Origin of the sequence: Mesorhizobium sp. M0954, from assembly GCF_040319155.1 — a bacterium.
GTDB lineage: Bacteria > Pseudomonadota > Alphaproteobacteria > Rhizobiales > Rhizobiaceae > Mesorhizobium.
The window spans coordinates 169,614-223,264 of sequence record NZ_JAMYNR010000011.1 but is presented as its reverse complement, the minus strand read 5'-3'; the positions used below and the strand labels follow the sequence as shown (position 1 = coordinate 223,264).

At 62.4% G+C, this 53,651-nt stretch carries 66 protein-coding genes and 3 pseudogenes (2 of these 69 cut by a window edge); 37 read left to right on the top strand and 32 right to left on the bottom strand.

Going from position 1 to position 53,651, the window contains the following annotated elements; translation table 11 throughout:
* The 4 genes from NKH93_RS17710 to NKH93_RS17695 all read right to left on the bottom strand — a co-directional run.
* A protein-coding gene (locus NKH93_RS17710; RefSeq protein WP_352473461.1) for an SDR family NAD(P)-dependent oxidoreductase crosses the window boundary here: on the bottom strand, positions 1–114 show its start. Its footprint begins 699 nt before the window's first position; the window shows 114 of its 813 coding nt (coding positions 1–114); the start codon lies at positions 112–114; its stop codon lies beyond the left edge, outside the window.
* 34 nt (positions 115–148) lie between these two features.
* Entirely contained in the window at positions 149–655 is a 507-nt protein-coding gene (locus tag NKH93_RS17705) for an SRPBCC domain-containing protein (RefSeq protein ID WP_352450990.1), read from the bottom strand.
* 3 nt (positions 656–658) lie between these two features.
* The gene (locus NKH93_RS17700; protein ID WP_352502129.1) at positions 659–1,258 is read right to left on the bottom strand and encodes an NADPH-dependent F420 reductase; all 600 of its coding nucleotides are present in this window, start codon (positions 1,256–1,258) and stop codon (positions 659–661) included.
* A gap of 62 nt (positions 1,259–1,320) precedes the next feature.
* Positions 1,321–2,055 carry an SDR family NAD(P)-dependent oxidoreductase gene (locus tag NKH93_RS17695; protein WP_352473458.1) on the bottom strand — a complete coding sequence of 245 codons (735 nt, stop codon included), beginning with the start codon at positions 2,053–2,055 and terminating at the stop codon, positions 1,321–1,323.
* A 276-nt stretch (positions 2,056–2,331) separates the two neighbouring features.
* Here NKH93_RS17695 and NKH93_RS17690 point away from each other — a divergent pair, with 276 nt between their 5' ends.
* The 3 genes and pseudogenes from NKH93_RS17690 to NKH93_RS34325 form a co-directional block, all read left to right on the top strand.
* The gene (locus tag NKH93_RS17690) at positions 2,332–3,228 is read left to right on the top strand and encodes a LysR family transcriptional regulator (RefSeq protein ID WP_352502130.1); all 897 of its coding nucleotides are present in this window, start codon (positions 2,332–2,334) and stop codon (positions 3,226–3,228) included.
* A 459-nt stretch (positions 3,229–3,687) separates the two neighbouring features.
* Positions 3,688–4,323 (top strand): NAD(P)H-dependent oxidoreductase, encoded by a 636-nt coding sequence (locus NKH93_RS17685; protein ID WP_352971165.1) that lies wholly within the window; start codon positions 3,688–3,690, stop codon positions 4,321–4,323.
* Positions 4,324–4,419: 96 nt separating this feature from the next.
* Positions 4,420–4,584, top strand: a pseudogene (locus tag NKH93_RS34325) (GMP synthase (glutamine-hydrolyzing)); the annotation flags it as partial.
* A 649-nt stretch (positions 4,585–5,233) separates the two neighbouring features.
* Here the strand turns inward: NKH93_RS34325 and NKH93_RS17670 are convergent.
* A complete protein-coding gene (locus tag NKH93_RS17670) occupies positions 5,234–5,884 on the bottom strand; it encodes a TetR/AcrR family transcriptional regulator (protein WP_352818829.1) in 651 nt (216 codons plus the stop codon).
* Positions 5,885–5,985: 101 nt separating this feature from the next.
* Positions 5,986–6,174: a hypothetical protein gene (locus NKH93_RS17665; RefSeq protein ID WP_352818832.1), complete on the bottom strand. Its 189-nt coding sequence runs from the start codon at positions 6,172–6,174 to the stop codon at positions 5,986–5,988.
* Here NKH93_RS17665 and NKH93_RS17660 point away from each other — a divergent pair.
* On the top strand, positions 6,173–7,066 hold the full coding sequence (locus NKH93_RS17660) for an NAD(P)/FAD-dependent oxidoreductase (protein ID WP_352971152.1): 894 nt from the start codon (positions 6,173–6,175) through the stop codon (positions 7,064–7,066). The genes NKH93_RS17665 and NKH93_RS17660 overlap by 2 nt on opposite strands.
* A gap of 1,190 nt (positions 7,067–8,256) precedes the next feature.
* Here NKH93_RS17660 and NKH93_RS17655 read toward each other — a convergent pair.
* A pseudogene (locus tag NKH93_RS17655) lies at positions 8,257–8,340 on the bottom strand (dihydrofolate reductase family protein); the annotation flags it as partial.
* Positions 8,341–8,507: 167 nt separating this feature from the next.
* Positions 8,508–10,547 carry a N,N-dimethylformamidase beta subunit family domain-containing protein gene (locus NKH93_RS17650; protein ID WP_352818835.1) on the bottom strand — a complete coding sequence of 680 codons (2,040 nt, stop codon included), beginning with the start codon at positions 10,545–10,547 and terminating at the stop codon, positions 8,508–8,510.
* 221 nt (positions 10,548–10,768) lie between these two features.
* Here NKH93_RS17650 and NKH93_RS17645 point away from each other — a divergent pair, with 221 nt between their 5' ends.
* The 9 genes from NKH93_RS17645 (at position 10,769) to NKH93_RS17605 (ending at position 19,610) form a co-directional block, all read left to right on the top strand.
* The gene (locus NKH93_RS17645) at positions 10,769–11,542 is read left to right on the top strand and encodes an SDR family NAD(P)-dependent oxidoreductase (RefSeq protein WP_352473450.1); all 774 of its coding nucleotides are present in this window, start codon (positions 10,769–10,771) and stop codon (positions 11,540–11,542) included.
* Positions 11,543–11,622: 80 nt separating this feature from the next.
* Positions 11,623–12,945, top strand: coding sequence for a histidinol dehydrogenase (hisD, locus tag NKH93_RS17640; RefSeq protein WP_352748044.1), 1,323 nt, complete (start codon positions 11,623–11,625; stop codon positions 12,943–12,945).
* Positions 12,946–12,960: 15 nt separating this feature from the next.
* Positions 12,961–13,983 (top strand): zinc-dependent alcohol dehydrogenase, encoded by a 1,023-nt coding sequence (locus NKH93_RS17635; RefSeq protein ID WP_352971162.1) that lies wholly within the window; start codon positions 12,961–12,963, stop codon positions 13,981–13,983.
* 31 nt (positions 13,984–14,014) lie between these two features.
* A complete protein-coding gene (hutC, locus tag NKH93_RS17630; protein ID WP_352502138.1) occupies positions 14,015–14,746 on the top strand; it encodes a histidine utilization transcriptional repressor HutC in 732 nt (243 codons plus the stop codon).
* A 226-nt stretch (positions 14,747–14,972) separates the two neighbouring features.
* Positions 14,973–15,974, top strand: a complete 1,002-nt coding sequence (locus NKH93_RS17625) for an ABC transporter substrate-binding protein (protein ID WP_502896457.1) — start codon at positions 14,973–14,975, stop codon at positions 15,972–15,974.
* 97 nt (positions 15,975–16,071) lie between these two features.
* Positions 16,072–16,869, top strand: coding sequence for an ABC transporter permease (locus tag NKH93_RS17620; RefSeq protein ID WP_352971160.1), 798 nt, complete (start codon positions 16,072–16,074; stop codon positions 16,867–16,869).
* Between the two features lie 10 nt (positions 16,870–16,879).
* Complete coding sequence (locus tag NKH93_RS17615) at positions 16,880–17,662, top strand: ABC transporter ATP-binding protein (RefSeq protein WP_352451005.1); 783 nt, start codon at positions 16,880–16,882, stop codon at positions 17,660–17,662.
* 203 nt (positions 17,663–17,865) lie between these two features.
* Positions 17,866–18,267 (top strand): YciI family protein, encoded by a 402-nt coding sequence (locus NKH93_RS17610; RefSeq protein WP_051406115.1) that lies wholly within the window; start codon positions 17,866–17,868, stop codon positions 18,265–18,267.
* 86 nt (positions 18,268–18,353) lie between these two features.
* On the top strand, positions 18,354–19,610 hold the full coding sequence (locus NKH93_RS17605; RefSeq protein WP_352612043.1) for an RNA polymerase sigma factor: 1,257 nt from the start codon (positions 18,354–18,356) through the stop codon (positions 19,608–19,610).
* Between the two features lie 283 nt (positions 19,611–19,893).
* Here NKH93_RS17605 and NKH93_RS17595 read toward each other — a convergent pair whose 3' ends face one another.
* Entirely contained in the window at positions 19,894–20,322 is a 429-nt protein-coding gene (locus tag NKH93_RS17595) for a type II toxin-antitoxin system VapC family toxin (protein ID WP_352971149.1), read from the bottom strand.
* Entirely contained in the window at positions 20,319–20,561 is a 243-nt protein-coding gene (locus NKH93_RS17590) for a type II toxin-antitoxin system Phd/YefM family antitoxin (protein WP_352502143.1), read from the bottom strand. The genes NKH93_RS17595 and NKH93_RS17590 overlap by 4 nt, the downstream gene beginning before the upstream one ends.
* Before the next feature lie 194 nt (positions 20,562–20,755).
* Between NKH93_RS17590 and NKH93_RS17585 the strand changes: the two genes are divergently transcribed.
* From NKH93_RS17585 to NKH93_RS17560, 6 genes are all read left to right on the top strand, one after another.
* Positions 20,756–21,079: an ArsR/SmtB family transcription factor gene (locus tag NKH93_RS17585; RefSeq protein WP_023716560.1), complete on the top strand. Its 324-nt coding sequence runs from the start codon at positions 20,756–20,758 to the stop codon at positions 21,077–21,079.
* Positions 21,076–21,486, top strand: a complete 411-nt coding sequence (locus tag NKH93_RS17580; RefSeq protein WP_352473443.1) for an SRPBCC family protein — start codon at positions 21,076–21,078, stop codon at positions 21,484–21,486. The genes NKH93_RS17585 and NKH93_RS17580 overlap by 4 nt, the downstream gene beginning before the upstream one ends.
* A gap of 71 nt (positions 21,487–21,557) precedes the next feature.
* The gene (locus NKH93_RS17575) at positions 21,558–21,950 is read left to right on the top strand and encodes a VOC family protein (protein ID WP_352502145.1); all 393 of its coding nucleotides are present in this window, start codon (positions 21,558–21,560) and stop codon (positions 21,948–21,950) included.
* A gap of 87 nt (positions 21,951–22,037) precedes the next feature.
* Positions 22,038–22,268 (top strand): hypothetical protein, encoded by a 231-nt coding sequence (locus NKH93_RS17570; RefSeq protein WP_352547400.1) that lies wholly within the window; start codon positions 22,038–22,040, stop codon positions 22,266–22,268.
* A 4-nt stretch (positions 22,269–22,272) separates the two neighbouring features.
* On the top strand, positions 22,273–22,743 hold the full coding sequence (locus NKH93_RS17565; protein ID WP_352971147.1) for a DUF1801 domain-containing protein: 471 nt from the start codon (positions 22,273–22,275) through the stop codon (positions 22,741–22,743).
* A 109-nt stretch (positions 22,744–22,852) separates the two neighbouring features.
* Complete coding sequence (locus NKH93_RS17560) at positions 22,853–23,233, top strand: DUF1801 domain-containing protein (protein ID WP_352612052.1); 381 nt, start codon at positions 22,853–22,855, stop codon at positions 23,231–23,233.
* On the opposite strand, the gene NKH93_RS17555 is transcribed toward NKH93_RS17560, so the two are convergent.
* Positions 23,234–24,142, bottom strand: a complete 909-nt coding sequence (locus NKH93_RS17555; protein ID WP_352971145.1) for a dihydrodipicolinate synthase family protein — start codon at positions 24,140–24,142, stop codon at positions 23,234–23,236.
* Positions 24,143–24,407: 265 nt separating this feature from the next.
* On the opposite strand from NKH93_RS17555, the gene NKH93_RS17550 reads away from it, so the two are divergent.
* The 6 genes from NKH93_RS17550 to NKH93_RS17525 all read left to right on the top strand — a co-directional run bounded on the left by NKH93_RS17550 (position 24,408) and on the right by NKH93_RS17525 (position 30,154).
* Positions 24,408–25,505: a Gfo/Idh/MocA family protein gene (locus NKH93_RS17550; RefSeq protein ID WP_352971143.1), complete on the top strand. Its 1,098-nt coding sequence runs from the start codon at positions 24,408–24,410 to the stop codon at positions 25,503–25,505.
* A gap of 11 nt (positions 25,506–25,516) precedes the next feature.
* A complete protein-coding gene (locus NKH93_RS17545; RefSeq protein ID WP_352971141.1) occupies positions 25,517–26,176 on the top strand; it encodes a ThuA domain-containing protein in 660 nt (219 codons plus the stop codon).
* A 154-nt stretch (positions 26,177–26,330) separates the two neighbouring features.
* On the top strand, positions 26,331–27,530 hold the full coding sequence (gene uxuA, locus NKH93_RS17540; protein ID WP_352971139.1) for a mannonate dehydratase: 1,200 nt from the start codon (positions 26,331–26,333) through the stop codon (positions 27,528–27,530).
* The gene (locus NKH93_RS17535; RefSeq protein ID WP_352971137.1) at positions 27,527–28,441 is read left to right on the top strand and encodes a PfkB family carbohydrate kinase; all 915 of its coding nucleotides are present in this window, start codon (positions 27,527–27,529) and stop codon (positions 28,439–28,441) included. Before uxuA ends, NKH93_RS17535 begins: the two co-directional genes overlap by 4 nt.
* A gap of 98 nt (positions 28,442–28,539) precedes the next feature.
* Positions 28,540–29,322: an SDR family NAD(P)-dependent oxidoreductase gene (locus NKH93_RS17530; protein ID WP_352451506.1), complete on the top strand. Its 783-nt coding sequence runs from the start codon at positions 28,540–28,542 to the stop codon at positions 29,320–29,322.
* Between the two features lie 70 nt (positions 29,323–29,392).
* On the top strand, positions 29,393–30,154 hold the full coding sequence (locus NKH93_RS17525; protein ID WP_352768239.1) for a GntR family transcriptional regulator: 762 nt from the start codon (positions 29,393–29,395) through the stop codon (positions 30,152–30,154).
* Here the strand turns inward: NKH93_RS17525 and NKH93_RS17520 are convergent.
* Together NKH93_RS17520 and NKH93_RS17515 are read right to left on the bottom strand one after the other, a co-directional pair.
* Positions 30,140–30,328: a hypothetical protein gene (locus NKH93_RS17520; protein ID WP_352768241.1), complete on the bottom strand. Its 189-nt coding sequence runs from the start codon at positions 30,326–30,328 to the stop codon at positions 30,140–30,142. The genes NKH93_RS17525 and NKH93_RS17520 overlap by 15 nt on opposite strands.
* 142 nt (positions 30,329–30,470) lie before the next feature.
* Entirely contained in the window at positions 30,471–30,686 is a 216-nt protein-coding gene (locus tag NKH93_RS17515; protein WP_352768244.1) for a DUF2934 domain-containing protein, read from the bottom strand.
* 219 nt (positions 30,687–30,905) lie between these two features.
* Between NKH93_RS17515 and NKH93_RS17510 the strand changes: the two genes are divergently transcribed.
* From NKH93_RS17510 to NKH93_RS17485, 6 genes are read left to right on the top strand one after another with little or no spacing between them, the layout of a single operon-like run.
* Positions 30,906–31,304, top strand: coding sequence for a hypothetical protein (locus tag NKH93_RS17510; RefSeq protein WP_352768247.1), 399 nt, complete (start codon positions 30,906–30,908; stop codon positions 31,302–31,304).
* Complete coding sequence (locus NKH93_RS17505; RefSeq protein WP_352502156.1) at positions 31,301–32,521, top strand: NRAMP family divalent metal transporter; 1,221 nt, start codon at positions 31,301–31,303, stop codon at positions 32,519–32,521. Before NKH93_RS17510 ends, NKH93_RS17505 begins: the two co-directional genes overlap by 4 nt.
* The gene (locus NKH93_RS17500; protein WP_352768253.1) at positions 32,521–32,883 is read left to right on the top strand and encodes a hypothetical protein; all 363 of its coding nucleotides are present in this window, start codon (positions 32,521–32,523) and stop codon (positions 32,881–32,883) included. Before NKH93_RS17505 ends, NKH93_RS17500 begins: the two co-directional genes overlap by 1 nt.
* A complete protein-coding gene (locus tag NKH93_RS17495) occupies positions 32,883–33,221 on the top strand; it encodes a hypothetical protein (RefSeq protein ID WP_352971134.1) in 339 nt (112 codons plus the stop codon). Before NKH93_RS17500 ends, NKH93_RS17495 begins: the two co-directional genes overlap by 1 nt.
* Before the next feature lie 34 nt (positions 33,222–33,255).
* Entirely contained in the window at positions 33,256–34,542 is a 1,287-nt protein-coding gene (locus NKH93_RS17490; protein WP_352971132.1) for an SDR family oxidoreductase, read from the top strand.
* On the top strand, positions 34,542–35,015 hold the full coding sequence (locus tag NKH93_RS17485; protein ID WP_352971130.1) for a DUF2269 family protein: 474 nt from the start codon (positions 34,542–34,544) through the stop codon (positions 35,013–35,015). Before NKH93_RS17490 ends, NKH93_RS17485 begins: the two co-directional genes overlap by 1 nt.
* A 39-nt stretch (positions 35,016–35,054) precedes the next feature.
* Here the strand turns inward: NKH93_RS17485 and NKH93_RS17480 are convergent, their stop codons facing one another.
* Genes NKH93_RS17480 through NKH93_RS17440 form a run of 9 tightly spaced genes read right to left on the bottom strand, consistent with a single transcriptional unit; the run spans position 35,055 to position 43,589 of the window.
* Entirely contained in the window at positions 35,055–35,624 is a 570-nt protein-coding gene (locus tag NKH93_RS17480; protein ID WP_352768260.1) for a c-type cytochrome, read from the bottom strand.
* Positions 35,605–36,489 carry a cytochrome c oxidase assembly protein gene (locus NKH93_RS17475; protein ID WP_352971128.1) on the bottom strand — a complete coding sequence of 295 codons (885 nt, stop codon included), beginning with the start codon at positions 36,487–36,489 and terminating at the stop codon, positions 35,605–35,607. Before NKH93_RS17475 ends, NKH93_RS17480 begins: the two co-directional genes overlap by 20 nt.
* On the bottom strand, positions 36,486–36,827 hold the full coding sequence (locus NKH93_RS17470) for a hypothetical protein (RefSeq protein ID WP_352971125.1): 342 nt from the start codon (positions 36,825–36,827) through the stop codon (positions 36,486–36,488). Before NKH93_RS17470 ends, NKH93_RS17475 begins: the two co-directional genes overlap by 4 nt.
* 1 nt (position 36,828) lies before the next feature.
* Positions 36,829–37,434, bottom strand: coding sequence for a cytochrome c oxidase subunit 3 (locus NKH93_RS17465; RefSeq protein WP_352971123.1), 606 nt, complete (start codon positions 37,432–37,434; stop codon positions 36,829–36,831).
* Positions 37,431–39,407, bottom strand: a complete 1,977-nt coding sequence (gene ctaD, locus NKH93_RS17460; protein WP_352971121.1) for a cytochrome c oxidase subunit I — start codon at positions 39,405–39,407, stop codon at positions 37,431–37,433. The genes NKH93_RS17465 and ctaD overlap by 4 nt, the downstream gene beginning before the upstream one ends.
* The gene (coxB, locus tag NKH93_RS17455) at positions 39,404–40,420 is read right to left on the bottom strand and encodes a cytochrome c oxidase subunit II (protein ID WP_352971119.1); all 1,017 of its coding nucleotides are present in this window, start codon (positions 40,418–40,420) and stop codon (positions 39,404–39,406) included. Before coxB ends, ctaD begins: the two co-directional genes overlap by 4 nt.
* Positions 40,417–40,950: a c-type cytochrome gene (locus tag NKH93_RS17450; protein ID WP_352818897.1), complete on the bottom strand. Its 534-nt coding sequence runs from the start codon at positions 40,948–40,950 to the stop codon at positions 40,417–40,419. The genes coxB and NKH93_RS17450 overlap by 4 nt, the downstream gene beginning before the upstream one ends.
* A 1-nt stretch (position 40,951) precedes the next feature.
* Entirely contained in the window at positions 40,952–41,815 is an 864-nt protein-coding gene (locus tag NKH93_RS17445; protein ID WP_352971117.1) for a substrate-binding domain-containing protein, read from the bottom strand.
* Positions 41,796–43,589 carry a methanol/ethanol family PQQ-dependent dehydrogenase gene (locus NKH93_RS17440; RefSeq protein ID WP_352971158.1) on the bottom strand — a complete coding sequence of 598 codons (1,794 nt, stop codon included), beginning with the start codon at positions 43,587–43,589 and terminating at the stop codon, positions 41,796–41,798. The genes NKH93_RS17445 and NKH93_RS17440 overlap by 20 nt, the downstream gene beginning before the upstream one ends.
* A 329-nt stretch (positions 43,590–43,918) precedes the next feature.
* Between NKH93_RS17440 and NKH93_RS17435 the strand changes: the two genes are divergently transcribed.
* From NKH93_RS17435 to NKH93_RS17420, 4 genes are all read left to right on the top strand, one after another.
* The gene (locus NKH93_RS17435) at positions 43,919–44,749 is read left to right on the top strand and encodes an SIR2 family NAD-dependent protein deacylase (protein ID WP_502896456.1); all 831 of its coding nucleotides are present in this window, start codon (positions 43,919–43,921) and stop codon (positions 44,747–44,749) included.
* A gap of 84 nt (positions 44,750–44,833) precedes the next feature.
* Positions 44,834–45,019: a hypothetical protein gene (locus NKH93_RS17430; protein ID WP_352971112.1), complete on the top strand. Its 186-nt coding sequence runs from the start codon at positions 44,834–44,836 to the stop codon at positions 45,017–45,019.
* A 4-nt stretch (positions 45,020–45,023) separates the two neighbouring features.
* Complete coding sequence (locus NKH93_RS17425; RefSeq protein WP_352971110.1) at positions 45,024–45,659, top strand: LysE family translocator; 636 nt, start codon at positions 45,024–45,026, stop codon at positions 45,657–45,659.
* Positions 45,660–45,739: 80 nt separating this feature from the next.
* The gene (locus tag NKH93_RS17420; RefSeq protein WP_352971107.1) at positions 45,740–46,237 is read left to right on the top strand and encodes a hypothetical protein; all 498 of its coding nucleotides are present in this window, start codon (positions 45,740–45,742) and stop codon (positions 46,235–46,237) included.
* Here the strand turns inward: NKH93_RS17420 and NKH93_RS17415 are convergent.
* The 3 genes from NKH93_RS17415 to NKH93_RS17405 form a co-directional block, all read right to left on the bottom strand.
* Positions 46,225–46,572, bottom strand: a complete 348-nt coding sequence (locus NKH93_RS17415; RefSeq protein ID WP_352818916.1) for a DUF982 domain-containing protein — start codon at positions 46,570–46,572, stop codon at positions 46,225–46,227. The genes NKH93_RS17420 and NKH93_RS17415 overlap by 13 nt on opposite strands.
* 33 nt (positions 46,573–46,605) lie before the next feature.
* Positions 46,606–46,953: a DUF982 domain-containing protein gene (locus NKH93_RS17410; protein ID WP_352818920.1), complete on the bottom strand. Its 348-nt coding sequence runs from the start codon at positions 46,951–46,953 to the stop codon at positions 46,606–46,608.
* Positions 46,954–47,071: 118 nt separating this feature from the next.
* Positions 47,072–47,275 carry a hypothetical protein gene (locus NKH93_RS17405; protein ID WP_292657608.1) on the bottom strand — a complete coding sequence of 68 codons (204 nt, stop codon included), beginning with the start codon at positions 47,273–47,275 and terminating at the stop codon, positions 47,072–47,074.
* A gap of 317 nt (positions 47,276–47,592) precedes the next feature.
* On the opposite strand from NKH93_RS17405, the gene NKH93_RS17400 reads away from it, so the two are divergent.
* Positions 47,593–48,156, top strand: a complete 564-nt coding sequence (locus NKH93_RS17400; RefSeq protein WP_352488584.1) for a sigma-70 family RNA polymerase sigma factor — start codon at positions 47,593–47,595, stop codon at positions 48,154–48,156.
* A gap of 50 nt (positions 48,157–48,206) precedes the next feature.
* Positions 48,207–48,335, top strand: a complete 129-nt coding sequence (locus NKH93_RS17395; protein WP_352502174.1) for a hypothetical protein — start codon at positions 48,207–48,209, stop codon at positions 48,333–48,335.
* Positions 48,336–48,523: 188 nt separating this feature from the next.
* On the opposite strand, the gene NKH93_RS17390 is transcribed toward NKH93_RS17395, so the two are convergent.
* From NKH93_RS17390 to NKH93_RS17360, 7 genes and pseudogenes are all read right to left on the bottom strand, one after another.
* Positions 48,524–48,742: a hypothetical protein gene (locus NKH93_RS17390; protein WP_023676213.1), complete on the bottom strand. Its 219-nt coding sequence runs from the start codon at positions 48,740–48,742 to the stop codon at positions 48,524–48,526.
* 225 nt (positions 48,743–48,967) lie between these two features.
* Positions 48,968–49,669, bottom strand: a pseudogene (locus NKH93_RS17385) (class I SAM-dependent methyltransferase); the annotation flags it as partial.
* 59 nt (positions 49,670–49,728) lie between these two features.
* Positions 49,729–50,718: a GNAT family N-acetyltransferase gene (locus tag NKH93_RS17380; protein WP_352971105.1), complete on the bottom strand. Its 990-nt coding sequence runs from the start codon at positions 50,716–50,718 to the stop codon at positions 49,729–49,731.
* A gap of 7 nt (positions 50,719–50,725) precedes the next feature.
* Positions 50,726–51,790 (bottom strand): glycosyltransferase, encoded by a 1,065-nt coding sequence (locus tag NKH93_RS17375; protein WP_352971102.1) that lies wholly within the window; start codon positions 51,788–51,790, stop codon positions 50,726–50,728.
* 20 nt (positions 51,791–51,810) lie between these two features.
* Complete coding sequence (locus tag NKH93_RS17370) at positions 51,811–52,743, bottom strand: glycoside hydrolase 5 family protein (protein ID WP_352502177.1); 933 nt, start codon at positions 52,741–52,743, stop codon at positions 51,811–51,813.
* A complete protein-coding gene (locus tag NKH93_RS17365) occupies positions 52,736–53,497 on the bottom strand; it encodes a TIGR04290 family methyltransferase (RefSeq protein ID WP_352472873.1) in 762 nt (253 codons plus the stop codon). Before NKH93_RS17365 ends, NKH93_RS17370 begins: the two co-directional genes overlap by 8 nt.
* Positions 53,498–53,499: 2 nt before the next feature.
* A protein-coding gene (locus tag NKH93_RS17360) for a nucleotidyltransferase family protein (RefSeq protein WP_352971099.1) crosses the window boundary here: on the bottom strand, positions 53,500–53,651 show its end. 649 nt of this gene lie beyond the right edge of the window; 152 of the gene's 801 nt are visible here — the last part of the coding sequence; the start codon falls outside the window, past its right edge; the stop codon is at positions 53,500–53,502.

Below are 53,651 nucleotides of genomic sequence, written 5' to 3'. Positions count from 1 at the left end.
GCCGTTGACGACGACCGATGCACCGGCACGTGCCAACCCCTCCGCCGTCGCGCGGCCGATACCGGCGGTGGATCCGGTAACAATGGCCTTGCGGCCTTTGAGTTCGATATTCATCTCATTCATCTCCAAAATTAAACAGGAAGCGCAATCAATCCACTGTCGTCTTCGCTGTTTCCGCCTCCGCTGCGTGGGCGAGGCTTTCGACCCAGTCTTGGTGATACCGATAGAGTGCGCCGGGATGTTTGCGCCCGAGTTCATCGAGGAAGAAGGGGCCCTGCTGCGTTTCCTCGGTCAGCACATGGCAGCCATGGTCCGTAGGCGTGATGACCCAGCCATGGTATGCGCTTGAGCCGGTCTCGTCGCCATCAACTGTCGTCGCCCATGCGAGCCTGCGAAGGGGCTCGCATTCCGTCACGACCAGACTCATCGGAAATCCAACCGTCACACGGCTGTATCGCGTTCCGAGCGCCAGTTCCGGCTCCCCCGTCAGAATCTTGACCTGATCCTCGGCGGGAAAGTAGCTCGACCAATTCTCGGCTTCGACGAGCAGCTTCCAGACCGCTTCAGGCGGCGCCTTCACGTCAATGTCGTTGAGTGCGTAGATGGCCGACGTTTTCGGATCATATCGCTCGGGCCAAGTCACATGGTCGTACATCGATTACTGCTCCTTCTTGAACAAATCCTGGAAGATGAGCTGGCCCCAAGTGCGGCCGCGCGCGTGCACCAGCGCGCCACCCTCGTTGAGCTTTCCCAGCTTGACGGGTGCGAACCCGAGTTGTTTGGCCAAGGCCGCCACGGGAGCGGTCGCGTCCTCGTCGTCGCTCGACAGAAAGACGACACGGTGCCCGCCCTGGACGATCGGATCGGCAGCCAGAGTGGCCGCACCCAGATGATTGAACCCTTTGACGAGCTTGGCGCCGGTGAACGCCTTCGCGACGAAGGCGGAGGACGGGAGACCGTCCAGCTCTTCAGGCACTGGAAACGCGTTCATCGCGTCGATGACTGTCTTGCCTTCCCAGCTCGGCAGAGCCTTCGCAACCTCGCGATGCTCCCCGAACGGGACTGCCAAGATGATTGTGTCGGCCTCGAGTGCATCCCGCAGCGACTTGGCGACTACCGTGGGTCCAATCGCCCGAGCCTGCGGCGCCAACGCCTCGGGCGGTCGGCGGCTCGCGACGGCCACGTCGATGTTTTTACGGGCGAAGGCGTGGGCGAGGGCCTGGCCTATCTTACCGAATCCTACAATTGCGTAGCTCATGATCTTCTCCGATCCGTGTTGGTATTGATTTCCCCGGCCTTCAACGGCGCTGGGTTAGCGCGTCAGAGTTGCGCAAGACCGCCGTCAACGGCGACCTCGCTGGCAGTCATGAAGCTGCTGTCCGACGACGCGAGAAAGGCCGCCGCCGCCCCGATCTCCGCCGGATCGGCCATGCGCTGGAGCGGAGTCATCGAGGCGAAGACCTTCTGGCCCTCCTCGCCTAGTGCTTCCTTCGCTAGCTCGGTCGCAGTGGCCCCGGGCGACAGCACGTTTACCCGGATGCCGGTGCCCTTTAGGTCCTCCGCCCAGGTCCGCGCGAGGTTGCGCACTGCCGCCTTGCTCGCGCTGTAGGCGCTCATCCCCGGGGCGCCCGTGGTGCCAGCGCTCGATCCGGTCAGGATTATCGAACCGCCCTCGCTCATCAGCGGCAGCGCCTTCTGGATCGTGAAGATCGTACCCTTCACATTGGTGTCGAAGGTTTCGTCAATGTGCTCGGCGGTGATCTCGCCGAGCCGAAGCTGGCTTCCCGCCCCGGCATTGGCAAAGACGATGTCGAGGGTTCCACGCTCGGCCTTCACCGCAGCGTAAAGTCGGTCGAGGTCGGTCAGATCGGAGACCGAGCCCTTCACCGCGCGGGCATTGGGCCCGAGGTCGGCCACAGCGGCGTCGAGCGCTTCCTGCCGACGGCCGAAGATGAAAACGAAGGCGCCCTCCTCGATGAAGCGCTTTGCTGCGGCGCGGCCGATGCCGGTAGCGCCGCCGGTGATGACTGCAACCTTCCCTTCAAGCTTTCCCATGACTTATCCTTCCAGGCCTTCGCCTTTGGTTGTGCGGGGACACCCCCGAGAACCTCGAAATGGGTCCGCCGGCGTCAGTTGTTGAGTGCGGAAGCGCGCACATCGGTGGTGCGAAATCGATCCGGCTGGACGACTGACGCCAGCCGCGACGATCGGCGTCCGCCGTTCGGAATTGAGCCGCGCGCGTCGACATAGGCTATGATGACCGCCCGTACTGCTGTTCGATGTGTTAGATACGGGCTTTGGAAGGCGCACCGCGCGGTGCCGGATTGCACCATGATCGACTGGGATGACGTTCGCTACTTTCTTGCCGTCGCGCGCGGAGGCTCGGTGCGGGCCGCCGCCGAGCGCCTCGGTGTGAACCACTCGACCGTGCTGCGACGTGTCGCCCAGCTCGAGGAACGCCTCGGGGTGCACATGTTCGAAAAGCTGCCTTCGGGCTACCGCCTGACGACTGCGGGCGAGGAGGTCCTCGAGTTCGCGGACCAGATGGAAGTGTCGTCGCACCTGCTGGAGACGCGCGTCTTCGGGCGCGACCAGAGCGTGCGCGGGCTTCTGCGGGTGACGCTGGCACCGCCCCTCGCGACACACCTGCTCATGCCGGACTTCGCCGACTTCGCGCGTCTGCATCCGGACATCGAGATGGAAATCTTGTCGTCCGGCGAGCTGGCAAATCTGACCAACCGAGAGGCCGACGTCGCGATCCGCGTCGTCTACGACCGCAAAACCCTGCCGCTCAATCTTCACGGCCTGAAGGGACCGGAGCTGTTCGGCGGCGTCTATATGTCCTGCGATCGACTAGCCGCGTGGCGTGCGGGCGCACCTGATCCCATCCGGTGGATCGTCATAAGCATTCATGGAATTCCGGAATGGGCCAGCGAGGGTGAGGTTCGCACCACGGCGGTTCCCTTCAGGACCACGGACGCCGAGGCGCAGATCGTTGCTGTACGGCAAGGGCTCGGGATCACGACACTGCCCTGCTTCGTCGGCGATGCCGACCCCCTGCTGGCGAGGGTGCCGGGCACCGACCTGCACATGTACGGAACGCTCTGGCTTCTCACACAGGGGGAGACACGCAAGACGAAGCGCGTGCGGCTCTTCACGGAGTTCGTATCCCGCAGGCTCGCCGCGTACGCTCCGCTTCTCGCGGGGCTGTCCATATCGCGTGACTGACGCCTGGCAGGTCGCCGATGGCGCTGTCTCGAGCGGTCGGCGGCCGTCAGAAAGAAATCGACCGATTGATACCGATAGTCGCCGAAACCGAGCAAATCGTGGACCGTCGAAATTGGTGTTTGAAATCAAGAGCGCAAATTTCTGACGGATCGCAAGAGGGTTCTTTGTCATGCGCAAAGGATTTGCGATGCCAAATCAGCGAGTTACCATAGCAATGAACCATCGAGTGGGAATGAGGGGGAGTCTTAGCGAGCTGCCGAGAGCAGAGTGGCGGAAGCGATAATACCCCGGCAGATGTAGGCGATTGTCCTTGCATGGTGGCCTCTAGTCCCTCAAGGCGACGAGAAGGGCCATTCTCGGCGTTGAAAAAACAATTGCTCTTTGAAGACTGTGGCGCGTACAGCTATTTCGAAATCCCATGATTGGTATGAGAAGCTTCGCCCGAACCGCGCCGCACGAATGATGACGCGCAGCGCAACCAAATTGGGGAGGATTCAAAATATTAGTATGCGATGTTTGATTGTCACGGCTCATCCACTCAATCCAAGCCTTTGCCAAACGCTTTCGAACGCAGCTATCGACACCCTGGTGGATGCGAAGCACCAGTGCCGACATGTTGATCTGTATCGATCTGGCTTCTTCCCGGCTCTTACACCGGCGGAGCGTGCGAGCTACTATTCCGGATTCGAGACCACAGAGGTAGCTAAAGAGATTGAGGATCTTCTCTGGGCCGAGACTATCGTCTTGATTTTTCCCACGTGGTGGTTCGGACCTCCAGCTATATTGAAGGGCTGGTTCGACAGGGTATGGGTGCCTGGTATTGCATACGATCACGCAGCCGATCTTGGTGCCATACAACCGCGACTTCGCCAGTTAAGGAAGGTGGTTGCAATAACAACTTTGGGCTCACCTTGGTGGGTCGATTGGCTGATCCTCAGGCGGCCAGTGCGGCGTGTTCTCAAGACAGCTATTCTGAATACCTGTGCTCCTCAAGCCTCGCTTACGTTCCTTTCATTTTACAAGGTTGAAAGTCTGCCTAGGCAAGGCGTCGATGCTGCGATAAATCGCATTAGATCAACGCTACAGCGTCTATAGCTAAGCCCCGTCACAATGCTCCTTTTCCTTGAAGGGCGCACGTAGAGCAATGCCCGTGGGGACAGCGCGGCTCGTGACCGCTGCCCTTATCGGTATGTACGCGCATCACCATCGGTAGATGGCAGCACCGCGGATATCTACCGTCACGACATGGCATTCCTGGGCGCAGCCGCCACCGGCATCATCAACGAGGTGCGCGGCATCAACCGCGTCGTCTATGACGTGACGAGCAAACCGCCAGGCACAATCGAGTGGGAGTGAGGGAAACGGCGATGATAGGCGGCTCTAGCGTAGAATTTCGCAGAAAATACAATGATTTGCGGGCAGGGCAGACTGCTAGCCAGGGCACCTTATCAATGGAATTGACAAACCTATCAAGTCGTTTGAAATCGTTAAGTTTATCGGAGCGCCTGGCGCGGCTCCCAGCTTGTAGCAGATCACTCTGACGGTACTTTTGACGGTACTTTTCGTATCCGACAGAGCATTCTAAAAAGTACCGTCATTCGTTTTTGGGATTTGACGGTACTTTTCTGTACGTCAACGCTTTGAAATATAACGAAAATTGCCCGTATCATGACATTTCTGCGCTGACGGTACTTTAGTTATCGACATACATAGTTTCAGCTTTGGCTGCGGTACCGATCGATGTTCCGGACCCGATAGCATATGGTCGGATGGCACCGTCGCATCACCTATCAAATGTTGTCCCGACTGCTGCCGGATCTGCGATGGAGAGAAGCGTCGACCGCATCCAGGCGGGAGCTTGGACCGCGGTAGATGCGAGCGTCTTTTTATCGTTGGGAGAAAGATGAGGTGCCGCGATCTGTGCAAGCTCGGCCGCGCGCGCCGGCCCAATATGACGAAGCGCCTGGATACGGTCCCGGCCAAGCTGCCCGGAGCAATCAAATGCTTATCCGCCCGCGTGGTCGTTGCCACCGTGCGCGGCGATGAACATGGCGACGGCCGACCGGCAATAGGATTCGATTTCGTTGTCGTCTTCTGCTCTCGCCTGATCGAAGCGTGCGATAATCAGGAGATCGGATCCTTTGAAAAGCGCGGCAAACAAGCGGGCGGACCGGAGAGGATCGGGCACGTTCAGAACCGCCTTCGCGTGCAGCTGGCGCAACAGGGCCTCGATTTGGGCGATGACATGGGCGGGGCCGGCTTCGTAATGGAGCTTGCTTAACGACTTTTGATTCGTCTTGTCGGCCATGACCATGGCTTCGACACTGCGGACGTCTGATCTCAACAGCGTGCGAAGCAGTGATGATCCCACCGCCATGAGCTGATCGTCGACCGAACCGTCGACGTCTTCAAGAAGGGCCTGTGGTGCAAACAACTGATGGCAGCCGGCCGCGATGGCCGCGCTGAACAGCGCCTCCTTGTTCTCGAAGTGCCGATAGATGCTGAGCTTGGATATCTTCGCCCGCTGGGCGACCTTGTCCAATGTCGTCGCTTGAAAACCCAATTCCACAAAGAGTTCGCAAGCGGCGTCGAGTATCGTTTGGCCAAGCGCCTCGTTGGCGGGCCGGCCGCGCCGGCCCTGGCTGTTTTCGGTCACGACAATTCCAGTCCTTGACAGTATCCTAATTCTTGAATTACGATACCATGTAGTTTCCGAAATGTGCAAGCTAGCGGGTGGATTTCAACCTGTCCTCCAAATCAAGTTTCCCCGGGCCGCCCGGCGATATCGAATGCGGCATTGTCCGGCCGGCCAACACAGTGATGGGCGTCTTTCTCGCCGATGCCGAAGCCCTGCTCGCTGCCCGTCTCGAGCGCGTATCGCTGGACGATATTTCGCGCCAGGCCCAGCCCACTCCCCTCCATCAACAACACGGAGCCCATCACCATGGATGACGTCATCATCATCGGCGGCAGCTTTGCCGGTCTCGCCGGCGCCCTGCAGCTCGGCCGTGCCCGCCGCAAGGTCACAGTTCTCGATACCGGCCTGCCGCGCAATCGCTTCGCCGGCCACTCGCATGGCCTGCTCGGTCACGATCACAGGCCACCGCTGGACATCCTGGCCGAGGCGCGGCAGCAGCTGGCGCGTTATCCCACGATCAGGCTGGTCAGTGCCCGGGCCGACAGCGTCTCCGGCGCCATCGACGATTTCTCCGTCCTCACTGGCGATGGCGAAAGCCTTGGGGCGCGGCGCCTGATCCTGAGCTATGGCGTCGCCGACCAGATGCCTGATGTTCCGGGCTTTGCCGAAAGCTGGGGCACGTCCATCGTACCCTGCCCCTATTGCGACGGCTTTGAAGCCGCCGGCCAGCATTGGGGCCTCGTCTGGTCCGGCCCGCAGTCGCACAATTATGTCAGGCTGTACCACGATTGGACCGACACGTTGACGCTCTTCGCCGATGGTCACGACATTCCACCCGATATCCGGGCCGATCTGGCGCGCCGCAACATACCTGTCGTCGATGGCCGGATCACCGAGATCGCCCATCACGGGGGCCATATCGCCACCGTCAATCTCGATACCGGCCGCAATGTCGCGGTCGACATCCTGTTCGCCCATCCGCGCAACAAGCCGTCCGCAAGCCTGCATGAATCACTGGGCCTCGCCACGGTCGATACGCCCCTCGGCATCGCCCTCAAGGTCGACGAGCGCCGCGAAACTAGCATTCCCGGCATCTACGCCGCCGGCGACCTCGCCAACCCCCTCATGGCCTCGGTCACCCTGGCAACATCGCATGGCGCGACGGCGGGTATCTCCGCCCAGCAGTCGATGCTGGTTTGAGAGCACAGATTCCCTTCTCCGGTTGCCGCGGGCTATCATATCCTGAAGGTTGCGGGCCGGTGCCACGGAACGCGGGGCCCCTCTCCCCTGAGGGACGTCTTTGGCCGGTCAGCCGTCTCGAAGGGGCAGTTGAGCAAAACGATTCCTAGGCTCAGGCCGGTCCGCAAACGGTCCCAAAAAGACCCACAGGCTTTCCACAGGTTATTCAACCTCCCCCGGCCCCCTCCGGGAAGAAGTTCAGCAAGTGGAGGGCGCGACATTGCACCTTGAACCGTGCTGTCGCGTCCTCGGAGCGGGTGGGTCTTGAGGTGTCCAGTTTATGCTGCCGGGAGTGTCCAGTTTGCACTGCCAGCGGTATCCAGTTCACCTACAAACGGAGAGGGATGACGCTTGGATGACGCTGCCGCGGCGGGTCGCGTTGTGGCGCGCTGTGCTATGAAAGTTAGTGACGGTACTTTCTTGGTTCGCTGTGAAACCCACCTGAGTTGCCCAAAGTGGGTCGGGAAAGGCGATCGACTTCGATAGATGCCAAAACCGCACAAAAAATTTTCGTGCTATTTTTCCATTTGAAATCAAGACTGTAACGTTTTGACGGCCCATGGGTCGGCTTCTTGCGCGGCAACGAATAAAAAACCTAGCTATATCAATGGCCTAACTAGATTTAGAACAATCGAGTGGGAATGAGCTCAAATTCGGTCCGACGGACGTTAGGGTGTCGGGTGGGTTGTGATCAGGCGGGGAACGTACGTCACTCTGATCGCGTCCTCGCCAACCCGGTCGCTGGCCACGAGACGCAGCGTTGAAGTGGCGATGGAGCGCCTCGCCCGGCATCGGCAGCCCGGGCCCGCCCTCGGCGCCAGCGACATAGCCGTCGAGCGACTGCATCATTCCGAACACAAGCTTCGCCATGCACAGGCTCCTATCGATCGACGACGATCCGAAGGGATCGCATTCATTTATACCTCGCCCTTACTTCGTCGGTTCGTTGGCTGCACACATTCTCTGACCTGTTCACGTTGGCCGGTAAATCTGCGCCACCGCGGCCCCCGGAAAGGCTTTCGAGCTCACCAGCTTGAGAGACATCGGCGCGGCGAGTTCGGAGAACAGCGGCAGGCCTTTGCCCAGCGCCACGGGGCCACCATCAGGGCGAGCTGGTCGACCAGTCCTTGGGCGACGAGACTGCGGGCGAAGCTCACTCCGCCGTGGGCGATGATCGGCTTGCCCTCTTGGGCTTTCAACTTCGCGACTTCCTCCGCCAAGTCACCGCTCGCCACATAGGCCTCCGCCCAACTTTCACCACCGGGCTGCAATTTCGCCGGCTGGTTGCGGCTGAGGCAACTGCCGTCCGCCAGGTGGCGAGAGGCATGTGAGACGAAGCCGGTGCACGCCGACTGATTTGATTTCCCAAGACCGGATACGGGTCTTTCCGTAACGGCCCCAATCAGCTTATCGATTTTTCTCGGCCTGGTTCTCCTTTCGTCGCACCGAGGCGGGTAAGCAGATTGAGCGTGATCCTGCCGACATCGTTCATGGCGCCTGCGGCTGGCAGCGCGCCGCACCAGGCAACCGAGCTTGCGGAAAAGATCAAGCCGCCTGCTGCGAGCTTTCGCAGGGTCATTTCGGCGCAGCGGCGGGCGATGCGTTGCTTATCCCCGCCCTCATACCAGCGCGTCGGATCCTGGAAGAAGCTGTCGGGAAATCCCGTCGCCCGCGCGATCACGACGGTGTCAGCGGAAGTGCCGAGGGCTGGATACGTCGCATCCACTTCGTAGCCCGCGGCACCGCCCAGCACCATGCCGTCGGTGCCGAAGGTCGCATTTTCAACGCCTTCGAACAGCCATGCGCATCCTGCTTCATGGCTTTCCTCAGTGCGCGTGAAGGGGCGTGCGCCATCGAAACCCATCAATGAGATTGCACCGCCGATCAGCGAGAATTCGCCTCGGCCGCGGCAGCGGAGATAGCCGCCTGGTTCGTTGGTGATCGACAGCGCCTGTTCGGCGACAGGGCCGTCCCAGGTGCGGCCGGCCTCCAGCGGCGAGCGCCGCAACTCCATCAGGTCGTCCTTGAAAGCCACAGTGGCAGCAAAGCCGTTTCCGCCGAGATAGGCGATGCTGCCGCCTTCGGCCACAAACTGCCGCAGCGCCTGCTCCATCTCGATCGACATATATTCGGGATGACTGCCGGTGACGACGGCTTGATGTCGACGCAAACCGTCTATGCCGCATTCGTGCAAATCGTGATCGGTCATGACGTCAAACACGATTCCATTGTCGTGGCAGAATCGGAGGAAGTGCAGATCGACCGGCAAATTGTGTGGGCAGCCGCAGAGCGGATAATCGTAATCGTCCCTGAGCGTCACTTTCGGCTTTTTGTAGGAGCAGATGGAAACACCGCTAAGGTCGGAATGGTAGTCGTAAAGGGATTTCAGATTGTTGGCGATCGCGAAGCGATGTCCCCGGTCGTCGCCTTTCCATTCATAAAGATGATCCGGGAGATATTCGTCCGCATAAGCGAGATAGGTGGCCGTCGGCACGAGATACAACAGCGGCGACGAAACCTGTGAAGAGGTGACGAAGAACACCACGCGTTCGTAGCCACCCTCCCATTCGACCTGGAACGCGTAGACGCCTGGGTGTGCGTTTTCAGGGATCGTCGCGCGGTGCGATGCCGGCCACTCAAGCGGGCCGATATCGTCGTCGTGGCAATGGATAGCGTCGTAGTGCGACGGCACCAAGCGAGGCTCGAAGCTCGATCCGTCCCAGCGTGCCGAAGTCACGCAGAAGGCTGGCTGATTGATCACGTCGAGGAGCAACGGATCTGCTCCGCCCGACGACAGGATCGGCTGCGTTGGTAACAGCGTCGGGAAATCCCAGGCAATGGTCCCGTGTGGGGTGTCGAGCCGGATCGCAGCAAATTTCGCGTTGAGGGTAGGTTCGTGGTTGGTGGCACTTGCGCCGAAATGGATGCCGTGCGCCTGGAGGTTCCGCGCCGGGCCGCCAAAACCTTCATGGAGTTCGTAAGGCGCGAGACGGTCATGGGATTTGATGCGCAGACGCGATTGTTCCTGCCGCAGGTCCAACTCGACGGTGAGCCACACACCAGTTGGCGCCTTCTTCTCGACAAAGGTTTCGTCACCGATTTTCACGACAAATGCGCCGTCGCGGAGGCGCAGCCCGAGGGCGCCTGCCTCCAGGATCGTGCGCGCACCTTCGTTGCGCGTGAGGAACAGCTCAAAACGTATGACGTGGACGGCTTGTACTTTGGCCAGTTCGCCGGCTCGCACGAACAGGAACGACCCCTGGTCGAAATGCCGATGCCGTGCTTCACCTATCGTTTCGATGGGCCAGGCGAGAAATTCCGGAGCCGGCTTGTCGAGCCGGCAAATTCGTGTGGCCTTTATCGGCCGATCGCATGACAGGCTGAGGTTGATCCGCTGGCCTGCTTTGGCACTCCAGGGGGTGGTATAGCCGACCACGCTCATCGCGTCGTGGTCTACTGCGCGCTTCATCTATCCCCTCCCGATGAACTCCAGATGGGGCGAACCGCGTAGACCGGTCCGATGTCGGTCAATGCGCTGCCGCTCTGACAAGCAAAGTTCCGCATGGCGCACTACAGCCATGATGTACATGCTTGTATAGATAAGCTGCATTCGGATAGTCTCGACGCGATCGGTCCAAGCGCGACATTACCAAGGAGGATGACATGCGCAACGCATCTCTCTTCGATCTGTCAGGCAGGAAGGCGCTTGTAACCGGCGCAAGCCGTGGCATCGGGCGCAGCATCGCCGAGGCGCTCAGCGCGGCCGGCGCCGACGTCGCGGTCGCGGCGCGCAGCGTGGCCTCGCTCGAGAAGACGATGGCCGCCATCCGCACCGCCGGCGGGGTCGCGCACGCCGTCGCCCTGGATGTCACCGATGTCGACCGCTGCCGGGCGGCGACAGCCGAGGCCGGCAGCCTGCTCGGAGGTCTCGATATTCTCGTCAACAATGCGGGGGTGGAAGAGGTCCGGCCTTCACTCGATGTCGACGAGGCCTTGTGGGACCGGATTGTCGATACGAATCTCAAAGGCGCCTTCTTCTGCGCCCAAGCCGCCGCGCGGCAGATGAGAGACGCCGGACGGCCCGGCGTCATTATCAATCTCTGCTCGCTGACCTCCGAGGTTGGGGTTCCCACGGCGGTGCCGTACGGCTCGTCGAAATCAGGCCTCCTCGGCATGACGCGGGCGCTTGCTGCAGAGTGGGCCGATCTCGGGATCCGGGTCAACGCCATTGCGCCTGGCTATTTCAGGACAGCGATGACAGACGTGTTCTACAGCAACGAGGCATGGCAGCAATCGATGCTCGCCAAGATTCCGCAGCGCCGTTTTGGTGATCTCTCGGACCTGCACGGAATCGCGGTGTTCCTCGCTTCGGATGCGGCAGCCTACATAACCGGCCAGTCCATTCCCGTGGATGGAGGCTTTCTCGCATCGATTTGAAGGCTTCAGGGGCCGGAGACGTGTCCCAGAAGTGATCGACAAACGCTAATCGTAATTGCGTTCTAAGAAAAGGAGCCGCCATGTCTGACGTCAGCTTCCACCGCCTGTCATCGCTCAGTGTCGATCAGCGGGCCAGTTTACTGAAACGCGCCGAAGGAGATCTGTCTTCCTTCATCGAAAAGGTCCGTCCAATCATCCAGGCCGTCAAGGATGAAGGTGACGCGGCACTGCTCCGGTTTGCACGCGAACTCGACAAAGCCGATGTTGCCGACGGTGGACTGAAAGTTTCGGAAGCGGAGTTCGACGCGGCATTCGACAAGGTCGAAAAGGATGTCGTGGAGAGTATCCGGTTCGGCATTGAGAACATCCGGCATTTCCACGAGGAGCAGCGCCCGGAAACGATGTGGCTCAAGGAAGTTCGGCCGGGCGCCTATGCGGGTGACCGATACACACCGATTGCTTCCGTTGCGCTTTATGTGCCGCGCGGCAAAGGCGCCTTTCCCTCGGTGACGATGATGACCTCGGTTCCGGCGGTGATTGCCGGGGTTCCCCAGATCGCGATTGTGACGCCTGCGACTTCGGATGGTTCCGTCGACGCCGCGACGCTGGTTGCTGCCCGCATCGCCGGCGTGGAGACCGTGTACAAGTGCGGCGGCGCCCATGCGGTCGCCGCCGTCGCCTATGGGACCGAGACCGTGAAGCCTGCCGTCAAGATCGTCGGGCCGGGGAGCCCCTGGGTGGTGGCGGCAAAGAGCGTGTTGTCCCCGATCATCAACACAGGTCTCCCCGCCGGTCCTTCCGAAGCGATCATTTTTGCCGATCACAGCGTCGACGGCGGCTTGGCCGCTCTTGACCTGTTGATCGAGGCCGAGCACGGGCCGGATTCCTCGGCCTACCTAGTGACGCACAGCCGCAAGGTCGCCGAAGCCGCGTTGATTGCGATACCGGAACACTGGTCCAGGATGAGCGAACAGCGTGTGGAGTTCTCACGCGCGGTGCTGACTGGGAAGCGCGGCGGCATCGTGCTGACCGAGTCGCTGGAGGACAGCTACCGGTTCATCAACGACTATGCGCCGGAGCACCTCGAGATTCTGTCAACGGAGCCATTTGCGCATCTCGGACGTATCACGGAAGCTGCCGAGATCCTCATGGGTCCGCATACGCCGGTGACCCTCGCCAACTTCGTCCTGGGACCCAATGCGGTGCTGCCGACCAGCCGGTGGGCGCGAACCTTTGGACCGCTTTCCGTGACGGATTTCGTCAAGAGATCGTCGGTCGGCTATGTGACCTCGGCGGCCTATCCGGAACTCGCCCTGCATGCCCGCAGGCTCGCCCGCTACGAAGGATTCAGCTCGCATGAGAACGCGGTTTCGGAGATCCGCGATCGCTATCTCGCCGGCTGAGCGGAAACGATGACGATGAGGGCGGCGCGGCTCCATGGACCCGGCGACCTGCGCGTCGAGGATATCGCCGCGCCAGGCGCTCCCGAGCCAGGCTGGGTGAAGCTGAGGGTCGATGCCGCAGGCATTTGCGGTTCCGATCTCCACAACTTCCGCACGGGCCAATGGATAAGCCGATCGCCTTCCACGGCCGGCCATGAGCTGACAGGCACGGTGATTGCCATCGGCGAGGGCGTGGATACCGTCGGTGTTGGCGACCGAGTGGTCGCCGATTCCCGTTTCTGGTGCGGAGAATGCGCGCAATGCCATGCAGGCAAGCGGCATCTTTGCACGTCGCTGGGCTTTGTCGGCGAGATATGCGACGGCGGATTTGCCGAACAGGCGGTCCTGCCCGCACGCCTCCTGCACATCGTCGATGCCGTGCTTGACGAACGGGTCGCGCCGATGGCCGAGCCGCTGGCTGTAGCGTTGCACGCAGTGCGGCGTCTGCCGAAAACGGCCGGTTCCGTTCTTGTCGTCGGTTGCGGGACCATTGGCGGGCTTGCCGCACTGCTGCTTTCCCGGACATTCGCAGGTACCGTGCTCGTCGCCGACCGCAATCAGGGCCGCTGCGCCCGCGTGGCGCGGGTCACCGGCGCCAGCATCGTCGATTTGAACCGGAACGCCATCGCCGCCGCCACCGCGGATGCCCCCTTGCTCGCTGCCGTCGAAGCGACCGGCAGCATCGCAGCACTCGGCCAGTTGCTCGGCGTTCTCGACGCCGGCGGCACCGTTGCGATGGTCGGCATATTCCACGGCCGCCTCGATATCGATCCCAACATCCTGGTTGAACGCGAAATCGCATTGCTGGGATGCCACGCCTTTGCCGATGAGCTTCCCGACGCCATCCGGATGCTCGGCGAATTGACCGAGCCCATGGTCGAACTGATCGACCGGGAGATCGGCCTGGATGATGTTCCCGCAGCCTATAAGCGGTTGTTGGCGGGACAGGGCGATGGCTTGAAAACAATCATCCGGATGCGGTCTGCCGGGCGCGTGTGATTTCCGAACCTTGCCGGAAAGGATTTTTGTAATGATCACTTTGCCCGACACCGCCAGCCCTCTTTACGAGAAGGTCAAGGACTACATCCTGACGAATATCGGAACGGGGCGATGGAGCAAGGACCGCAAGCTGCCGTCCGAAAATGAATTCGTGGCGACACTCGGCGTGTCTCGGATGACGGTCCATCGTGCCTTGCGGGAGTTGACCTCTGCGGGTTTTCTGATCCGGCTCCAGGGCGTCGGCACATTCATCGCGCCGCCTCGACCGCAATCCGCACTGATCGAGATCAACAACATCGCGGCGGAAATTGTCGCGCGGGGAAACAGGCATCGCTCCGAGGTTATCGTCCTCGAAAAGATCACGCCGACAAAGGAGCTCGCGCTTTCGTTTGAGTTTGCAAAGCGCGTGTCGGTCTATCATTCCATCGTCGTCAACTTCGAGAACGACCTGCCTGTGCAACTGGAAGAGCGCTTCGTCAACCCGGGCCTGATACCCGACTATGACAAGCAGGATTTTTCCAAGACAGCGACCTACGACTACCTCATGCAGAAAACCCCCGTGACGGAGGTCGAGCACATCATCTCGGCGACCCCTGCCGATGCCGAGACGGCGCGGTATCTGGGCATCGACGTCGGCAGCTGCTGCCTGTTTCTGCATCGCCGGACATGGACGGGCGCCGTCGTTGCCACGATCAGCAAGCTGACTTACGTTGGCAGCCGCTACTCGCTTGGCAGTCGATATTCTCCATCCAAAAAAACCTGATCGCAGTGAAGCGAATCAGAGTCGGAAGGAGGGGGGCTAACTTGTATATGCATGTATGTATTTAGCCTTGACATCCGCTGTTGCTGACGTTGAAGTGTCGTCGCACTTTCGTTGAACGGACAGCTAAGATGCCGAGGCACGGTGCCGCAAGAGCAGAAGCCCGCATTCTCACCAGGCCGGATGTTTGGTTCAAAAAAGCGGCCTGATCATCAAGGGGAACAAGATGATGCGTAACCTAGCAGGACAATTTCGGGCACTCGTTATGGCTGCTGCCGTCGGGTTTGCCCCGGCGGTCTACGCGGCCGACACGACAATTCCGGCGACGCCTGAGGCAGGAACATTCAAGATAGGCATCGAGCCATGGCTTGGCTACGGCCAGTGGCACGTCGCCGAAGCCAAGGGTCTGTTCAAGGCAAACGGGCTGTCTGACGTGCAGATCGTGAACTTCGCCGAGGACAAGGACATCAACGCCGCCCTGGCGAGCGGCCAGCTCGATGCCGCCAACATCGCGACCCACACGGCTATGGGCATGGTTGCGGCCGGCCTGCCGGTGAAGATCGTGCTTCTGCTCGACGTCAGCATGACGGCGGACGCCATGATCGCCGGCAAGGACATCGCCTCCGTCGCCGACCTCAAGGGCAAACAGGTGGCTTTCGAGGAAGGCACGACGAGCGACATCCTGCTCAAATACGCGCTCGCCAAGAACGGCATGTCCATCGCCGATGTCCAGCCGGTTCCAATGCCGGCGGCGGATGCCGGCAGTGCGTTGATCGCCGGCCAGGTCCCGGTCGCGGTTACCTATGAGCCCTATCTCACCGCGGCCAGGGCACAGAACAAGGACGTCAAGCTGCTCTTCACCGCAGGCGAAGATCCCGGCCTGATCAGTGACGTGTTCGTGGTGCGCGATGAGGTGATCAAGTCGCGTCCCGGCCAGGTGCTTGCCATGATCAAAACCTGGGATGCGGCCCTGAAGGCTTACAATGCCGACACGCCCGACGGCCGGGCGATCATCTCCAAGGCGGTCGGTTCGAGCGTCGAAGACCTCAACACCGCCTTTGATGGCGTGCGTTACTATACTCTCGCCGAAAACAAGGATGCGCTGACGGGCGAATTTTCCACCAAGACATTCGCCGATGTCGAGGCAGCCGCCAAGAACGCCGGGCTGCTTCAGGCGGACGTGACGCCGGAGCAGATGATCGACCCGTCATTCGTCAAGGCCGCGAAATGACGAGGGCCGGCTCGCGGTGGTGACGCAAATGTCCGAGCAGCGTGCGACCAAGCCAAGCCCGTCTCACGCAGCGCCGGGGCCGGTGATCAAACAGCCGATGCGCCGTCGCCGACCCTCCGGGATCGGCGCGCCCATCGCACGCTCGCGCTTCCTGATGATAGCAGTGGCGGTTTTTGCCGGCCTCGGTCTCGCCTGGTGGGCGGCAACGGGGCTGGGGCTGGTAAGGCCGATTTTCCTGCCCTCGCCGGGGAGCGTGGTGACCCAGCTCGGCAAGCTCTCGGGTGACGGCACGCTGTGGCTGGATCTCAGGACCTCGATATACCGTATTTCTGTTGGCTTCCTCATCGCCTCGGCATTGGCGATTCCGATTGGCGTGCTGATCGGCAGCTTCAGGACTTGGGAAGCGGCGATCGAGCCGCTTGTGGATTTCATCCGCTACATGCCTGTGGTCGCTTTCGTGCCCCTTTCCATCCTGTGGTCGGGGACCGGCGATGCCCAGAAGTTCCTGATCATCTTCATCGGCACCTTCTTCCAGCAGGTGCTGATGATCATGGACAATGTGAAGCGGGTTCCCGCTGATTTCATCGGCCTTGGCAGGACGCTCGGCCTGCCGGATCGCAGGATCCTGACGCGCATCGTGGTTCCCAGCGCCTTGCCAGGCATCTGGGATACGTTGCGCATCAGTCTCGGCTGGGCATGGACCTGGCTGGTGTTGGCGGAACTTGTCGCGGCGACATCAGGGCTCGGCTACCGCATCACCGTGTCCCAGCGTTATTTCCAGACAAACACCATCATCGGCTACATCCTGCTGCTGGGCGTGCTTGGCCTCATTACCGACCAGGTTATGAAGGCACTGGGAAAAGTGCTGTTCCGGCAGGAGGGCCACGTGCAATGAGGCCGGGCCGATGAGTTTGCCCAAATTGCGGATCGAGGGTCTCCACAAGAGCTTCGGCACGGGCGCGCGGCGCACGGAAGTGCTGCGCGATATCAATCTCGATCTTGCCGACAACGAGTTCGTCTCGCTGGTGGGCACGTCGGGTTGCGGCAAGAGCACGCTGCTGTCGATCGTTGCCGGACTGCAGGATTTCGACGCGGGAGATCTTGCCATCGATGGCGCGCCAATCCTGCAGCCGGGCCTCGACCGCGGCGTCGTCTTCCAGTCCTACACCCTGCTTCCCTGGCTGACGGCGCAGCAGAATATCGAGTTCGCCCTCAAGGCCGCGGGTCATGATCGCGCGACCTGCCGCAGGATAGCACGCGAGCATCTCGATCTGGTCAAGCTCCCTCACAGCGCCAATCGTTATCCGTCTGAGCTTTCGGGCGGCATGAAGCAACGGGTGGCCATAGCGCGTGCTCTTTCCTATCGACCCAAAATGCTTCTGATGGACGAGCCCTTTGGCGCGCTCGATGCCTTGACCAGGCATCAGATGCAGGAACTCCTGACGCAGATCTGGGAGGAGCACAGGCTCACCGTGCTCTTCGTCACCCATGATGTGGAAGAAGCCGTCTACCTGTCGGACCGCATCGTCGTGATGGGGATCGGCCCGGGACGCATCATGCAGACCTTCAATGTCGATATCGAGCGCCCGCGCCGGGAAGAGGTCATGGAAACCCCGGCCTTTATGGATTTGCAGCGCAGCGTACACAAGGCGATCCGCGAGGCTTCAAAACGTCCCGAAATGGTTTAGGCGAGCCACTCAATTACTTACAATCGGCGACCAGCGTTGCGCCCAATCTCGATATCGCGCCATCGCGATTCCTGACCAGACGAGCCGCGATCGGCGGCTTCTCCTCAACCTCGAAAAAAATTTGCAGGACAATGTCGATTTCCTAAACTCCGTTCGTCGTTTCGATGCCGGCCGGTGAGTCCGGCTCAACAAGGAGACAGACGATGCGTGTGATGGTGCTCGTGAAGGCTACCGAGGACAGCGAAAAGGGCTTTGTCCCCACGCCCGAGGCGAAGGAGGCGATGGAGGCGATGGGCAGGTTTAACGACGAGCTGCGCAATGCCGGCATCTTGCTCGACGCCGATGGCCTCAAGCCCTCCTCGCAGGGCAAGCGCGTTGCCTTCGATGGTCCCCGCCGGACGGTCATCGACGGGCCTTTCGCCGAGACCCGCGAACTGGTCGCCGGCTTTTGGCTCTGGGAAGTCAAGGACATGGACGAGGCGGTCGCCTGGGTGAAGCGCTGCCCCAATCCCATGCCGGGACCGAGCGAGATTGAAATCCGGCCGCTGTACGAGATGGCTGATTGGCAATGGGAATCTGACGCCGGAGGTCACGGAAATCCATGACCGGACGCGCGAGAAGCTCAGCGGCAACTGAACCTGTCGGCCGCAACCTGCTTTGCCTTCGTTATGGCTTTGGCCGATAAGGCAGCATGACGGCAGGCGAGACGCAGCAGGCGATCGAGGCGATTTTTCGCATTGAACGGGCCCGGCTCATCGCGGGCCTGGCCCGCCTCGTGCGCAATGTCGATCTTGCAGAGGAACTGGTGCAGGACGCCCTCGTCATAGCCCTATCCGAATGGTCCAGGACCGGCGTTCCGGCCAATCCTGGCGCTTGGCTGATGACAGTCGCCAAACACCGCGCCATCGATGCGATCCGTCGCGACAAGATGCGCGAGCGCAAGCATGAGGAGATCGCGCGGGAGCTGGACGGCGAGTGCGACGGTACGGCCGAGGGAAACGAAATAGCCATGAACAACGATCTTGGCGACGAACTGCTGGGCCTCATCTTCACAGCCTGCCACCCCATACTTTCGGCCGACGCCCGCGCGGCCCTCACGCTGCGTGTCATCGGCGGCCTGACGACGGACGAGATCGCCCGTGCTTTCCTGTCGAGCGAGGTGACGATCGCCCAGCGCATCGTCCGCGCAAAGCGGACGATCGGAAAGGCCAGGCTCAGCTTCGAGGTGCCGCGCGGCGCCGAGCGTGCGGCGCGTCTCTCCTCGGTGCTGGAGGTCATCTATCTCATCTTCAATGAAGGCTATGCCGCCACGGCAGGCGACGACCTTGTCCGGCCGAGCCTGTGCCTGGAGGCACAACGGCTCGGCCGCATGCTGGCGGGGTTGATGGCCGAGGATGCCGAGGTGTTCGGCCTGCTGGCTCTGATGGAAATCCAGGCATCGCGCCTGCCGGCACGCATCGGGCCGGACGGCGCCCTCTTGACCCTGACCGAGCAAAACCGCGCGCGCTGGGACCAGCTGCTGATCCGCCGAGGCCTTGACGCGCTGGCCCGTGCCGAAGCCCTCGGGGGCGATGGCCCCTATGTGTTGCAGGCCGCGCTTGCAGCCTGTCACGCGCGGGCGCGCAGTCCGGCCGACACCGACTGGCCCCGCATCGCAGCGCTCTACGACCGGCTGCGTGCAGTGATGCCCTCGCCGGTGGTCGATCTCAATCGAGCGGTCGCCCACAGCATGGCCTTCGGGCCCGAAGCGGGCCTGCGGCTGGTAGACGAGATTGCCGACGCCGCCGCCTTGCGCAATTATGCGCCATTGCCGGCGGCGAGAGGCGATTTTCTGTTTCGGGCCGGCCGGCTGGCCGAGGCCCGCGCCGAATTCGAGGCTGCGGCCAAGCTCACCCGCAACGTGCGCGAAGCGGCCTTTCTCCTCGCCCGCGCAGACGCTTGTGGTTGACAGCATCGCTCTCCGTGCCCGACGCGCCGCTCGGCAACATCGAAAGCCGCCAGTTCGCTCCCGGCCAGCCCCCTTTCAATGAGCGTGATCAGCTCGCAACGCGAAAGGGATTAACGATGCGCAAGCCTTCGTCGAGCGCCATTCCGTGCTGCATGTCCTCTGACCAGAGTGTATCGCAGCCAGCGTGAACCGCCGCGGAGGCGATCATCGCTTCATAGGTGGAAAGGCCGTACCGCTCGGCGAGCCTCAATCGGTTTATTCATTTTGGAGGAGAGGGCCTCGATCATGCCATCAACTGCGTCGGCACGCCGAGAATCGGTCCTGCCTCGGCGAGCCGCTGGTCGAGGGTCCACACCGTGGCGCCATGCTCCGATGCCGTCGCGAGGTGCAGGGCGTCGCCAGCACGAAGCCCGAGGATATGCTGATCGGCGAATTTCGCGGCGACCCGAAAATGCCCGCCCGTCACCGGCAGCACGGTGAAGCTCTCAGCGACAAGCTTATTGAACATCGCGAGCGCTGCCGCGCGTTGCTCCAGGTCGATCTGTCCGGTCCGAAGCTTGACCGCCATGGCGGAGGACATCTCGGTGATGGTCCAGTCGCTGATCACAAGTTGCGCAGGGTCCTGCTCCGCCAGCCAGCCCTGAACGCGCGCGGTCACGGCTTCGTTGGATAGCGCCGCGATGATCAGCGAAGTATCGAGATAGGACGTCAATAGCGATCGCCATCTCGCATCGATCGCACCAGATCGGTGGCAGCCTGAGCCTGCAGAGACATGGTTGCGGTCAGGGATTGGAGCAGGACGGCGTCGATCCGTTTGCGAGGGCGGGCCACGGCCGTGAGCCTGGCGACCGGCTTGCCACGCCGGGTTATGTCGATCGAGTCTCCAGCTTCAACCCGGTCGACGAGCTCACTCAGATGTGCCTTGGCGTCCGCCAGATTGACTGCATCCATGTCACGCTCCTGACCATGTAGATGGTCATGTAGCGCATAACGCGTGACAATTCCAGTGCAGAGCACGGCGAATAAGCAACTGGCTGCGTGAGCGAAGCAGGTGACCTGCAACGAGAATTATGCCGCTTCCCGCTTGACTCACACATATCCCGGCGGTTATACATCGATCAATAGCCGAAGAGTTATCGATCCCAATGCCAAACGCTCACGATGTACTCTTCAGAACGCTTGCCGATCCGACTCGGCGCGCTATTTTTGAGCGGCTGTGTCGCGAAGGAGAGCAGACGGTCGGGGCTCTGACGGCTCAGGCCGGAATTTCGCAACCGGCCGTGTCAAAACATCTCGGCGTTTTGAGGCAGGCCGGGCTCGTGCGCGACCGCCATGCAGGGCGACAGACCCATTATAGCGCGCAGCTTGCTGCGCTTGCCCCCCTGATCGACTGGACAAGCCAGATGACCGGGTTCTGGCAGAGCCGGTTCGACGACCTCGAAGACCTGCTCAAAAGGATGGACCAGTGAACCGAACGTCGACCGAAACGCTCTCCGTCGTTGTCGAACGGGAAATCGCTTATCCGCCCGAGAAGATCTGGCGCGCGCTCACGCAACCACACTTGATCGAGGAGTGGCTCATGAAAAATGACTTCAAACCTGTCGCGGACCACCGTTTCAATCTTCACGCAGACTGGGGCGCTGTCGAATGTCAGGTGCAGACGGTCGAGCCGAACAGAACACTGACTTACACGTGGGATACCAAGGATCTCAAGAGTGTCGTCTCCTGGACCCTCACCCCCACGAGCACCGGAGCCCGCTTGCGCATGGAACAGTCGGGCTTCCGGCCGGATCAGCAGCCTTACTTCCGGGGTGCCAAAGTCGGCTGGCCGAGGTTCTTTGACGATCTGGAGCAGGTTCTGGCGCGGACGGACTGAGATCCGCTGGGCTATCCAGGCAAGGGCTCTGTTACAGAGCGACATCACGAGGCGATAATGGAGGCAAGCCAATGAAGATCAAGTTGGCCAAAGTATACGTGGACGACCAGGAAAAGGCACTGGGCTTTTACACCGAAACGCTCGGCTTTACCAAGAAGGCCGATTTCAGCAATGGGCCGTTTCGCTGGCTGACCGTCGCATCACCCGACGAGCCGGATAGTGCCGAGCTGCAACTCGCGCTCAATGACAACCCCGCTGCAAAGACCTACCAGCAAGCCATTTTCCAGCAGGGCCAGCCCGCGGTCATGTTCTTCACCGATAACGTCAAGGGCGACTACGAGCGCATCAAAGCGCGCGGCGCCGAGTTCACGATGCCGCCGACCGAAGTAACCGGCTCGACCATCGCCCAGCTGAACGACAACTGCGGCAATCTCGTTCAAATCACCCAACTGGCGCGCTGGTAAAGCATGCGTTCAGTGGCGTGGCTGCCCGGCGGGAGTCGCCAAACGGGCTGCCCGATCCGCTTCGGTTCGTCTTCAGAGGAGGTCTCAATGGATTGGAACAAATGGGTTCGGCAGATCCACCGCTGGCTGTCGATCATCTTTGCGGCGGTCGTCGCCGCCATCTTCATCAGCCTGGGAGTAGGCAAGGAACCCGCCTACTGGGTATACCTCTTGCCGCTGTTTCCACTCGGCTTGCTCCTGCTTACCGGACTGTACATGTTCGTGCTGCCTTACGCTCCCAAGTGGCGCAACGCAGGGGGCACCGGCGCATTGGAGTGACCGCATGGCCAACAAGACGTCCATCAAGTCAGCGGCGGTCGCGAAGAAGCCCGCCGCCAAGCCTGCAACCGCCAAGCCGGTCCTCCTCGCAGGCGGCAACCCGCAGATCCCGAAGGGTGATGGTGACGCTCCTGTGCAGGCCTACATCGCGGCCATGCCGGGCTGGAAACGCGACGTCGGCCGCCGCCTCGACGCACTCATCGAACGCAACGTTCCCAACCTGCGCAAGGCCGTCAAATGGAACTCGCCCTTCTATGGCGTAGAGGGTCAAGGCTGGTTCCTCAACTTCCATTGCTTCACAAAGTACATCAAGCTGGCTTTCTTCCGCGGCACGTCGCTGCATCCTTTCCCTCCAGGCGAGTCCAAGCACAAGGACGTGCGCTACCTCGACATCCGCGAGGACGACCAGCTCGACGAAGCTCAACTCACCGACTGGGTAAAGCAAGCCAGCCAGTTGCCTGGCGAGCGAATGTGAGTGGAATGCCAGTCATTCCCGCAAACCCGGTGCCGACTAGCGGTATTCATGTGACGGGCGAGCGGCAACAACCCTAGGGAAAGCGACAATGGTGATGAAGAGTGGCTCTATGGAAGGAAATGCAGAGAGCTCCCCCTCGCAGCTGATAGATGCGAGGATCAGTGAGCTGGGCGATTGGCGAGGCAAGACGCTTTCCCATGTCCGCGCTCTCGTCAAGCAGGCTGACCCGGAAGTGGTCGAGGAGTGGAAGTGGCGAGGCGTTCCGGTGTGGTCGCACGCCGGAATAATCTGCACCGGCGAGACCTACAAGAACGTCGTGAAGGTGACCTTCGCAAAGGGCGCCGCCCTGCAGGATCCTTCAGGCCTGTTCAACTCCAGCCTCGAAGGCAACACCAGGCGCGCCATCGATATCCGTGAGGGCGAAGACATAGATGAGAATGCGTTCAAGGCGCTGATACGCGCCGCCGCCGCCCTGAACACGGCCCGATAGTCAGCTCCGGCCGATATGGTCGGCTAGCGGGCCGAGAGCGGCGAGCAAAGCTTCGCCGGTGGCTTGCGTCGCGTTCTCATGCGGTGCGCGCAGGTTCAGCCAGCGTCTGTCGCCGGACCGTACCGCCAGCACTGCCTTCATCGCGGAGATGAGGCCGGCGTCCTGGATGATTTTGCGGAACGCCTTGATGGCGGCATCCGCGTCAGTAATGTCCTCTCCCGCCAGCGCTGCGTCGTAGAGGGCCCGGATCGCTGCGGCATTCAGATTGACCGTCGCCGAGATGCACCCTGCAGCACCGTTGGCGAGGCCTTTCGTCAGCTGTGCTTCCGAGCTCGGGAACACCGCGACCCCTGGAGCTGCCGCAATGACCGCCGCGGTGTTGTTCCAATCGCCGGCGCTGTCCTTGTAAGCCACCACGACATCCGGAAACGCTTGGCTCAAGCGGGCGGTCAGCGCCGGGCTCACCGGTACGCCGGAATTCTGCGGGATGTGGTAGAGGATCATCCTCATCGCCGGGTTCGCCACCCGTTCGATCAGCTCGCCATAGTAGCGGACCTGTCCGTTGTCGCCGGCGGCCGTATAGAAGAACGACGGCAGCACCATCACCCCGGCACAGCCGAGCCCGACGGCATGCGCCGTCAGCTCGACGGTCTCGGCAAGTGCCGTGACACCGGTGCCGGGCATCAGATGGCTTGGCGAAATGCCGGCCTCGACCAGCCACTCCAGCGCTTGCATGCGCTCGCGCAACGAGACGGACAACGCCTCGCCCGTGGTGCCGAACGGCGACAGGAAATGCGCTCCCTGATCCAGCACCCACTTGGCGTGTGATATCCAGAGGTCGCGGGCAATGCGGCCGTCGTTTTCGAACGGCGTCAGGATCGGTGCGATGGTTCCTTGTGGGCGGATCATGTGCGTCCTTCTACCGGTGAAAATCTGTGCTGTGCTCAAAGCCGGCATCAAAAATGTCGAGCAAGCTACATGAAGCAATGTTGCTGAGTACCGGCCGTTCGACCTCGAAAGCAAGCGGCTCGCGCATAGGCGCGCGATTGTGATCGGGCGGCGGTTCTGAGGCTCTCGAGGTATATCCTTGTCACGGGATAACCTCGTCCGGCCGAAAGGGGGGTGACAAACGAGTTCTGCTGTTTCATCAATGCCGCCTTTTGAGGAGAAGCCCATGCGGAGGATCGGCGTCGGCATTATCGGCTGCGGCAACATTTCGGATGCCTATCTGAAGGCATCGCCACAATTCCCGGTGCTCGACATTGTCGGCGTCGCCGACATCAACCGGGCGGCAGCCGAGGCGAAAGCAGCGACCTACGGCCTGGCTGCCATGCCGGTCGACGCGCTGTTGGCCGATCCGCGCGTCGAGATCGTGCTCAACCTGACGACGCCGCAGCATCATGTGCCGGTCGGCCTGCAGGCTGTCGGGCAACGCAAGCACGTCTATTCCGAGAAGCCGCTGGCAACGACGCTCAGCGACGCCGAGCGGCTGGTCGCGGCCGCGCGCGAAAAGGGCGTGCGCGTCGGCTGTGCACCCGACACCTTTCTTGGCGGCTCCCACCAAACGGCGCGGCGGCTGGTCGATAAGGATACGGTCGGGACCATTGTCGCCGGCTCTGCCTTCATGCAGGTGCCCGGCCACGAGCTCTGGCATCCCAATCCGGATTTCTACTATCAGCCCGGCGGCGGGCCGATGCTCGACATGGGACCGTACTACCTGACCTGCCTGGTCAATCTCCTGGGTCCGGTAAAATCCGTGACCGGGCAGGCGAAGTCATCCTACGCCACCCGCACCATCGGTTCTGGACCGCGCCAGGGCGAGACCATCCGGGTCGAGGTGCCGACCCATATTTCCGGCCTGCTCGCATTCGAGAATGGCGCCGCGGTCTCGATCACCACCAGCTTCGACGTCTGGAAGCATGAACACAATCACATCGAACTTTACGGAACCACGGGCTCGATGATCGTCTCCGATCCCAACCAGTTCCAGGGCGACATCAGGACCAGCCAGCGCAAGGGCGACTGGACGGTGGCCGATCAGATCCATTCCTATGGCGACGGCAATTACCGGGGCCTCGGCCTTGCCGACATGGCGCAGGCGATCGTCTCGGGCAGGCAACACCGCGCCAGTCTCGACCTTTCCCTCCATGTCCTGGAAATCATGGAATCGATCATCTCTTCAGCAGACGTAGGGCAGCGTATCGATCTCAGATATGGCTGCGCCCGGCCGGCGCCGATGCGCGCCGATCTGCCTTTCGGAATTCTGGAATAGGGAACAATGCGATGAGCAAGACGGCACTGATTTTCTGGGGCGGCTGGGAAGGTCACACCCCGGCTCGAAGCGCCGAAATCGTCAAGGAGATGCTGGCCGGCAACGGCTTCGACGTGCAGCTGGAGCAGGGGACTTCGGCGCTTGCCGATCCGCAGCTGAGCAAGCTCGATCTCATCGTCCCGGTGATCACGATGTCGACGATCGAAAAGCCGGAGCTGCAAAACCTGACCAGCGCCGTCGGGGCCGGCACCGGCCTTGCGGGCTTTCACGGCACGATGTGCGACAGCTTCCGCAACGAGCCGGAATACCAGTTCATGACCGGCGGCCAGTGGGTCGCCCATCCCGGCAACATCATCGACTATCACGTCGATATCACCAGGCCAGACGATCCGGTCATGCAGGGCATCGACGGCTTCGCCTACCGTTCAGAGCAGTATTACATGCATGTCGATCCGACCAACGAGGTGCTGGCGACGACTACTTTCACCGGCGAGCATCTCGATTTCATCGCCGGCGTCGTCATGCCGGTCGTCTGGAAGCGCCGCTACGGCAAGGGCCGCGTCTTCTACAGCGCGCTCGGCCACACCGCCGACGAGTTCGCCGTGCCGCAAATGCGCACGATGTTCGAACGCGGCACGATTTGGGCCAGCCGAAACTCGGACCTTGCATAGCCGTTCAATCTGAACGCCACGTACAGTTGTAATCTCTCATAGGGGGCGGCCCGAACGCAGACACAGGCACTGGGCTGCGGCAAGCAATTGACTGCCATGGTAGTATCCAATACATCAGCGGTCCTCATCGAGAAATTCCGCAGCTGGAGGTCGAATGGAGCAGACGTGGCGATGGTTTGGGCCGAGCGACGCGGCAACGCTTGCCCATGCCAGGCAGGCCGGCGCGACCGGCATCGTGACGGCACTGCACGACATCCCTTACGGCGAAGTCTGGCCGATCGACGCTATTAGGCAGCGCCAGGCGCTTATCGAGGCGGATCCGGCGATGGGCCTGAAATGGAGCGTCGTCGAGAGTGTGCCCGTGCACGAGGACATCAAGCTCGGCCGCGGCGATCTCGACCGGCTCTACGACAATTTCAGGCAGACCTTACGCAATCTCGGCGCCTGCGGTGTGCGCACGGTCTGCTACAACTTCATGCTGATCCTCGACTGGACCCGGACCGACCTGGCTGCGCCGCTGCCGGGCGGCGGACGGGCGCTCCGCATGAACATGCACGAGCTTGCCGCGTTCGATTGCTACATGCTGCAGCGCAAGGGCTCGGAGCGCGACTATGCGCTCGATGTTCTCCAGCGGGCGAGCGAATGGTTCGAGACGACGCCGGATACGTCAAAAGAACGTCTGCTCGCCAACATCATGGCCGGCCTGCCGGGCGCCTTCAAGCGCTACGACATAGCAGAATTGCGCGAAGTGGTGGCCGAGCAGTCGGGCCTGTCGCACGACCGGCTGCGCGAGAACCTCGTCCGTTTTCTCGAAAACGTGCTGCCGGCGGCCGAAGAGGCGGGCGTCACGTTGGCGATCCACCCGGACGATCCGCCGCGCGATCTCGTCGGCCTGTGCCGGATCGTCAAGAACGCCGACGACATCGCCCTTATCCTGGACGCCGTGCCATCGGCCCATAGCGGCCTCACCTTGTGCACCGGGTCGCTGGGCGCCAACCCGGCCAATGACGTGCCCGCAATCGCCAGGCGCTTTGCGCACAAGATAAAGTTCGTGCATCTGCGCAATGTCAGCATGGACCCGGACGGCTCGTTCATGGAATCCGAGCATCTGAGCGGCGATGTCGACATGGTCTCGGTGGTCTCGATCTTGCTCGACGAGCAGCAACGCCGCCGCGATGCCGGTGAACCGGCGGCGCTGCTGCCGTTTCGCCCGGATCATGGCCACGAGCTGATTGATGACGCCGCGCGGCGCACCCATCCCGGCTACCCCGTGATCGGCCGTCTTCGCGGCCTTGCCGAATTGAGAGGCGTGATGACAGCGATTGCCCATCAGCGCGGCTACCGGCTGCGATGACGGCGCCCCGCCTGCTCTGCGTCGGCGCGCTCACCTACGACACGATCTTGCGCCTCGATGTCCTGCCCTCCGGCGCCGGCAAGTTCCTGCCGAGCGAGGCTATACAGATCGCGGCCGGGATGGCGGCAAGCGCCGCCGCGTCAGCCAGCCGCCAGGGCGGGCAGGTCTGGCTATGGGCAAGCGTCGGCGACGATGCTGTCGGCCGCGATGTCATCGGCCAGATGGAGGCGGAGCGGGTCGACTGTTCGCTGGTGCGCAGGGTTGAAGGTGGCCGCTCGGCCATTGCCACGATCCTGGTCGATGCCGCCGGCGAACGCATGATCGTGCCCTTCTACGATGCCGTCACGCAAGCCGATCCTGACCGTCTTCCGCCCGCGGATTTTTCCCGCTTCGACGTCGTGCTGGTTGATGTCCGCTGGCCTGGAGCCGCGGCCCTGGCGCTGGCGAAGGCTCGCGAGTGCGGCATCCCGGCGATCCTTGACGCCGATGTCGCGTCGCGACCGGAGCTCGACCGGCTGCTGCCGCTCGCCTCGCATGTCGTTGCTTCGCTGCCGGCGGCACGCATCCTTTGCGGTCCGGAGATATCCGCTGGTTCCGCCGTCGCCATTCTCGGCCAACGGACCGGCGCCTTCGTGGCGGTCACCGATGGCGCGAACGGCACCGTGTTCCAGCACCCGGGCGGCAATGATGTCCGTCATCTGCCGTCGCCGCGGGTCGAAGCCGTCGACACCCTGGCGGCGGGCGACGTGTTTCACGGCACCTTCGCTCTAGGCCTGGCCGAAGGTTGGGACGAAGAGCGGGCGATAGCAGTGGCCAGCGCCGCCGCCGCGCTAAAGTGCCTGCGCTTTGGCGGACGGCTCGGCGCACCGACGCGCGCGGAAACGCTGGCTTTCATGCAAGGATCGACATGACGCCGAACACGCTTGGGCCGGTTCGGCAAAGAAGGCACGTCAAGTGGCGCCGATCGACTACCATGGTAGTCACTGCGCAACTGTTCGAGGGAGAATAAATGGCTGAGTTCAAAAAACGCGCACTGGTCACGGGAGCGGCCATGGGCATCGGCCGTGCTGTCGCCGAAAGACTGGCCGGGCAAGGCGTCGACCTGATTCTGTTCGACCGGGCGGGCGATCAGCTGGATGACGTCGCGGCGCAGCTTTCGGCGCGCGGCGTGACCGTGCACACCGTGCTTGGCTCGACCGCCGACACTGAAGCCTGTGGCCGCGCCGTCGAGCTTGCCCGGTCCGCGTTCGGCGGGCTCGACATGCTCTCCCACAATGCCGGCATCCAGCGTTACGGAACGGTGGAGACCACGGACGAGGCGCTTTGGGACGAGGTGATGAACGTCAACCTCAAGGCTGCCTACCTGCTCTCCCGCGCGGCGATGCCGCTGCTGCGGCAAAGCCGCGGCGCCATCGTCCATATGAGCTCGGTGCAGGGTCTGGCCAGCCAGGAAGGGGTTCTGGCCTACAGCACGGCCAAGCACGGCCTGATCGGGCTGGTCAAATCGATGGCCGTCGATTATGCGCCGCTCGGTGTGCGCGTCAATGCCGTCGCTCCGGGCGCGGTCGACACGCCGATGCTGCGGGATGCGGTCAAGCTCAACGATAAGCCCGACGAGATCCTGCGCATCCTCGACAACATGCATCCGCTCGGCCGTACCGCCCAGCCGCAAGAGATTGCCGCAGTCGTCGCCTTCCTGCTGTCCGACGATGCCTCCTTCGTCACCGGCGAGGTCGTACGCGTCGATGGCGGCCTGCTGGCGCGCATCGGCGGTTCTCCGCGCAAGGAATAACGTCGGCGCTGCTGCTTGCGCAGGCATTTCATGAACGGCTTGAAGCTGCAGAGCCTATAAGGGGTCGCCGATGGCACGGCTTTTGGGAACGCGGACCATCACCGAGGGGCGGCTCGACGAAACCGCCCCCGGCGCTTCAGTCGCGGCTAGGACGTTCGAGGTTTTGCTCGACCAGATCCTGACCTTCCGCCTGAAGCCGCACGAGCTGATTTCTGAAAAGGCGATGTCGGAAGCCCTCGGCGTGAGCCGCACGCCGGTCAGGGAGGCGCTCGCCCGGTTGGCCGGTCTTGGCTTGATCGACATTTATCCGCAGCGCGGCAGCATGGTGGCGCCGCTCCGAATTGCCGATCTCGAAAAATCGCAGTTTCTGCGCGAAGCGCTCGAAGTCGGCCTGATCAAGCGCGCGGTCGAGAGCCCGCGCCGTGCCGACCTGCTTGCCGTGCTCAAAGGCGAACTGGCCGTCCAGGAGACGTTCGCCTCCATCGCGGACGACAGGCGCTTCTTCAAGTCGGACGAGCTGTTCCACCAGCACATCGCCAGTCATGCCGGGTTTCCCGGAATCTGGGCCGACATCAGCGCGGCGAAGCTGCACATGGACCGCTTCCGCTTCCTGTCTTTTCCGCGCCTCGACAGCATGTCGGTGGTCCTCGGCCAGCATCGGCGGATTGTCGATGCGCTTGAGCAGGCCGACGCGTTTGCGGCGGAAGAGGCGATGCGAACGCATCTTCGCCGCATCTTCGAGGTGCTCGAAATCGTCCAGGAGCGCTATCCCTATTATTTCGAGGCAAACGGCAGTGTGAGCCCGCTTTCGGCCGGCTCAATCCAAGCCTGAGCCTTTCTTGCGCGCTTCCGAAGGTGTCTTGGTCTTGCTGCCGGATTTGTCGGGAGCTGGCTCGGCTTTGCGATCTTGACCCTCGCCGCCTTGCTCGTTGCGGAGCTGCTTTTCCACTATCGATCGCGATCCTTCCGCCGGGTCTTGTTCAGGATGAGTATCGGTTCCCGTCATGTCGGCTCCTATCCATTTTGATCAATTGCGTGCGGCGTGGGCTGACCTCCGCCGCCGGTTCTGTCGCGCCCGATCATAAGCCAGGCGGCGAACAGCACGACCAGTACGACCACGATCCAGGCGACGAAACGAGGCATCGGCCTCATGTCCCTCGCCGCCGCTTGCTGCCGCGTGCCTCCGGATCGGAGCCGGCCTCGACCGTTGGATCGGGCACGACCGGGCCGCGTTCGGCCTCGGAACCCTCAGCTTCGATCTCCTGCACGGCCTGATCCCAGTGCTCGCGCTCGCGTCCTTGCGGACGGCCTTCGCGCTCCCAGATCTCGTGGGCTCGCTGCTTGATACGCTCTTCCCTGTCCATGGCCTTTGCCTCCTCATCCCCTAATCCGGCGATCGCTGGTTTGTTCCGCGGTGCCAGCGCCGTTCATCACGGTTCAGTTGACCTGATCACCCAGCGCTCTAGATCAAACTTCGCGCCGAAGTCGCTTGGTGCGGGGAGAACAATCGTGTGGCAGCAACGCTACAAGCACGTATTGTAAATGCCGTTACAGCCGTCGGTCCTCGACCAGACCGCCTGTGCTTGCTGCTGGTAATATTTGTACTGACGGCATGCTCGCCTTCCGGCCAGGTCGAGCAGCAGTCGAAAACCGCGGCTTCCGCCGCACAGACCGCATCGCTGGTCCTGGAGAGCTGGATCGCTGGGGGAGCCCCGTCGGAATACACGTCGCGCACTTTGCAATCGGCCGGCAAGGCGCTCGCCGATGCCGGTGCGCAAATCCAGTCCGGCAAGTCGCCTGAGCCCGGCGGGCAAGCCGGTCTGACGATCGCGGTTGGACGGCTTTCGGCAGCGGTAATTCGCGCGGCCACGGCCGTGCAGAACGGCAACCGCTCGGAAGTGGAACACGCACAGCAGGATCTGCGGGCCGCCGCCGCCGACCTGAGCACGTCCTACGCGAAATATTTCGCGCCGAAATCATGAAGAAGCTGCTCGAAATATCGCTCGGCGTCGTCACCAGCGTTGGCGGCTTTCTTGAGGTCGGATCAATGGCGACCGCCGCTCAGGCCGGCGCGGCGTTCAGGTTTCAGCTGATATGGGCCGTCGTCCTGGGCACGATCTGCATCATCTTCCTGGTCGAAATGGCCGGACGCTTCGCCGCAGTTAGTCATCACACCATCGCCGACGGGATCCGGGAACGGTTTGGCTTCAACGCCTTTCTGTGGCCGTTGCTCGCCACTTTGCTGGTTAACTTCTTGGTCATGGCAGCCGAAATCGGCGGTGTTGCCATTGCGCTCGAGCTCGCCACCGGCATCGGCTTTCAGTGGTGGGCGCTGCCGGTCGCTTTTCTGGCATGGCTGTTCCTTTGGAAAGGCACGTTCGGACTCATCGAAAAAGGCGTCGCGATCCTCGGGCTGGTCACGCTGTGCTTCGTGGTTGGCGCCGTCATGCTGAAGCCCGATTGGGGGCAGGTCGCGGCCGGGGCCGTGCCAACACTGCCGGATCACGACGCGGCCAACTACTGGTTCATGGCGGTCAGCATTCTTGGTGCGTCGATCTCGCCCTATCTGTTCATGTTCTATTCGTCGGGAGCGATCGAGGACGAGTGGGACAAGAGCTATCTCGGAGCCAATCGGGCGATTGCCGGCCTGGGCATGAGTTTTGGCGGCACAATCGCTATGGGTGTGCTGATTGTGGCGGCGCTCGTTCTGGCAGCACACGGCATAGTGCAGGTCGACGACTACCACCAACTGCCGCTGATGCTGATCCAGATCTTCGGTTTCTGGGGATTTGTCCTGTTCGTTGCGTCACTAGGCATTGCCTGTTTCGGCGCCGCGCTCGAAATCGGCCTGCAGCAAGCCTACCTTGTGGCGCAGGGTTTCGGCTGGACCTGGGGCGAGAACCTGAAACCGCGCGACGACCCGGGCTTCAGCGCCGTGTATACGGTCTCGCTGTTTCTCGCCGCCATTCCGATCGCACTGGGTCTCGATCCGCTGAAGCTCACCATCTTCTCCATGGCGCTGACGGCCGCCAGCCTGCCGCTAACCGTGGTGCCGTTCCTCTTCCTGCTGAACGACGAGCGTTATGTCGGCGAGCACCGCAATGGCATGATAGCGAATGCCGCGGTCATCTTCATCATCGCGCTCGGTTTCGTGCTCGCGATCGTGACCATTCCTTTGCAGATATTCGGAGGCACGTGATGGATTTGCTGCGCGACATCCTGGACAAGCAAGTGGTCGACCGCGAGCAGGTCAAGATCGGCAAGGTTGACGGGCTGGTGGCCGAACTCAGGCCAGGCAAGCCGCCAAAAATCATTGCGGTCGAGCTCGGCTCGATCACGCTGGCGCGCCGGCTTGGCCAGCGGCCCGGGCGCTGGATGGCGCGGCTTGCGGCAAGGCTCGGCGGCAAGCGCCATGCCGAGCCGCACCGCATCGCCTGGAACAAGGTGCGCGACATCGGCGTCGACATCGAGTTCGATATCGACGTCCGCGAAACGGCGATTTTCGACTGGCAGGACTGGCTGCGCGACCGTGTCATTGGGCGTATCCCGGGAGCTGGATGATGGCTACTATCAATCTCGAGCAATTGGCTGGCAGGAATGTGCTTTCGCAGCGCGGCAAAAGCATCGGTCATATCGAGGAGATACGCGCAGAATCGGATGGCGACGACCTGGTGATTGCCGAGTACTATGTCGGCATCTACGCGGCCTTCGAGCGTCTGTCCGCTTCGGCCATCGGCATTGCGGTCCTCAATGTCTTTCGACTGCGCAGTCGCGACAGCATGTACCGCATCCCTTGGGACAAGCTCGACATCTCCGATCCGGCGCGGCCGCGGTTGTTATGCACGACGGAAGAACTTTCCGGTATGAAGGGGAGTATCGAGGGCGATAAACCGGAATGAACGATACTTTCCCGCCGTCGGAGAATGGGGTCCAGTGAAAGTCCTGGTTACCGGCGCCACCGGCCTGATCGGTGCCTCCGTTGTGGCACGCCTTCTTTCCGAAGGACATGAGGTGATCGGATTGGTCCGCAGCCCCGGCGCAAACCGGACCGGCAATTATCAATTGCTGGTGCTGGACATGGCGGTGGCGCTGCAGCCCGAAGACTGGCTACCGCATCTCAGGGGCATAGACGCCGTCGTCAATTGTGCCGGCGTTCTGCAGGATAGCCCTCGTGAAAAGACGCGCGAAGTCCATCGCGAGGCGGCGGCAGCACTCTTCCTCGCCTGTGCGCGGGCAGGGGTTACCCGGGTGATCCACTTCTCGGCAATCGGCGTCGATCGGGCGCAGCCTTCGGCATTCTCGGCGACGAAGCTGGCTGGCGACCAAGCGCTTATGGCGCTTGATCTGGATTGGGTGATCCTGCGCCCGTCCGTGGTGCTCGGCCGGCCGGTGTTTGGGGCCAGCGCATTGTTTAGGGGTCTCGCCTCGCTGCCGGTGCTGCCGTCCATGCCCGGCACCGGCCGGCTCCAGGTGGTGCAGCTCGACGACGTGGTCTCAACCGTCGTCTTCCTTCTCGATCCCGCCAGTCCGTCTCGCATCGTGCTGGAACTTGTCGGTCCCGAACAGCTGAGCATGGACGAGGTCGTCGGCAGCTATCGCCGATGGCTCGGCTGGGCTCCTGCAGCCAGGTTTGTCTTGCCGGCGGTTGTTGCAAGGCTTCTCTACCGCCTCGGCGACCTTGCCGCGATGTTCGGCTGGCGTCCACCGATGCGCACCAACGCGGCCAGAGAGATTGCCCGAGGAGCGGTTGGAGATCCCTCGGACTGGACCGCCACGACCGGCATACGCCCGCAAACCCTGGCGGGCTTCCTCGCGCTCAATCCGGCAACGGTGCAGGAAAAATGGTTTGCCCGGCTGTATTTCATCAAGCCTGCGATCTTCGTCGTCCTGCCCTTCTTCTGGATCGTGACGGGTATTGTGTCGCTGACCACCGGCTATAACGGTGGCATCGAGCTGATGCAAAGCACTGGGGGTGGCATCTTGTCGGCGCCGACGGTGATAGCCGGTGCTCTTGCCGACATCGCCGTCGGCGCGCTCCTAGCCTGGCGGCCGGCGGCGCGAAAAGGCCTCTATGGCGGCATCGCGCTCTCGCTCTTCTACCTGGTCGTCGGAAGCTTCCTGAGCCCCGAGCTGTGGAACGACCCGCTTGGGCCGTTCCTCAAGGTGTTGCCGATCCTGGTGCTGCACTTTGTGGCCTTGGCAGTGCTGGAGGAGCGTTGATGCTCTATTTCCTGCTGAGATTTCTGCATGTCATCGGCGCATCCGTGCTGCTTGGTACCGGCGCCGGTATCGCTTTCTTCATGCTGCTCGCCCACAGGACCGGCAATGCCGCGACGATTGCGGCGGTGGCGCGTATCGTCGTCGTCGCCGACTTCCTTTTCACCGCGACGGCCGTGGTCGCGCAGCCTTTGACCGGAGCCGCGCTCGCCTGGCAGGCAGGCTACTCGCTGTCGGAGGGCTGGATCGTACTTTCGATCGCGCTCTATATCTTCACCGGAATGTTCTGGCTCCCGGTCGTCTGGATGCAAATGGAGATGCGCAAGCTGGCATCGCAAGCCGCCGCTGCAGGCGCGCCGTTGCCGCCGCGCTATCATCGGCTCTTCCGGCTGTGGTTCGCCTTCGGCTTCCCCGCCTTCGCTGCGGTACTCGGGATTTTCTGGCTAATGATCTCTCGGCCTGCGATCGACTGGTGAAGACAGGCCGCGTGCAGCTGCCGGGATGAGCGATGACATTCATTTCAGCGAATAGAGATAGGCCGCGATATCCCGCGCCTCCTGCTCGGAAATTCTGGTCGAAGGCATTGCCGTGTGCGGATTGACCTCCCTTGCGGCGCGTATCCAACGGACCATATTTCGCGGGTTGTTGGACAATACGCCGCCGATATAGATCCGGGTGGCCAAGCTGGCGTCGAGGCGTGGACCAACCAACCCTTGTGCGCTGGGAACGCCGGTGATCGTGTGGCATCCGGCACAGCCATTGGCCATGATGATTGGTATGGCGCGGGCGCCAACACCGCCGGTTGCATTGTCGGCCTTCTGCTCCACTCGACGGCTTTGCTCGAAGTACAACGCGATCCCGGCCAGGGCTGCAACAAGCACGACAATTGCCGCGGCGCCGAGGATGGGTCCGGACGGAGTGAAGCGCGATGTTGCGCGCACGCCGATGCTGCCAGGGGCATTGTCCGTCTTATGCGCGACCCTGGTGAGGCGCTCCGGCCACAACGTCAGCGCCGCCCAAGCTGCGGCCAGCACGGCAATTGCCGTCCCGGCACCAATGACCAGCTTAGACAGCCTGGAGCGCATGCGACGCCTCCCATCTTCTCTGTCCACTTGAGCGAATCCACAGACCGGCCAGCAGCAACGCGGCTCCGCCATAAATCAGGCCGGCCGGAACCCACATCACCAAGCCGGCGAGCTGCTGGTCCTCGAGCGGGCTAAGGCCCCACAATTCCGCGCCGGCTGCGTTTACCGGGTACCACAGCCTTGGCGAGACCAGCAGCAGCACCCCGAGCAGGCCGGTGTGCAGCGAGGTGAAAAAGAGGTGCATCACTGCGCTGCCGTAGGCTTGTTCGCCGCCTGAACGCGGCAGCAGCACCCACCAGAACAGCAGCCCCGTACCGAAGAAGCTGGCATGTTGCGCATAATGCAGGACACCCTGTGCAAGCGCCGCCTCGAACAGCGCCGGAACGTGCCACGCCCATATCGCGACGCCGTGCAGGAAGGTCGCGGCTAGAGGACGGCTGACAGCGGCCCAAACGGCTCGAAGCACCTTCGCCTGCCCGGCTGCGCCAAATGCCAGCCGCAGCTTGATCGGCAATGCCCACATCATCGCCGCCGCTGGACGGGAGGCGACCAGCAGGGGTGCCGCCACCGCCATCAACAGCTCGTGCTCGATCATGTGGGCGGTGAAAACGCGCTCACCGAATTCGTGGAGCGGGCTGACCAGTGCTGCCGCCAAAATGGCCCAGCCGGTCGCAAACAGCAGGGCTTGCCGCAACCGCAACGGGCGGCTGCGGGCACTCCGCCGCCACAGCCGAAAGGCGCCTGCCGCGTAAAGCAGTGCGACCATGGTTAGCGGCAGCGTGATCGGCAACGCCAGCGTCAAGCCGGCCCGCGGGGCGCCGGCACCGTAGCAGATCGAGGTCGAGAAGAGCGCGTCGAAGCTCATCGTAGGCAGCCGTCAACAATGAGCGAAGCCGCGCCTTGCATGACGATTACCAGCGCAAACAGCACCGCGCTGAGAATGCCGATATTGGCGACGAAATCCTCGGTGCCGCGCGTACGATCCGGTTTAAAGGCGGCGCCACCTTGCTGTCGCGCCCGCCACGAAAGCACGCCGCCGAGCAAGGCCAGCACTGTCAGCACCAGCGCAATGACCGGTATGACGGGAATGCCGTGGGCGCACTGCCACTCCACGAACGCATAATTCAGTTGCGTCGACACCGCCCAGGCCAAAGGCCCGGACAACAGCCCGCCCCATGATGTGCCCAAGCGAAGCGCACGCATCTCAGTCAAGCCTCGGCATCCAGTAGATCAACAGATAGATCGGAATCCAGGTCGCGACCACGAAATCCCAGTAGAAGACGTTGTCGCCAACGTCCCCGAAACGCCGGCCGCTATAGCCATGGCGCGTGAACATCAGGACCGTCAGCACCAGCGTGTCGCCGACGTCGGTAATCAGGTGCGTTGTGTGAAGGCCGAGCAGGACCCACAGCATCGAGCCGTACGCATTGGTATCCCAATAAATGTTGAGGGCCGGAAATTCGAACCAACGCACGACAAGCGGTGCGATACCGAGCAGCGACATGACGATCAGGCCGATGCGCACGGGCACCATGGCACAGGCTTCGGCGTAGCTGTTCAGTATGTGATTGGGCACCACGCTGGCGAGCAGCAACAGCGTGACGATGGTGCCCGGCCAATGGTTGGGCGGCGGCACGCCCAATGGCCATTTGGGCGACAGATAGGCGAGGTAAAGATAGGTGCCTGCGGCGAGCGCGAAGCCGGTGCCCTCCAGCGCCATGAAGGCGAGAGTGCCCCACCAGGTCGGGCTGCGCGGTCCGATCCCGAAGGTCGGGAGTTTGGAAAGATCGGCGACAGGATGCTGTTTCATTCCTCATCCTCCGGATCGCCTTTCGGCCAGAACCAACCGATCAAAGTGATGGCGATCGGCCCGGCTCCCCAGACCACCGCCCACGGGCTGAAGATCGAATAGAGAAAGGTGGCGCCGACGGCGAGCGCGGCGAACAATGGCCAGATCGACGGCGTCGCCGACTTCTCGCGCACATCTGGATGCGCCTCTGCCACGGTCGAAATGACAAGTTCGCGCGCGTCGACGCGAAGCCCGGTCGCGACAGGCAGCGTGTCACGTTCGGCCCAGAGCAGCTCGGCGTGGGTAACCACCGGGATCCGAGCGAAATTATAGCTCGGCGGTGGAGAGCTCGTCGCCCATTCCAGCGTGCCGGCATTCCAGGGATTGTCCCCGGCCGGGGCGCCCCTCGAGGCGCTGTACACCAGGTTTATAGTGAACAGAACGAAGCTTAGGAACAGGATGACCGCGCCGGCTGTGATGAACAGGTTGATGTTGCCCCAGCCGAGTTCCACCGGATAGGTGTAGACCCGCCGCGGCATGCCCCACAGGCCGACAATGTGCATCGGAAAGAACGCCGCATTGAAGCCCAGGAAGGCAAGCCAGAAGTGCCAGCGTCCGAGACGTTCGCTCATCATCCGGCCGGTGATCTTGGGGAACCAGAAATAGGTCGCGCCGAGCAGCGGGAACACCGACCCGCCGATCAGCACGTAATGGAAATGCGCGACCACGAAATAGGTGTCGTGCACTTGCAGGTCCAATGGCACCGACGCCAGCATCACCCCAGTCAGGCCGCCCGCGACGAACGTGAAGAAGAAGCCGAACATGAACAGCAGCGGCGTCCTGATTATCGGGCGTCCGTCCCACAATGTCGCCAGCCAGCAGAAGATCTGCAGCCCGTTCGGGATGGCGATCAGCATGCTCGAGGCGGTGAAGAAGCTCGCGCCGAGCTTGGGCAGACCGGTTGCGAACATGTGGTGAACCCACAGGCCGAACGACAGAAAGCCGACTGCGATCAAGGCCAGTACCATGCCCAGATAGCCGAATACCGGACGCCGGGCGAAAGCGGCGATGATCGAGGACACCATGCCGGTAGCCGGCAGGAATATGATGTAGACTTCGGGGTGGCCGAAGAACCAGAACAGGTGCTGGAACAGCAATACGTCGCCGCCCTCGGCGGGATTGAAGATATGGGTGCCGACCAGCCGGTCGAGGATCAGGAACGTCGACGTGATCATGACCGCCGGCATGGCGAACACGATGACGAAGGAGGTGACCAGCATCGCCCAGACATAGAGCGGAATCTTGTCCAGCGACATGCCCGGCGCACGCTGCTTCAGCACGGTGACGATGGTGGCAACCGCGACCGCCAACGACGACACTTCGGTATAGGTGATCATCTGCGCCCACACGTCGGAACGCTTGCCTGGCCCGAATTCAGGACCGGACAGCGGCACGTAGGAGAACCAGCCGACGTCGGGCGCCATGTCAAGTGCAAACGACACCCAGGCGAAGAGGCCACCGGAGAGATAAATCCAGAAGCTGAATGCATTGAGGCGCGGAAAGGCGATGTTGCGGGTGCCGACCATCAGCGGCACGAGATAGATGCCGGTCGCCTGAACGATCGGCACCGCAAACAGGAACATCATCGTCACGCCATGCATGGTGAACAGCTGGTTGTAGCGGTCCGGCCCGATCAGCCCGCGCTCCGGCCCCGACAGTTGGATGCGCATGGCAACGGCGCTGAGGCCACCGAAGCACAGGAAGGCGAAAGCGGTAATCAGGTAGCGCCGCGCGACAATCTTGTGGTCGACGCTCGAGAGCGCACCGATGATGCCCGGCGCCGTCTGCCATGTCCGCGCCAGCCAGCGGTCAAGGCTGGAGTCGTCGAGGCCGGTGTCGCGAGGACCGTCGCGCTCGGGGGCCAGGTCTCCTTTGCTGGCCGCTGCTCGCTCGCCGGCGAGCCGACGCTCACGGGCCACGTCGGCGCTGCTCATTTCAGGCCCTCGAGATAGGCGACGATCGCATTCAGTTCGTCCCCGTCCAGTCGCACCACCGGCATGTGGGCGCCTGGCTTGATCCCCTGCGGATTGGCTATCCAGGCTGCGAGATTGCCGCGGCTCATTGTCAGCGTGCCGGCAGCGAGCGTTTGCCGGCTTGCGATATGCGTGAGGTTTGGGGCGACCGTGCCGCCGGCGATGGTGCCGCCGATCTTGTGGCACATCACGCAGGGCCGTTTGAGGAACAGGTCGTGGCCGGTTTTGGCCTCGGCCGACACGGGGGCGGCCGCCGGCCGCAGCTGATCGTTCAGCCAGGCATCGAAGACGGGCCGAGGTTCGGCGATGATGAAGGTGCTCATATTGGCATGCTGCGCGCCGCAGAACTCGGCGCACTGGCCGCGATAGACGCCGGGCTTGTCAGCCTTCAGATCGAGAACGTTCTCGTGGCCTGGAATGAGGTCCAGCTTGCCCGAGAGGTTCGGCACCCAGAAGGAATGGATGACGTCGGTCGAGGTCACTACAAGCCGCACCGGCTCGCCCGCTGGAATGTGGATTTCATTGGCGGTCGTCAGGATGCGCTTTGGCTGATCGTTTTCGTAGCGCACCTCCCACCACCATTGATGCCCGGTCACCCGGATCGTCAGCGCCGCATCCGAGCCAATGGCGGCGAGCGTCCGGTTAGCGAAGTAGCTCAGCAGCGTCAGGCCGACCAGGATCAGGGCGGTAGCGGCGAGTGCGGCGACGACAATTCGCATCTTGCTGCGCTCGGCGGCAGCGTCGAGGACAAGCGGATCGCCGACCGGCAGCGGGCGCCGGGTCAATGGCACGATCAGCACGGCCATCACCAGAAGCCAGACCACCGTGCAGAGTGCTGTAAAGAACCAGATCAGCCATGCGAGCTCGTTCGCGGCCGGGCCCTTTGGGTCGAGCGCGGATTGCCAGCCGCTGCATCCTGCGAGGACCAGGATGCAGGCCGTGCACCCGCACACCGTCCAGACACCGCGGCTCACGGCGACTTCCCCAGCGTCGTGGCGTCCGGCAGGCGATTCTCGGATGGATGGGGCATCATGTCGTCGTCGCGGCCCGGCGCGGCGGAGGACGGTGCGTTGCCGCTAAGCGCCCGGACGAAGGCGGCAAGCTCCCAGATCTGGTCATCCGGGATCGTGTCGCGGAAGCTCGGCATGCCGTTGGGCCGGCCGTCCCTGATCGTGGCGTGGATGCTTTCGATCGAGCTGCCATAGAGCCACTTCTGGTCCATGAGCGCCGGGCCCATGCCGCCGCCGCCATTGGCATGGCAGCCGGAACAGTTGAACCAGTTGAACAGACGCTTGCCCTCGCTGAGGTGGAAGGCGTTGGCCTCGAACACGCCGGCCTTGCTGTCGGACGAGGTCGGCCGTTGGCCGCCCGGCTCGAGGGCAGTCACGGCTGCCGGTTGATCGCCCGAGCCGAACGCCGACTGTGGACGCGTGTCGCGTTCCTCACGCTGGCACCCGGAAACCGCGAGGATCGCGAACACCAGCAAGGGAAGACCGCGCTTCATTTCAAGGCGCTCCGACAGGATCGAGGCGGGGCACCTGGTAGGTCGCCAGGATCGCGTCGATCTCGGCGCGGTGTCTGGTCAGGGCGGCGTTCACCTCGTTGCGCAGCGTATCGTCGCCACGGCGCACGCCCATCGAGATGTCGTAGATCATCGGCAGTTGCGGGCCGTCCACGCGCGGCGAAACCGGCGTGATCCGCAGCGCCACCTTCTGCCTGGATGCAAAGTAGCCGGCCAACGGCCCCCAGACGACGGCCATATCGATGTCGCCATTCGCGACCGCCTCAATGATGCGCGCTGGCGGGTTCGGCGCCGAATAGTCCCCATAGACGGGGAAACCGATGAGATGGCCGACGATGTCACGACGGCCAAGCGCCTGGACGGGGGGCGAGTTGGCGCCATCGTCGCCGATCAGCTGGACGCCGATGTGCAGATCGCGCAGGCGAGGATCGTTGAAGGACGTGATTTCCGGCGCATCCTTGCGTGTCACGAACACATAGGAAGACCGGTAGTAGGGCGCGGTCGTGCGCAGCATCTCGAGATTGGCGGGCGTGCCGGGCACCAGATCGCACAAGCCGGCTTTCAGCGTGTTGCGGACGAAGCCGCGCCGCTGTGCCCACCACGTGTAGGAAACAGTCGCGCCAAGCTCCGTCGCGACGAGTTCGGCGATCTTGTTTTCAAAGCCCTGCCTGGCGGCATTGGAGAACGGCATGTTGTTGGGATCGGCGCAGATCCTCAATTCGCGCGCATCGGCAACGGCGGCGACGAGCGAGAGCGCCAGTGCGCCGACCGCGGCGCCAAACCGCCGGGAAGATTTTCTCCGTGCGCGCGCAACTCGGCCGGTCGTCTCAAGGGAGCCGGAACACATACAGCGTACCTCCCGGCGTGGTTACATCCTTCAGATCCTTCATGACGTTGACAAAGCCGAGCGCGGCGGTGGCGTCGCGCGGATCGAGATCGCCGGATACGATCGCACCGGCCCAGCCGCCGACGCCCGAAAGAACCGCAACATATTGGTGCCCGTCCGGGCCGCGATAGGTGATCGGCTGGCCGATGATGCCGGACGAAGTCTTGAACTGCCACAGCAGTTCGCCGGTCCTGGCGCTGACCGCCTTGAACCAGCCTTCCATAGTGCCATAGAACACGACGTTGCCGGCGGTGGCGACGGCGCCGCTCCACACCGGAAAGTTCTCCTTCAGGCTCCACGCCGGCTTGGCGGCGGCGACATCCCAGGCGGTGAAAGCACCGCGATTGCCGCCCGGCCCGGGGATCATGCGCACGTTCATGCCGACATAGGGCGTGCCGGCGATGTAATTCACCTCGACGCCTTCTTCGTCCATGCAGAGATTGTTGTGCGGGATGTAGAGCAGACCGGTCTTGGGCGAGAATGCCGAAGGCTGCCAGTCCTTGAGGCCCGATGCGGTCGGGCAGATGTCGCGCACAACCTTGCCGGTGCCGGTCTTCTTGTCCGGATTTACAATCAGCCGGCCGGTCTTGAGGTCGACGCCCGTGCTGGAATTGACGGGCCCGAAGGGGACTGCCGACAGGACCTCGCCTGTGGTGCGATCCAACAGATAGACGTAGCCGTTGCGTTCCGGTCGGACCAGCACCTTGCGGGGCTTGCCCTGCCAGGACATGTCGAGCAGCACCTGTTCGTTGATGCCGTCGTAGTCGTGCAAATCGTGCGGGGTCCATTGATAGAACCATTTGGCTGCGCCGGTGTCGGGATCGCGGGCAAAGATTCCGGCGGTCCATTTGTTGTCGCCGGGCCGCAGATCCGGATTCCACGGACCGGGATTTCCGGTGCCATGGAATATCAGGTTTAGGTCCGGGTCATAGGAGATCCAGCCCCACACATTGCCGCCGCCGATCTTCCAGGCGTCGGGCGGCCACGACGTCACGCCGAGATCCTTGCCCTTGTCCATGTCGTAATGCGGCTTGAAATCGGGGCCGATCAGCACCTCGGCGTCCGGGCCGGTATTGTAGGCCGTCCAGACGACGTGCCCGTCACCGGCGTCGAGCGCCTTGATCCAGCCGCGTACGCCCATTTCGCCGCCGGAATTGCCGACCAGTACCTTCCCCTTCACCACCAGCGGCGCCATGGTGATGGTCTCGCCGATATTGATGTTGCCGATATGAGTGTTCCAGACCGGTTTGCCGGTGGCCGCATCGACGGCGATCGTGTGGCCATCGAGCGTGTTGAAATAGATGCGCCCTTCGAAGAAGGCTGCACCGCGGTTGACCACGTCGCAACAGGCAACTCCCTGCGCGGCGGGCTCGGGGTTGGGCTCGAATTTCCACTTCATCGGCGCGCCGGGCTTGGTAAGGTCAAGCGCATAGAGGATGTTGGGAAACGGTGTCACGATGTACATCGCGTTGCCGACGACGAGGGGCGCGGCCTCCTGGCCCTTGTTGACGCCGGTCGAGAAGGTGAAGGCCACCTGCAGGTTCTTGACATTGTCCTCGGTGATCTCCGCAAGTTCGCTGTAGCGGGTCGAGGCGTAGTTCTTTGCCGGCATCGCCCATTGGCCGTCGTCGGGCGGAGCAGCTGCGGCCGGCGGATTTATCGCAAAGCTTGACGTTGACTGAGCAACCGCCGCGGTAGTCAGCGCGAAGCCTGCCAGCAGCGTCCATCCCAGCATCGCAGCCAATGGCCTCTTTCCCCTTTTGCCAGGCACCCTATTTTTCGCCGCCACCAGTCGCGCTTGCCTCATTGGCTGTCGAGTTTGCCAACATTGGCGCAGAGCTCCATTAGCTGCCGCTGCGCCGTGTTTGTTGAACACTCTCCAACGCGTGAGCGGCGCAGAAGTGCCAAATGCAACGAAATAAATGTCGGATTCGGTTGGCCAAAGTCGGCGGCCGGGGGCTTGGGACAGCCGATCCGAATGTTAGCGCTCAAGTCGGAAGTAAATCTATTCCCGGTGGTCCGGGTTCGGCTGGAACGGAGCGGCGCTTTTCGCAGTTGTGTCGAATGCTGTCTGCAGTCGAGCAACTGGCTCAATCGGTAAAAGAGCGGCGAGCGATCTTGTTCGTTGGAGCCGGGGTGTCGATGAGCGTCGGCTTGCCGTCCTGGCAAAAGCTCATCGAACACATGCAAAAAGAGCTCGGTCTGGACGAGGATACGATCGGTGCGCCGGAGGCCAGCTATCAGGCGCTTGCCGAATACTACCGGCTCAAGCAGGGGAGCCTCGGCCCTTTGCGCAGTTGGATGGATCGTGAGTGGAGCGTCTCGCGGGAAGAAGTGCAGCGGTCGGCAATCCACAAGCTCATCGTATCGCTCGATTTTCCGATCATCTACACGACAAACTACGACCGAAATCTCGAAGTTGCCTTCGAGATCCATAGCCGGCCCTTTGTGAAAGTGGCCAATGCGAAGGATTTGCCCAAGGCCACTGGCGAGGTGACGCAGATCATCAAATTCCACGGCGATTTCGACGACGACAAATCTTTGGTCCTGGCGGAGACCGACTATTTCGACCGGCTTTCGTTCGATTCGCCGCTCGACGTGAAATTTCGGGCCGACGCGCTGGGGCGCACCATCCTGTTCATCGGCTACAGCATGTCCGACATGAACATCCGTCTGCTGCTGCACCGGCTTTGGCAGACCTGGCGCCGCTCCGGCTATGACAAGAATCGCCCGAAATCCTTCATCTTCATGTCGCAGCCGAGCATCGTCCAGGAGGCTGTCCTCGGCCGCTGGGGCATCGATATGCTGACCGAAGAGGCCGACGAACCTGAGGACGCGCTGCTCGCGTTCCTGAACGAACTCAAGGATAGGGTGGGCCGGCCCGACGGCGCCTGAAAAGCCTGCGCAGCGACGAAGCAGTGGGGAACCGGTTGGCCCAATGTGAGTTGGGGAGGCTAAGTCTCACGGGATCAAGCCTGTATGAGCGGAGGCAAACACAAGCGCAGAGTGCATGCCAAAGAGGGCCTGTCGGCCGAGCAGGCCTATGAGGTCATTTTCTTTGCCCGCAGGTGCGGCCTGACCAGGGACGAGGCGCTCAAGATGATGCGAGATGCCGGTCGGTTGAAGGACGGCGCGAAGGCCTCCTACGAAACCGGGGCGAAGTAGCGGCATGGATCCTGCCTCGTGGGCGGCCTTTCTCGGGACGGTCATTCTGATGCAGATGCCGCCGGGGCCTGACAGTCTGCTGGTGATGGCGCGTGGCATCGGGCAGGGCCGTGACGTTGCCCTGTTCACCGTCCTGGGAATGACCATCGGCGCCGGCATGGTCCAGTTGCCACTCCTTGCCCTCGGCATATCGTCGCTGCTCCAGGCATCGCCCCTTGCCTTTGCCATGCTTCGATGGATGGGCGCAGCCTATCTCGTTTGGCTTGGATCGCGTCTGGTGCTGCAGCCGTCGGCCGGCGTCGCCGTCGAGGAGCCCCGCAGTGTCGGGCCGCTTGTGGCCGCACGCGAAGGAATGATCGCCAATCTGATAAATCCCTGGCCGATAACCTTCATGGTGGCATTCCTTCCACAGTTCGTCGATCCCGCGCGCGGATCGGTCACACTGCAATTGCTGCTGCTCGGCGGCAGCCAAAAAATAACCGGTGTGCTCGTGCTGGGCACATATGCGCTCGCTTCCGGTACGCTCGGGGCCTGGATCATGAGACGACCGAAGGTAAGGCTCTGGCAGCAGCGCGTGGCAGGCTGCTTCGTCGTCTGTCTCGGTATCCGCATGGCAGTCGGTGGTGGCGCGCACCGCTGAGGATCGAGCGATGCAGCGGCCGCCGATGGAACATCCGCCGACAATTTTCGTTGACATGCTCCACAGGCGAGAGGTCGAGCATGTCGAAGTTCCAAGCCGCTACCCCGGAGCGTTTGCAGCAGCTCAGGCTCGAGGCGACAGCGCACTTTGCGCCACTCATACTGCGCGAGGCGCTGGTGCGTCTCTGCCGAGCGTGTGGAAGCGAGAGCCTCGAACGGTTCGAGAAGACCATGGTTGACCAAATCGAGGCATCGCGTGACGAAAAGGCCGATTTCGACACAATGAAGGAATTTGCCATCGAACAGCTCTATGGCTGGATTCGAGAAGTCAGGTCTTCACCGGACATGACACAGCCGCTGGAGAATGTAGACATCCGAAGGACCCCTGGCCGCTCGGAAGAGCCGCAAACGCTGGAAGACCAGTTGCAGGCGGGTCTGGAGGATTCTTTCCCGGCAAGCGACCCACCGGCTGTTGTGTCCACCGCGATTCCCGGCGGATCGAAGAAGCTGGTCGGAACCGACGAGGTCCTCAGGCAGCAGCGGGAGAAAAAGGCCGAGAACGCCAATCATTCGCGATAAACCAAGCTTTGGACGGAACTGCCGGGAAGCAGCGTGCACCCGCTGTCCGACATGAAGGCTGTCAGGCCACGCGCGTCATGCGGCTCGCCTTCGGCAAGAATGTTCGCCTCCCAAGCGGCGTCGACAAATGCTTGCCGCGCTTTGGCGGCCGTAATTTCACCGGTCCGGGCGCGATTCAATACATCAGCGGCCGCCTGCGCCAGCGGAGCATTGCGCGCCGGCCATTTCTCGCTTTTCAGGCAATGTACTGCTTCGAAAACGGAACTGACCAATCGCGATCGCCCAGGCTTGCCGAAATAGATGCAAACAGGGGTATCGAACTCTGTTCTCAGCACCGTATTCCTCCCGGTTCAACCAAGGTGGTCGCTTCAAGCAAGCTGGGCGTCTTCAGGGTCTACACGGCCGTCCGATGGGCGTTTCAGCCAAGCGTCGTGGGCCTTCGCAGCTGTTGTGGGGCGTGCTGGTGTTTCGGCTGCGATATCGTAGGCCAGAATGCCCGCCTTGCGGGCGAATGTATCGAACGCCGCGCGCACCGCCTCGACGTCGACCTCGTCAGCCAGCCCGGCGCGACAGGCGTCGAACGCCGCCTTGTGCGCCGGACCGCGGCTCGGCCATTCGTTTAAGACGTCATAGGCCTGCCAGATATTCTCGACATGGCGAGGGAAACCAAGGCCGACGAGAATTGGAACGGGGCGGCCAAACGATTTTTTTGTCATCTGTGTCTCCGCGAAAGAGCCTGTCGCATCAACGTCCGGGGCGGACACGAGGCTCATGCTCTTTAACGCGGGATTGCTGCACGGGTTGCAGCAGGTTTGTTCGATCGTGCGCAGCCGGTCACTTGTTGGTCCGCATCTTTTGCCGGGGATTGATACCGCCTTGCGGCGTGGTGTCGTTCTCGACATCGCCTTCGAACGTATTGTTGCCCTGATCGAGCCGGTCGCCCTCCTTGATCGTGCCCCTGGAACTGCCGATGCCGGGATCGTTGGCAAGATCGCTATCGGCCGGCGTTTTGCCTTTGGCGTGCTTGTTTCCTGTCATGGACTCCTCCTGTTTCTTGAGGTGGCGGGCCGCCCTTGAGGTCGCAGCCAAGGCTCGCTGCGAGATCGCATTTCGACGCGCCAAATGTCGGCGCCCGAATTTGTCGGACGACCTTGATTTTGAACTCCGCGATCCCGATGGTTGTTCCGTCAAAAATATCGCCGTCGGCCGGGATTGCTCAGCCAAGTCCTCTCCGGTTTCTGGAGCCGAGTGCTTTCGCCAACCGGAACGATCTTTCGCCCAATGCATTTAACTGGTCTGCGCTCACGAACTCATTCTGGACGGGAGCTGGACCATTGCCACCTGCAGCCTACGCCTTGGCGACTCGCGAAACCGAAGAAGTTTCCATCGTCGACCTCATACCCGCTTTGAGGGCTTTCGCCCGCACCTTCTGCCGCACCCCCGATGATGCCGACGACCTGGTCCAGGAGACGCTGACCAAGGGCTTGGCCAACATTGACAAGTTCGAAGCTGGAACGCGCATGAAGTCATGGCTCTTCACGATCATGCGCAACACCTACTACACGCGTGTCAGGGCCGCGGTGAGGGAAGCGCCCGGCCTGCTCGACTGCGCTTCGCTGCGGCCGATCTCGGAAGCGACGCAGGAATGGTCCGTACAGGGCAAGGAGGTCCACCAGGCCATCCAGAGCCTTCCTGAGCACCAGCGCGAGGTTCTGATGTTGATAGGCGTTCTGGGCGTCAGCTATGAGGAAACGGCCGAAATATGCGGTTGCGCGGTGGGAACCGTGAAGAGCCGGCTCAACAGGGCACGCGCCGGCGTGCTGGAATACCTTGGCGAAAGTTCCTCGCAAACCCTGATGGAAAGGCGCAGCTATCTGTCCGAAGGACAACTGGACTTCGAAGCCGAGAGGCGCCGCTAATACACGTCACGTTAGTTGCTGGTCTCGCGCAAGCGCCTTTCGACAAGCGCATGCTGCAACTCGATCGCAAGTTTGGTCAGCCGGTCAGGAACCCTTTCCTGTTCGATGGCCGCAAGCAAGGAAGCGATTTCCCGGTCTATCGTCAGATCGGCACGCGTGCTGACAGAATCTTCCCTTGAGCGAGACATCGCGTTCTCTTGGCAAATGTTGGTCCCTTCACCTCACTCTGGTGGCAACAGTGCGAGTTTGCAAGAATTTGCAGGCCATCCATGCGACCGGCTTCGGTCCTTGCACAGCTTCGTCAGCGGTTGGCCTCTCGCTGCGTTTCAATTGCTCGCCGGCTGCAAGCCATATGCCGCCGCAACGATCAGTCTTCAGGCCGCCGATCCGCCGAATGATCCTGGTACTGCTCGGACTTGACCCGATTGCCGTCGAGCCCACGCTCCTTGGTGTGCTGCTTCTTGTCTCTGTTGGACAGAACGGCGTTCTCTCCGATCTTGTCCTTGGGAAGATCGGTCATCGCGCCAGCGCCAGCGCCTTTGCCGTGACTGCCGCGACCGATGTGTTTCTTGCTTCCGGACGCCATCTTGTCCTCCTTCATACCGTCGAATAGCGGCTTTTCCCGTTCGGCATCCGAACCATCGTTGGGCCGCAATGTTCCGCCGGAAATGGTAAGCAGGAAGGCATCGCCGTCCCAGTGCCGGAACGGCTTTTCGCCGTCGACGAGGACTTGCATGCCATTTGCGTTGGCGAAGTTATGGACATCGGCGCGATCCAGCGCCGGCGAGCCCCGATATGAATAATTCAAAAGCGCGGCCATCCCCGGCCTCTTCAGCACGCGCGCGATTTCCACGAAATGTCGCTCCGCAAGGCCGGCCAGCACCAGATAGGGAAAGCTGTCGACGGCCAGCACGCGGTCGAAGCTGGCATCGCAAAAATCGGCAAGATCGAAACCGCGCGCAGGGCGAAATTCTACATTGCCGAGCCCGGCGCATCGCCGGCGGGCGATCGAGATCATCGCTGGGGATATATCGCTGCCGACGATCCGGTGCGACAGAGCGGAGAGCGCCTGTTCGAACCGACCGATACCACAGCCGATATCCAGTATGTCGCGGTCAGTGCCGGTAAAGCCTCGCCTCTCAAGCCATGCAACGATCTCAGCCGTAGCGGCGGAGAGCTTTTCCTCATTGCCCAGCGATGACAGCTGGACGCTCGCCGCCGGGGAGATCGCCGCCGCCGCGTCAAACCCGGCCGCCAGCCGCTTGACGACCGCATCGTCGGTCTCGTCCTCCCCACGCTCGTGCCGAACGGCACCACCTGTTTTGCGCAGCGTGGCGAAGATCTCGGGCCTGCGCTGCAGCAGGTCGGCAATCCGTTGTAGTTTTGCCGTCTTTCGCGAATCGGCCGAATGTGTGGTTTGTGCAATCTTCGCCAGTTCTGCGGCTTCGATTCCTGTCTCGAAACGGAGAGCCAGCCTGGCGATGACGGCTTCGACGCCGGCACCGTCTGCCATGCAGTCCTCCAGCACCCGCCTTGCTGATGTCGACCGCCGAGATCCTGGCTGCGTCGCGCTCATCGCCCTTTGCTCCGCGTCCAGATCTTGCGCATCGTCCACCGGTCGACGGCGCCCCAGCTGTACTTGTAGGCCTCTTGTCCGCGCAGAAAATCGAACTCTTCCGCGCCTTCGCAGATCGCCTGCCTTATCGCCTGGCCGATGAGCAGCGCGCCAGGACTTTCCTCGGCATAGGCCGGATCGAAGCCACCGAGGTAAGCGCAAGCGCGGCCACGATGATGGAACCCGTAATAGGCGCCCACGATCGCGTTACCGATCGTGATGAGCCAGCATCGGGCAAGCACCTGTGCGACCAGCTGCGGCAGCGCCTGACGGTGGAATGCTTCAACGCGGGAATCGGACAGAACGCCGTCGCCGTGTCCGGCCCAGCGCGCGCGGTGAAGGCGGATCAGGTGGTCGATGAATGTCTGCGGATCGGACAAAGCGGGTTCGATGGAGACACTGCCGCGTCTCGACGCGGCCCTGTGGGCGCGCCGCAATTGGCGCCTCCGCCGTGCCGGAACGCAGCCTTGAAGCGTCTGGTCGCCGGCGAGGGCGAGCACCGGGCAAGCGGCGTGACCGACGGGTTGGCACGATTCGAGCGCGGCATGCCTGATGGCAAGGCCGGCGCCGCCGGGAGGCAGATCCTGCAAGATCCACTGTGACCAGCCGACGGAAAGAACGGCGCCACCGATGACTGCGCCGACCGGTTCGGCCATCTCGGGAAGACAAAGGACATCCAGATAGTCGCTCAACGAAATGCCGAGCGGAAGCAATCGCGCGCCGGCGTCGTGGCGTTCCAGATAGAGTGGCGCCAGGCCGACCAGATCGTCGCCACGCCAGACGGCGACCGTCGCCAGCTCGCCGGGAGCAAATGTCCGCCACCATGGCAGCAACCATGCGGGAGACTGGAACGGCGTCGCCGAGGGACTGCGCGACCAGAGTTCCCACCAGTGCGGCTCGAGGGCTTCGAGGTCCGCCGGATCGTCGATGATCTGACTGCGGAGCATGTCCTGCTCACCTCGCCGTCGCGAGCTGCCCGCTGTCTGTGCCGAGCCGTGCCAGCGCCCGATAGGCGTCCATGTAGGAGGAAACCATGCGGTCGAGTGAAAAGCGCCGCCGCGCCTCGGCTCGGCAGGTCTCGGGGTCCAGGCTGGGTGCGGCAGCGATGGCTTCGGCCATCTCGTCGACATCCCCGACCAGATACCCGGTCTTGCCGTGCTCGACCACATCCGGCAGTGCGCCATTCGGGAAGGCCACCACGGGGGTGCCGCAGGCGAGCGCCTCCATTGCGACGAGCGAACTGGTCTCCGCGGCAAGGCTCGGGATGACTAGGCAGCGGGCTGTATTCAGCAGGCGCCGCTTGGCGACAAAGCCGAGCGGACCAAGGAAGCGGCGCCGGTCGTCCAGCCGGCGTTCGACCTCGTCGCGAAAATACGCTGTGTGCGTTTCATAGGGGTAGACCTTGCCACCGATGACCAGCGGCACGCTGGCCTTCTTGGCTGCGTCGAGCGCCAGATGGATGCCCTTTTCCGGGCAGACGCGGCTGAGCACGAGCGCAAAGTCGTGTTTGGCCTGCGGCTCGCTCAGCGCGTCGACGTCCACTCCGTTGGGAATCGGCCCAATCAGCCTGGCTCCCGGCGGTGCGGTTCTTTGCTGAGCCGCCGATACCGCATGCAGCCACAGATCCTCCCGCGCCGGATTGAGGGCGTCGGCCGGATACCAGTCGAGCGGCAAATGCAGGGTCACCAATGTCGGCCCGTCGCCCGGCAGATAGGCATCGAAATCGATACCGTGCAAATGGACCACGTCGATTCGCCAGCGAGCCCGTGCGGCAGCAATTGCGGCGCAATGAGCACGCTGCGCCCGGCGCTTGGCCGCTTCATCGAGCACGCCCGGTTCGGCCGGCGTCTCGATGAGGACACCCGCAGCGCTCGAGCCCTGGCAGCCGATCACGATCGAGCGGTGTCCGGCCTGTACGAGCGCCTGGTCGAGCATCGACAGCACCTGCTCGGCACCACCGACCGCATCCGGCCCGACCGGGGCGAGGGGATAGGCGACGTTGAGGACGGTGAGCGTCATGGCTGGAGAGCCGAAGCTCCTCACGCTGCGGAGGCGCGCAGCCTGCCGAACGAAGGGGCAGCGATGCTGCCGGCATATCGGCGCGTCATTGCCGCGCAGAAGTCGGCGAATTCCTCCGGCACCAGCGGCGGACTGCTGTGGTGCGGCATCATTCCGCGGTGTTCCGGCGTGAAGCAGAAAGTAACTGTCACGTCGAAGTCGGCCAAAGCTTCCATCTGCCGGTCGAACCAGTCAAGTGCGTTCGGCCTGAAGCTGTCGGCCCAGGAAAGCCCGGTGCGCAGATTGGTGACGCCGAGGCGCTTCATCCAGGCAACGGCGTCGTCCAGCCGGTGATCTTCGAAATGGAACCACTGCACCAGTCCCATTGCCGGCGTGTGGTGCAGGAACTCCTCGAGCGCGGGCTTTGGCGTGCCGTCCTGGCGGAGCAGGCCCATGTAGAAATGGCGGTAGTAAGACGAGCCTTCCGCCTCGCGATGGCGCGTCGTCGCTTCCCACTCGCGCGGCAGGTCGTAGAGGCTGTACCATTGGATGCGCGGTGCGTTGCCGATCAGCAATTCCGCGGTCCGGCGCAGGCCCCAGACCTGTACCTCCTCGGCGCCGAAGGTCGACACGCCGACCTCGCTGACCCATACCGGAAGATCGGTGACAGCCGAAATCTCGCCGATCTTCTGCGGCCATTCGTGGATCTGCCAGAGGTTCCAGTCGAGCGGAAAGCCGTGCACGGCGACTGCGTCGACATGATCGAGCACGCCGAATTCCTTCATCCGTGTCATGAAGCCGGCATCGATCGGCGAGATGCCGCCAAGGACCTTGGTCAAGGCGGGATTCTCCAACGCGATCGCGTCGGCGGCCAGGATTGCCGTAGCGGCGAAGCGGCTCCAGTCGGGGTCGAGCTCGGGATCCCAGTGGGATTTGTTGTTGGGCTCGTTCCAGATCATCGCGGCTTCAATCATTTGTCGGTCCTTTCGACGGGTAGACGGCGCCGCCGCCGGCCGGCACGTCCCCGGTGCGGCAGAAATAGACCTCCTGCTCCGGTTGCAGCACGATCTCGAAGCCGGCGCTGCGCAGCATGGCTTCGGTGCAGGCGCGATTGGGAATCCACCAGTTGGTCGGGTCGTCGGCATAGCGATGCTCGATGAAATGCAGCTTTGGGAACTCCGGCCGGTCGAACAGGTCGTGGGTCCAGAAATGATAATTCTGCTCGAGCGCCGGCACGTTGGTGCTGCCGCGCTGCATCGACTGGAAGATCATCAGGTCCCGGGCGACGTGCTCCCGGATCAGATCGAGTGCGAGCAAGGGATGGCGCAAATGGTAGAGCACGCCCATGAACAGCACGATGTCGAACCGCTCATGCAGGGCGCCAACGTCGTAGACCGAGAGCTGCCGGAATTCGATGTCGCAGTCTGCTACCTCGGCGGCAAAGCGCGCCTGCGCCAGGTAAGCCTCATCGAAATCGATGCCAAGCACGCGGCCGGCGCCGCGGCGTTTCATCTCGATCGAATAGAAACCCGCATTGCAGCCTATGTCGAGCACCGCCTTGCCGGAAAGATCGGCGGGAATGGCGTCGGCGAATTTGCGCCATTTGATCAGCGGATAGTTGCCAAGGAAATGGTCGGGAGCGGTTTCGATGCCGGCCAGTTCCATATTGTGGAACCATGGGCCGAGCGCATCGATACGGCGGCGGATTTCGGCATCGGAATGCAGCATGGCTAGCCTCTTTCGCCTGCGAGGACAGGGACGTGCTGGTGGCCGGGCAGCGTAATGTCGACTTGATCGTCCCTGGTACCGGCGGCGCTTTCAAGCAGGCGAAGTGCGGTGCGGTAGCCGTTGAAGGTGCCGACGTCGACATAGGCAGTGCCAG

Coding starts and splice junctions, on each gene's coding strand:
- NKH93_RS17505 (WP_352502156.1), top strand. CDS start 31,301: ATGAAGAAGCTGCTCGAAATATCGCTCGGCGTCGTCACCAGCGTTGGC.
- NKH93_RS17560 (WP_352612052.1), top strand. CDS start 22,853: ATGGAAGGAAATGCAGAGAGCTCCCCCTCGCAGCTGATAGATGCGAGG.
- NKH93_RS17430 (WP_352971112.1), top strand. CDS start 44,834: ATGAGCGGAGGCAAACACAAGCGCAGAGTGCATGCCAAAGAGGGCCTG.
- NKH93_RS17445 (WP_352971117.1), bottom strand. CDS start 41,815: ATGTGTTCCGGCTCCCTTGAGACGACCGGCCGAGTTGCGCGCGCACGG.
- NKH93_RS17395 (WP_352502174.1), top strand. CDS start 48,207: ATGCTGCAACTCGATCGCAAGTTTGGTCAGCCGGTCAGGAACCCTTTC.
- NKH93_RS17375 (WP_352971102.1), bottom strand. CDS start 51,790: ATGACGCTCACCGTCCTCAACGTCGCCTATCCCCTCGCCCCGGTCGGG.
- NKH93_RS17370 (WP_352502177.1), bottom strand. CDS start 52,743: ATGATTGAAGCCGCGATGATCTGGAACGAGCCCAACAACAAATCCCAC.
- NKH93_RS17700 (WP_352502129.1), bottom strand. CDS start 1,258: ATGAGCTACGCAATTGTAGGATTCGGTAAGATAGGCCAGGCCCTCGCC.
- NKH93_RS17535 (WP_352971137.1), top strand. CDS start 27,527: ATGACGGCGCCCCGCCTGCTCTGCGTCGGCGCGCTCACCTACGACACG.
- NKH93_RS17620 (WP_352971160.1), top strand. CDS start 16,072: ATGCGCCGTCGCCGACCCTCCGGGATCGGCGCGCCCATCGCACGCTCG.
- hutC (WP_352502138.1), top strand. CDS start 14,015: ATGATCACTTTGCCCGACACCGCCAGCCCTCTTTACGAGAAGGTCAAG.
- NKH93_RS17650 (WP_352818835.1), bottom strand. CDS start 10,547: ATGAGCGTGGTCGGCTATACCACCCCCTGGAGTGCCAAAGCAGGCCAG.
- NKH93_RS17465 (WP_352971123.1), bottom strand. CDS start 37,434: ATGAAACAGCATCCTGTCGCCGATCTTTCCAAACTCCCGACCTTCGGG.
- NKH93_RS17695 (WP_352473458.1), bottom strand. CDS start 2,055: ATGGGAAAGCTTGAAGGGAAGGTTGCAGTCATCACCGGCGGCGCTACC.
- uxuA (WP_352971139.1), top strand. CDS start 26,331: ATGGAGCAGACGTGGCGATGGTTTGGGCCGAGCGACGCGGCAACGCTT.
- NKH93_RS17405 (WP_292657608.1), bottom strand. CDS start 47,275: ATGACAGGAAACAAGCACGCCAAAGGCAAAACGCCGGCCGATAGCGAT.
- NKH93_RS17625 (WP_502896457.1), top strand. CDS start 14,973: ATGCGTAACCTAGCAGGACAATTTCGGGCACTCGTTATGGCTGCTGCC.
- NKH93_RS17685 (WP_352971165.1), top strand. CDS start 3,688: ATGATGACGCGCAGCGCAACCAAATTGGGGAGGATTCAAAATATTAGT.
- NKH93_RS17450 (WP_352818897.1), bottom strand. CDS start 40,950: ATGAAGCGCGGTCTTCCCTTGCTGGTGTTCGCGATCCTCGCGGTTTCC.
- hisD (WP_352748044.1), top strand. CDS start 11,623: ATGTCTGACGTCAGCTTCCACCGCCTGTCATCGCTCAGTGTCGATCAG.
- NKH93_RS17610 (WP_051406115.1), top strand. CDS start 17,866: ATGCGTGTGATGGTGCTCGTGAAGGCTACCGAGGACAGCGAAAAGGGC.
- NKH93_RS17515 (WP_352768244.1), bottom strand. CDS start 30,686: ATGGACAGGGAAGAGCGTATCAAGCAGCGAGCCCACGAGATCTGGGAG.
- NKH93_RS17440 (WP_352971158.1), bottom strand. CDS start 43,589: ATGCTGGGATGGACGCTGCTGGCAGGCTTCGCGCTGACTACCGCGGCG.
- NKH93_RS17565 (WP_352971147.1), top strand. CDS start 22,273: ATGGCCAACAAGACGTCCATCAAGTCAGCGGCGGTCGCGAAGAAGCCC.
- NKH93_RS17530 (WP_352451506.1), top strand. CDS start 28,540: ATGGCTGAGTTCAAAAAACGCGCACTGGTCACGGGAGCGGCCATGGGC.
- NKH93_RS17525 (WP_352768239.1), top strand. CDS start 29,393: ATGGCACGGCTTTTGGGAACGCGGACCATCACCGAGGGGCGGCTCGAC.
- NKH93_RS17475 (WP_352971128.1), bottom strand. CDS start 36,489: ATGAGCTTCGACGCGCTCTTCTCGACCTCGATCTGCTACGGTGCCGGC.
- NKH93_RS17410 (WP_352818920.1), bottom strand. CDS start 46,953: ATGACAAAAAAATCGTTTGGCCGCCCCGTTCCAATTCTCGTCGGCCTT.
- NKH93_RS17660 (WP_352971152.1), top strand. CDS start 6,173: ATGGATGACGTCATCATCATCGGCGGCAGCTTTGCCGGTCTCGCCGGC.
- NKH93_RS17605 (WP_352612043.1), top strand. CDS start 18,354: ATGACGGCAGGCGAGACGCAGCAGGCGATCGAGGCGATTTTTCGCATT.
- NKH93_RS17520 (WP_352768241.1), bottom strand. CDS start 30,328: ATGACGGGAACCGATACTCATCCTGAACAAGACCCGGCGGAAGGATCG.
- NKH93_RS17420 (WP_352971107.1), top strand. CDS start 45,740: ATGTCGAAGTTCCAAGCCGCTACCCCGGAGCGTTTGCAGCAGCTCAGG.
- NKH93_RS17705 (WP_352450990.1), bottom strand. CDS start 655: ATGTACGACCATGTGACTTGGCCCGAGCGATATGATCCGAAAACGTCG.
- NKH93_RS17470 (WP_352971125.1), bottom strand. CDS start 36,827: ATGCGTGCGCTTCGCTTGGGCACATCATGGGGCGGGCTGTTGTCCGGG.
- NKH93_RS17435 (WP_502896456.1), top strand. CDS start 43,919: ATGCTGTCTGCAGTCGAGCAACTGGCTCAATCGGTAAAAGAGCGGCGA.
- NKH93_RS17555 (WP_352971145.1), bottom strand. CDS start 24,142: ATGATCCGCCCACAAGGAACCATCGCACCGATCCTGACGCCGTTCGAA.
- NKH93_RS17590 (WP_352502143.1), bottom strand. CDS start 20,561: ATGGATGCAGTCAATCTGGCGGACGCCAAGGCACATCTGAGTGAGCTC.
- NKH93_RS17690 (WP_352502130.1), top strand. CDS start 2,332: ATGATCGACTGGGATGACGTTCGCTACTTTCTTGCCGTCGCGCGCGGA.
- NKH93_RS17585 (WP_023716560.1), top strand. CDS start 20,756: ATGCCAAACGCTCACGATGTACTCTTCAGAACGCTTGCCGATCCGACT.
- NKH93_RS17480 (WP_352768260.1), bottom strand. CDS start 35,624: ATGCGCTCCAGGCTGTCTAAGCTGGTCATTGGTGCCGGGACGGCAATT.
- NKH93_RS17485 (WP_352971130.1), top strand. CDS start 34,542: ATGCTCTATTTCCTGCTGAGATTTCTGCATGTCATCGGCGCATCCGTG.
- NKH93_RS17570 (WP_352547400.1), top strand. CDS start 22,038: ATGGATTGGAACAAATGGGTTCGGCAGATCCACCGCTGGCTGTCGATC.
- NKH93_RS17575 (WP_352502145.1), top strand. CDS start 21,558: ATGAAGATCAAGTTGGCCAAAGTATACGTGGACGACCAGGAAAAGGCA.
- NKH93_RS17500 (WP_352768253.1), top strand. CDS start 32,521: ATGGATTTGCTGCGCGACATCCTGGACAAGCAAGTGGTCGACCGCGAG.
- NKH93_RS17380 (WP_352971105.1), bottom strand. CDS start 50,718: ATGCTCCGCAGTCAGATCATCGACGATCCGGCGGACCTCGAAGCCCTC.
- NKH93_RS17635 (WP_352971162.1), top strand. CDS start 12,961: ATGAGGGCGGCGCGGCTCCATGGACCCGGCGACCTGCGCGTCGAGGAT.
- NKH93_RS17390 (WP_023676213.1), bottom strand. CDS start 48,742: ATGGCGTCCGGAAGCAAGAAACACATCGGTCGCGGCAGTCACGGCAAA.
- ctaD (WP_352971121.1), bottom strand. CDS start 39,407: ATGAGCAGCGCCGACGTGGCCCGTGAGCGTCGGCTCGCCGGCGAGCGA.
- NKH93_RS17495 (WP_352971134.1), top strand. CDS start 32,883: ATGGCTACTATCAATCTCGAGCAATTGGCTGGCAGGAATGTGCTTTCG.
- NKH93_RS17645 (WP_352473450.1), top strand. CDS start 10,769: ATGCGCAACGCATCTCTCTTCGATCTGTCAGGCAGGAAGGCGCTTGTA.
- NKH93_RS17425 (WP_352971110.1), top strand. CDS start 45,024: ATGGATCCTGCCTCGTGGGCGGCCTTTCTCGGGACGGTCATTCTGATG.
- NKH93_RS17665 (WP_352818832.1), bottom strand. CDS start 6,174: ATGGTGATGGGCTCCGTGTTGTTGATGGAGGGGAGTGGGCTGGGCCTG.
- NKH93_RS17615 (WP_352451005.1), top strand. CDS start 16,880: ATGAGTTTGCCCAAATTGCGGATCGAGGGTCTCCACAAGAGCTTCGGC.
- NKH93_RS17545 (WP_352971141.1), top strand. CDS start 25,517: ATGAGCAAGACGGCACTGATTTTCTGGGGCGGCTGGGAAGGTCACACC.
- NKH93_RS17365 (WP_352472873.1), bottom strand. CDS start 53,497: ATGCTGCATTCCGATGCCGAAATCCGCCGCCGTATCGATGCGCTCGGC.
- NKH93_RS17550 (WP_352971143.1), top strand. CDS start 24,408: ATGCGGAGGATCGGCGTCGGCATTATCGGCTGCGGCAACATTTCGGAT.